At 46.6% G+C, this 51,737-nt stretch carries 41 protein-coding genes; 23 read left to right on the plus strand and 18 right to left on the minus strand.

What is annotated here, in order from left to right; all coding sequences use genetic code 11:
• Positions 1 to 584 (plus strand): PKD domain-containing protein (locus tag ACK5NH_RS16945; RefSeq protein WP_416921966.1); only part of this gene is annotated, 584 nt, incomplete at its 5' end.
• A gap of 83 nt (positions 585 to 667) precedes the next feature.
• On the opposite strand, the gene ACK5NH_RS16950 is transcribed toward ACK5NH_RS16945, so the two are convergent.
• The gene (locus tag ACK5NH_RS16950; RefSeq protein WP_011622400.1) at positions 668 to 1,549 is read right to left on the minus strand and encodes a LysR family transcriptional regulator; all 882 of its coding nucleotides are present in this window, start codon (positions 1,547 to 1,549) and stop codon (positions 668 to 670) included.
• 240 nt (positions 1,550 to 1,789) lie between these two features.
• Here ACK5NH_RS16950 and ACK5NH_RS16955 point away from each other — a divergent pair, with 240 nt between their 5' ends.
• Together ACK5NH_RS16955 and ACK5NH_RS16960 are read left to right on the plus strand one after the other, a co-directional pair.
• The gene (locus ACK5NH_RS16955) at positions 1,790 to 3,040 is read left to right on the plus strand and encodes an MFS transporter (protein WP_416921969.1); all 1,251 of its coding nucleotides are present in this window, start codon (positions 1,790 to 1,792) and stop codon (positions 3,038 to 3,040) included.
• A gap of 357 nt (positions 3,041 to 3,397) precedes the next feature.
• On the plus strand, positions 3,398 to 4,960 hold the full coding sequence (locus ACK5NH_RS16960) for an MATE family efflux transporter (protein ID WP_416921971.1): 1,563 nt from the start codon (positions 3,398 to 3,400) through the stop codon (positions 4,958 to 4,960).
• A gap of 122 nt (positions 4,961 to 5,082) precedes the next feature.
• Here ACK5NH_RS16960 and ACK5NH_RS16965 read toward each other — a convergent pair whose 3' ends face one another.
• On the minus strand, positions 5,083 to 5,286 hold the full coding sequence (locus ACK5NH_RS16965) for a DUF2986 domain-containing protein (RefSeq protein WP_416921973.1): 204 nt from the start codon (positions 5,284 to 5,286) through the stop codon (positions 5,083 to 5,085).
• A 269-nt stretch (positions 5,287 to 5,555) separates the two neighbouring features.
• Here ACK5NH_RS16965 and yqfB point away from each other — a divergent pair, with 269 nt between their 5' ends.
• On the plus strand, positions 5,556 to 5,888 hold the full coding sequence (yqfB, locus tag ACK5NH_RS16970; RefSeq protein ID WP_416921975.1) for a N(4)-acetylcytidine aminohydrolase: 333 nt from the start codon (positions 5,556 to 5,558) through the stop codon (positions 5,886 to 5,888).
• A gap of 93 nt (positions 5,889 to 5,981) precedes the next feature.
• Here yqfB and ACK5NH_RS16975 read toward each other — a convergent pair whose 3' ends face one another.
• The 4 genes from ACK5NH_RS16975 to ACK5NH_RS16990 form a co-directional block, all read right to left on the minus strand.
• Positions 5,982 to 9,041, minus strand: a complete 3,060-nt coding sequence (locus ACK5NH_RS16975) for an efflux RND transporter permease subunit (protein ID WP_416921977.1) — start codon at positions 9,039 to 9,041, stop codon at positions 5,982 to 5,984.
• Complete coding sequence (locus ACK5NH_RS16980) at positions 9,038 to 12,301, minus strand: efflux RND transporter permease subunit (RefSeq protein WP_416921979.1); 3,264 nt, start codon at positions 12,299 to 12,301, stop codon at positions 9,038 to 9,040. The genes ACK5NH_RS16975 and ACK5NH_RS16980 overlap by 4 nt, the downstream gene beginning before the upstream one ends.
• A 12-nt stretch (positions 12,302 to 12,313) precedes the next feature.
• The gene (locus ACK5NH_RS16985) at positions 12,314 to 13,378 is read right to left on the minus strand and encodes an efflux RND transporter periplasmic adaptor subunit (protein ID WP_416921981.1); all 1,065 of its coding nucleotides are present in this window, start codon (positions 13,376 to 13,378) and stop codon (positions 12,314 to 12,316) included.
• Between the two features lie 286 nt (positions 13,379 to 13,664).
• Complete coding sequence (locus ACK5NH_RS16990) at positions 13,665 to 14,951, minus strand: citrate synthase (RefSeq protein ID WP_011716732.1); 1,287 nt, start codon at positions 14,949 to 14,951, stop codon at positions 13,665 to 13,667.
• A gap of 416 nt (positions 14,952 to 15,367) precedes the next feature.
• Here ACK5NH_RS16990 and sdhC point away from each other — a divergent pair, with 416 nt between their 5' ends.
• The 10 genes from sdhC (at position 15,368) to ACK5NH_RS17040 (ending at position 26,368) form a co-directional block, all read left to right on the plus strand.
• Complete coding sequence (sdhC, locus tag ACK5NH_RS16995; protein WP_011622410.1) at positions 15,368 to 15,763, plus strand: succinate dehydrogenase cytochrome b556 subunit; 396 nt, start codon at positions 15,368 to 15,370, stop codon at positions 15,761 to 15,763.
• Entirely contained in the window at positions 15,757 to 16,104 is a 348-nt protein-coding gene (sdhD, locus tag ACK5NH_RS17000; RefSeq protein WP_011622411.1) for a succinate dehydrogenase, hydrophobic membrane anchor protein, read from the plus strand. The genes sdhC and sdhD overlap by 7 nt, the downstream gene beginning before the upstream one ends.
• Complete coding sequence (gene sdhA / locus ACK5NH_RS17005; protein ID WP_011622412.1) at positions 16,105 to 17,871, plus strand: succinate dehydrogenase flavoprotein subunit; 1,767 nt, start codon at positions 16,105 to 16,107, stop codon at positions 17,869 to 17,871. It begins immediately after the preceding gene.
• Between the two features lie 11 nt (positions 17,872 to 17,882).
• Positions 17,883 to 18,590: a succinate dehydrogenase iron-sulfur subunit gene (locus tag ACK5NH_RS17010; protein ID WP_011622413.1), complete on the plus strand. Its 708-nt coding sequence runs from the start codon at positions 17,883 to 17,885 to the stop codon at positions 18,588 to 18,590.
• 214 nt (positions 18,591 to 18,804) lie between these two features.
• The gene (gene sucA, locus ACK5NH_RS17015) at positions 18,805 to 21,624 is read left to right on the plus strand and encodes a 2-oxoglutarate dehydrogenase E1 component (protein WP_416921984.1); all 2,820 of its coding nucleotides are present in this window, start codon (positions 18,805 to 18,807) and stop codon (positions 21,622 to 21,624) included.
• Between the two features lie 48 nt (positions 21,625 to 21,672).
• Positions 21,673 to 22,866 carry a 2-oxoglutarate dehydrogenase complex dihydrolipoyllysine-residue succinyltransferase gene (odhB, locus tag ACK5NH_RS17020; protein WP_416921986.1) on the plus strand — a complete coding sequence of 398 codons (1,194 nt, stop codon included), beginning with the start codon at positions 21,673 to 21,675 and terminating at the stop codon, positions 22,864 to 22,866.
• Positions 22,867 to 22,999: 133 nt separating this feature from the next.
• A complete protein-coding gene (gene sucC, locus ACK5NH_RS17025) occupies positions 23,000 to 24,166 on the plus strand; it encodes an ADP-forming succinate--CoA ligase subunit beta (protein WP_011622416.1) in 1,167 nt (388 codons plus the stop codon).
• A complete protein-coding gene (sucD, locus tag ACK5NH_RS17030; protein WP_011622417.1) occupies positions 24,166 to 25,038 on the plus strand; it encodes a succinate--CoA ligase subunit alpha in 873 nt (290 codons plus the stop codon). Before sucC ends, sucD begins: the two co-directional genes overlap by 1 nt.
• A 379-nt stretch (positions 25,039 to 25,417) precedes the next feature.
• On the plus strand, positions 25,418 to 25,825 hold the full coding sequence (rnk, locus tag ACK5NH_RS17035; protein WP_086904046.1) for a nucleoside diphosphate kinase regulator: 408 nt from the start codon (positions 25,418 to 25,420) through the stop codon (positions 25,823 to 25,825).
• A gap of 45 nt (positions 25,826 to 25,870) precedes the next feature.
• A complete protein-coding gene (locus tag ACK5NH_RS17040; RefSeq protein ID WP_374924711.1) occupies positions 25,871 to 26,368 on the plus strand; it encodes a GNAT family N-acetyltransferase in 498 nt (165 codons plus the stop codon).
• Positions 26,369 to 26,474: 106 nt separating this feature from the next.
• Here the strand turns inward: ACK5NH_RS17040 and fur are convergent, their stop codons facing one another.
• On the minus strand, positions 26,475 to 26,906 hold the full coding sequence (gene fur / locus ACK5NH_RS17045) for a ferric iron uptake transcriptional regulator (RefSeq protein WP_011716738.1): 432 nt from the start codon (positions 26,904 to 26,906) through the stop codon (positions 26,475 to 26,477).
• A gap of 256 nt (positions 26,907 to 27,162) precedes the next feature.
• On the opposite strand from fur, the gene cobB reads away from it, so the two are divergent.
• The 4 genes from cobB (at position 27,163) to corA (ending at position 30,017) form a co-directional block, all read left to right on the plus strand.
• Positions 27,163 to 27,939, plus strand: a complete 777-nt coding sequence (gene cobB, locus ACK5NH_RS17050; protein ID WP_416921990.1) for a Sir2 family NAD+-dependent deacetylase — start codon at positions 27,163 to 27,165, stop codon at positions 27,937 to 27,939.
• 11 nt (positions 27,940 to 27,950) lie between these two features.
• Positions 27,951 to 28,400, plus strand: coding sequence for an ATP-binding protein (locus tag ACK5NH_RS17055; protein ID WP_416921992.1), 450 nt, complete (start codon positions 27,951 to 27,953; stop codon positions 28,398 to 28,400).
• Between the two features lie 180 nt (positions 28,401 to 28,580).
• Entirely contained in the window at positions 28,581 to 28,943 is a 363-nt protein-coding gene (locus tag ACK5NH_RS17060; protein WP_416921994.1) for a hypothetical protein, read from the plus strand.
• A 126-nt stretch (positions 28,944 to 29,069) separates the two neighbouring features.
• A complete protein-coding gene (corA, locus tag ACK5NH_RS17065; RefSeq protein WP_416921997.1) occupies positions 29,070 to 30,017 on the plus strand; it encodes a magnesium/cobalt transporter CorA in 948 nt (315 codons plus the stop codon).
• An 84-nt stretch (positions 30,018 to 30,101) separates the two neighbouring features.
• Here corA and ACK5NH_RS17070 read toward each other — a convergent pair whose 3' ends face one another.
• A complete protein-coding gene (locus ACK5NH_RS17070) occupies positions 30,102 to 31,364 on the minus strand; it encodes an HD-GYP domain-containing protein (RefSeq protein ID WP_416921999.1) in 1,263 nt (420 codons plus the stop codon).
• Positions 31,365 to 31,480: 116 nt separating this feature from the next.
• On the opposite strand from ACK5NH_RS17070, the gene ACK5NH_RS17075 reads away from it, so the two are divergent.
• Entirely contained in the window at positions 31,481 to 32,176 is a 696-nt protein-coding gene (locus ACK5NH_RS17075; protein WP_416922001.1) for a 2OG-Fe(II) oxygenase, read from the plus strand.
• 21 nt (positions 32,177 to 32,197) lie between these two features.
• Here ACK5NH_RS17075 and ACK5NH_RS17080 read toward each other — a convergent pair whose 3' ends face one another.
• The 4 genes from ACK5NH_RS17080 to ACK5NH_RS17095 form a co-directional block, all read right to left on the minus strand.
• Complete coding sequence (locus ACK5NH_RS17080; RefSeq protein WP_416922003.1) at positions 32,198 to 33,547, minus strand: ATP-binding protein; 1,350 nt, start codon at positions 33,545 to 33,547, stop codon at positions 32,198 to 32,200.
• A complete protein-coding gene (locus ACK5NH_RS17085) occupies positions 33,538 to 34,212 on the minus strand; it encodes a response regulator (RefSeq protein WP_416922005.1) in 675 nt (224 codons plus the stop codon). The genes ACK5NH_RS17080 and ACK5NH_RS17085 overlap by 10 nt, the downstream gene beginning before the upstream one ends.
• 174 nt (positions 34,213 to 34,386) lie before the next feature.
• A complete protein-coding gene (locus ACK5NH_RS17090; RefSeq protein WP_416922007.1) occupies positions 34,387 to 34,734 on the minus strand; it encodes a hypothetical protein in 348 nt (115 codons plus the stop codon).
• A 160-nt stretch (positions 34,735 to 34,894) separates the two neighbouring features.
• Entirely contained in the window at positions 34,895 to 36,208 is a 1,314-nt protein-coding gene (locus tag ACK5NH_RS17095; protein WP_416922024.1) for a dicarboxylate/amino acid:cation symporter, read from the minus strand.
• Between the two features lie 220 nt (positions 36,209 to 36,428).
• Here ACK5NH_RS17095 and ACK5NH_RS17100 point away from each other — a divergent pair, with 220 nt between their 5' ends.
• Positions 36,429 to 38,960 (plus strand): hypothetical protein, encoded by a 2,532-nt coding sequence (locus ACK5NH_RS17100; RefSeq protein WP_416922009.1) that lies wholly within the window; start codon positions 36,429 to 36,431, stop codon positions 38,958 to 38,960.
• A 57-nt stretch (positions 38,961 to 39,017) separates the two neighbouring features.
• Here the strand turns inward: ACK5NH_RS17100 and astB are convergent, their stop codons facing one another.
• On the minus strand, positions 39,018 to 40,352 hold the full coding sequence (gene astB / locus ACK5NH_RS17105) for an N-succinylarginine dihydrolase (RefSeq protein WP_416922011.1): 1,335 nt from the start codon (positions 40,350 to 40,352) through the stop codon (positions 39,018 to 39,020).
• Positions 40,353 to 40,683: 331 nt separating this feature from the next.
• On the opposite strand from astB, the gene topA reads away from it, so the two are divergent.
• Positions 40,684 to 43,320 (plus strand): type I DNA topoisomerase, encoded by a 2,637-nt coding sequence (gene topA, locus ACK5NH_RS17110; RefSeq protein WP_416922013.1) that lies wholly within the window; start codon positions 40,684 to 40,686, stop codon positions 43,318 to 43,320.
• A gap of 201 nt (positions 43,321 to 43,521) precedes the next feature.
• On the opposite strand, the gene zomB is transcribed toward topA, so the two are convergent.
• Complete coding sequence (gene zomB, locus ACK5NH_RS17115; protein WP_416922015.1) at positions 43,522 to 44,301, minus strand: flagellar motor control protein ZomB; 780 nt, start codon at positions 44,299 to 44,301, stop codon at positions 43,522 to 43,524.
• Positions 44,302 to 44,528: 227 nt separating this feature from the next.
• Between zomB and cysB the strand changes: the two genes are divergently transcribed.
• Positions 44,529 to 45,503, plus strand: coding sequence for an HTH-type transcriptional regulator CysB (gene cysB / locus ACK5NH_RS17120; protein WP_011622367.1), 975 nt, complete (start codon positions 44,529 to 44,531; stop codon positions 45,501 to 45,503).
• A gap of 79 nt (positions 45,504 to 45,582) precedes the next feature.
• Here the strand turns inward: cysB and ACK5NH_RS17125 are convergent, their stop codons facing one another.
• From ACK5NH_RS17125 to ACK5NH_RS17140, 4 genes are all read right to left on the minus strand, one after another.
• Complete coding sequence (locus ACK5NH_RS17125) at positions 45,583 to 46,245, minus strand: response regulator transcription factor (protein WP_416922017.1); 663 nt, start codon at positions 46,243 to 46,245, stop codon at positions 45,583 to 45,585.
• Positions 46,246 to 46,465: 220 nt separating this feature from the next.
• Positions 46,466 to 46,897 (minus strand): acyl-CoA thioesterase, encoded by a 432-nt coding sequence (locus ACK5NH_RS17130; protein ID WP_011622369.1) that lies wholly within the window; start codon positions 46,895 to 46,897, stop codon positions 46,466 to 46,468.
• A gap of 150 nt (positions 46,898 to 47,047) precedes the next feature.
• Positions 47,048 to 48,112 carry a 3-deoxy-7-phosphoheptulonate synthase gene (locus ACK5NH_RS17135; protein ID WP_416922019.1) on the minus strand — a complete coding sequence of 355 codons (1,065 nt, stop codon included), beginning with the start codon at positions 48,110 to 48,112 and terminating at the stop codon, positions 47,048 to 47,050.
• Positions 48,113 to 48,293: 181 nt separating this feature from the next.
• A complete protein-coding gene (locus ACK5NH_RS17140) occupies positions 48,294 to 49,106 on the minus strand; it encodes a pyruvate, water dikinase regulatory protein (protein WP_011622371.1) in 813 nt (270 codons plus the stop codon).
• 124 nt (positions 49,107 to 49,230) lie between these two features.
• On the opposite strand from ACK5NH_RS17140, the gene ppsA reads away from it, so the two are divergent.
• Positions 49,231 to 51,600: a phosphoenolpyruvate synthase gene (ppsA, locus tag ACK5NH_RS17145; RefSeq protein WP_416922022.1), complete on the plus strand. Its 2,370-nt coding sequence runs from the start codon at positions 49,231 to 49,233 to the stop codon at positions 51,598 to 51,600.
• Positions 51,601 to 51,737 lie beyond the last annotated feature (137 nt).

Below are 51,737 nucleotides of genomic sequence, written 5' to 3' on the forward strand. Positions count from 1 at the left end.
GCCATGAAGTGGCTAACATCAGCCATGACGGTAAGCAAGATGGCAATAATCTCACTTGGACGGTTGAAATGCCATCTGGCGCTGAAGCGAAGGACATCAGCTTTGAGCTAGTTCCGCGTAAGGCGAGTGTCGATAATCAGTTAAGCCTGACAAACAAGGTCAACAATGCATCGTCAGAAACCTTGACTCAGAGCTACCAGTTTGATGTGGCTGAAGTCGCGCCAGTGGCGAAGGTTGAAGCGCCAACCTCAGTACAAGAAGGTAAGTCGCTATTTATCGATGCCAGTAAATCATCGGATGCGAACAATGACCCACTAACTTACAAGTGGACTCAATTAGGAGGCACCAGCTTTAATTTTGACCCAGCTGCGACCAAGTTAAACTTAGTGGCGCCTACTGTGAATGGTGCGGCGCAAACCGTGTCATTCCAACTGACGGTATCCGATAACCACGGCAATAGCGATTCGAGCTTAGTGTCTGTCTCTATTACCGATACCCCGCCGAAGAAGGATGACGGTGGTGCTTTAGGCTGGTTAAGTTTATTACTGCTGCCATTTGCCTTTGGTCGCCGTAAACAGCGCTAACTTGCTATGAGTAGAATGATTTCACCTTAAGCGTTAGGTGACTCATTAAAGGGCCGAGCAATCGGCCCTTTTTATTGTTTGTGTTAGCGGTTTTTCATTAGAAATTCCACAAAGGCGCGGTCGGCTTGGCTGACGGGGCGCTGCTTTTTCCAGGCGATATGCAGATTTAAAAACACCGGTGGGTCAAAGGGTTTGGCGAGAATGTCATCTTTTGGACTAATGGCCATTTCAAGCACACTGGTGATCCCAAATCCCTGGGAGACAATCTGTTTGATTAAGTTAATTAGGTTGGTCTCAAAGGCGATATTGGGCTTTTTACCCAGTTCCTTGGCTTGGGAGAGGATCCATTCCCGGTGGAAATAGCCGGTTTTAAACATGACTAATTCATGGTCAAAGAAGTCATTGAGGCTGACCGCAGGATGATCGGCGAGCGGGTGCTCGGCGCCCATGGCAATCACCATCTGTTCACGGATCAGCAATTGGCTATCGAAGTCACTCTGTAGATCTTGGGCGGTAATGATGGCGATATCTACTTCTTCCTGCTGCAACATTCGCAGCGCATCACGGGTACCGCCTTCAAACAGTGAGAGCTTTAGCTCGGGATATTGATGGCGAAATGCCATAAGGCGTGAGGGCAGATAGAAAGAGCCCAACATGCCCGGCACGGCAATCCGCACTTCCCCCGAGGTGAGATTCGCCATGGCGCGGATTTGCGCTTCGGCTTGCTTGATTTGTTTTAGGATCAACGTGGCGTGCTGGTGCAGCACTAAGCCTTCGGCGGTGAGCGCGAGGTGCTTGTCATTCTTATTGCTGGTGCGATTAATCAGTGTCACCCCTAGCGACTGCTCGAGCCGCTTAATGCTTTGGCTCAGGGCAGGCTGCGCCATATTGAGCTTTTTGGCCGCGGCGGTAAAACTGCCGGTATTGGCCAGTGCATCTAAATGTTTAAGTTGGCGTATATCCATGATGGTCCGTCTTTTATGCGGGATTGTAATTATGCTTGATGGCACTGTGCTTTAAGGGTTAACAATGCGCCATAACCCAGTACAGTCGTATCTCGCATGGCTCGGCCGATAACAAGACGTATCGCAACTGTTAGCTATAACAAAAATCAATAATTTCAATATAAATTATCTATTATTGTTATGTTATGCCCAGTGCTAATCTTTGTCTATCCTGAGAGTGATGCGTTATCGAGGCCAAAAGTGCAAGCCGTGTTAGACACTATTATCGACAGTAAACAACGTGATACCCGACTAATGTGGGCCCTGTGTGTGGCTTCCGTGGTTGTGTATATCAATCTGTATTTGATGCAGGGCATGTTACCGCTTATCGCCGAACATTTTGCGGTATCGGGCTCACAGGCAACGCTTATTCTCTCGGTCACCAGCTTTTCGCTGGCGTTTTCCCTATTAATTTATGCGGTCGTGTCCGACAGAATTGGCCGCCACACGCCGATTGTGGTGAGTCTCTGGCTACTGGCGCTGTCGAATCTGCTGCTGATTTGGGCTGGGGATTTTAATGCTCTTGTCTACGTGCGCTTTTTACAGGGCGTGCTGTTAGCGGCTGTGCCCGCCATTGCCATGGCCTATTTTAAGGAGCAACTCTCGCCAAGCACTATGCTCAAAGCCGCGGGCATTTATATCATGGCCAACAGTATCGGTGGGATTGTCGGCCGGTTACTCGGCGGGGTGATGTCACAGTTTTTATCTTGGCAAGAGTCCATGTGGTTGCTGTTTTTAGTCACGCTTGCGGGCGTTGCCTTAACCAGTTATTTATTGCCTTCAGGCGCCGATGCGCAGGCGGTATCGGGCGGACAAACCACCTCGCCAACACTGTCAAAACGGGCACGTTTATTACAGGATATTTATGGCTTTAGCCATCATCTAACCGATCCGCAGATGCGTTTAGCCTATGCCATCGGTGGGATCACTTTTATGATGATGGTGAATCAATTTAGCTTTATTCAGCTGCATTTGATGGCCGCACCCTACGAGTGGAGCCGTTTCCAAGCGACCTTGATTTTCCTATGTTATTCCAGTGGTACCGTGGCTTCTTATTTTACCGCCAAGTGGCTGGCAAAATTTGGTCAGCACAAGTTATACCAATGGTCTTGGTGCTTAATGTTACTGGGCAGTTTATTGACCCTGTTCGATACCCCAGTCACGATTAGCCTAGGCTTTTTGATGACGGCCTGTGGCTTCTTCTTAACCCACAGCTGTTGCAATTCTTTTGTGGCAATGCGCGCAAGTCGCGACCGCGCTAAGGCGACTTCGCTGTATCTGTGTTGTTATTACTTAGGCGCAGCGCTGGGCGGGCCTTATCTGATGTTGTTTTGGCATAAAGCCGAGTGGCAGGGGGTAGTGATGGGGTCATTAACACTCCTTGCATTAATTGCCTTATCCATCGCTCGGTTGCGTTATCACCAGACCCAGATGAGCCGTGTCGAGGTATAACATTGGGGCTAATATTAGATAAGAACCTAAATGCAGCCTCCATAGTGTCGGCCATATGAGTCCATATAGTTTTCTTGCGATTATCGTACTCATTCGGCAACTCATTCAAATGAGATGCCGAAACTCAGGAATTATTGTCGACAGAATTTGAGCTGAGTGGCTTGGATTCGGTTGTCTGGGTAAAAAGGGTTAAGCCTAAGTGCACACTGCAATTCGCGGCAAATGAAATCGTTTAAATGATTTATTATCTGCGTCGCCTCATGGTAGGCTTGCTTACTCAAGAGACTGCTTAAGTGGCGATAACCACAGACTGGATTTCATGTCAGTCCATCCAATAGCTCAAGGTAAAACAACCCCATGACCCAAGCCAAATTCGTTGAAGGTTCGATTCTTCGTCATATCCTTGTGATGAGCTCGACCGCCGCCGTGGGGATTTCTGCCTTATTCGTGGTCGATTTACTGGATATTTTCTTCTTAAGCTTACTCGGCGAACATGAACTGGCCGCGGCGGTGGGTTATGCGGGCAGTATTTCGTTTTTTACCACATCGATTGGTATCGGCCTCTCAATTGCGCTCGGCGCCTTAGTTTCCCGCTCAATCGGGGCAAAGGATGTGGATCTAGCCAAACGCCTATTGCTCAATAGTGCGGTGGTGACCACCTTAATCAGCCTCTTCGTGAGCGTGGTGGTGACTAGTTTTATCCCCGAATTAGTGACTTTAGTGGGCGCTAGCGGCCATACCGCCGAACTTGCTGAGAGCTATCTGTACATTCTGGTGCCATCATTGCCTTTTATCTGCTTGGCTATGGCCCTTGGCGGCGCGCTGCGTGCAGTTGGGGATGCCAAGCTGTCGATGATGTCGACCCTCGCGGGTGGCGGCGTTAATGCTGTGCTGGATCCGATTTTTATTTTCCTGTTTGCCATGGGAATTGAAGGCGCAGCACTGGCGTCGGTTCTTGCCCGTATTGCGGTCTTTATCATTGCAGGGCGCGGCGTAGTGGTAAAACATCAGCTGCTGGGTAAGTTTAATTTCGGTTACTTTGTTGCCGATCTGAAACCGATTTTTGCCATTGCAGGACCGGCCATGCTGACGAATATCGCCACGCCTATTGGCAATGCCTTTGTTACCCGAGCCATTGCCGATTTTGGTGATGCTTATGTTGCAGGTTGGGCGGTGCTTGGCAGGTTAGTCCCCGTCACCTTTGGGATGATTTTTGCGTTATCCGGTGCTATTGGGCCGATTGTTGGGCAAAACTTTGGGGCAGGTCGATTCGATCGGGTGCGTGAGAGTTTAACCAAGGCGATTCAATTTTGTACCTTGTATGTGGTGGTGATGTCGCTGCTGCTGTTCTTGCTCAAATCACAGGTGGTGAATCTGTTCGATATGAAGGGCGATAGCGCGGCGCTTATTGAGTTTTTCTGTAGCTATATTGCGGTATTTTTTACCTTTTCTGGCATTTTATTTGTGGCCAATGCTTCGTTTAATAATCTGGGGAAAGCCAAATACTCCACCCTGTTCAACGTGGGTAAAGCCACCTTAGGGACTGTGCCATTCGTGTATTTTGGCGCGCAGTGGGGCGGGGTATACGGTGTGTTAATCGGCCAAGTATTGGGCTCAATTCTTTTTGGGATCATGGGCGTGTGGGTGGCCTACCGATTAGTCGATAAAGTCGCACTGGCAAGTCGTGCGAACGCAGCACAGCCTGTAGTGAGCGATACCGAAGATGCACAGAATAAGTGCCAGCAACTGCTGGCAGGTGACGAGGAAGAAATTGCAAATTATGTTGGCCAGAATCTGCCCTCATCCACGAGTCCCTTTTCATCCTCCCATGTGCAAATGGGACAATTGACCGAAGAGCAAGAGTGTGAGGCGGCCGCTACTGCGGTGGAGTTTGATAAAGCAAAACCCAATACACCTTAAGGCCTCTACATTTATCTTTGTTGGCATAGTCAGTCGTCAAACATAAAGGCCACATTGTATGTGGCCTTTATGTTTGAAACGATTTCGAAAGTTTTGTGGAGATCAAAACTGCATAGCTCGGTTTAGCTAGCAACCTTATCTTCATCACTAGATGCGTCGACACTAATTACTTCGACGACAGCTTCTGGGGTTTCGGCTTCGAGACGCGCGCGCTCCGCTTTCGAAATATAACGTGGCTTTGCCCCCACTTTGGGTTTCTCGATTTTGTTTTGTTTGGCTTTTTCGCGCTTAGCCATTTTCTTAACGATCTTTTGCTTCTTGTTCATAACATCTCTAATTCGGTTTTTGCCTATGCAGGCTGAGTCCAGCGGCTCAATTAAAGCTGGATTCTAACTCAATATTGCCTATCTCTCCATGTTTTGCTGTTACGGTACAGTAGAAGCCGCGTTTAGAGGTAGGTCTAGGTCGTGCTAAAATATGGGATTTTTTACGGTTTATGCTCATTATTAACGCGAAAATTAGCGTGAGTTACAAATTTAACGTATTGAAAGTTATTAAATTTTTAACGTTTTTAAAAGCGGTAAGCGGAGGTCACTTGTTAACTAAGATCACTTTCTTTGAGCGTTTCGAGCAGGATATTTTATCGGGTGCTAAGACCATTACCTTAAGGGATGAGGCGGAATCCCATGTGTTTGCCGGGCAAATTTTGCCGGTATCGACCTTTGAAGCCGACCGTTGGTTTTGTGATATCAAGGTCATTGATGTTGTGCCTGTGTTGTTTTCTACACTGACAGAACTACATGCTGCCCAAGAGAATATGACGCTGCCGGACCTTCGCCGAGTGATCCATGAAATTTACCCTAGCCTTGAGCAGTTATTTCAAATTCGCTTTTGTGTGGTGAATACTGCTGCAAATCCAATCGACTAACACTATTTATAAAAAATAGGCTGGCTTGTTTTGATGCAAGCCAGCCTTTATTTTTCAAGAGTGCTTCGAACTTATGCAAAAACGATCAATCGATCAAACCGTCCAAGGTAGGAGTTTTTGGGCGATGCGGTTCGATTCACCTAGGCGTACCGCGGCGCGATAACGCATTCTGTAGAGCAGTTGGTAACATAAAGGCACCAAATACAGACTCGTCAACGTTGAGAACGACAAACCTCCGATTATGGCGATGGCCATTGGCGAGTATGGTGGACCACCGCCGCCGATTTGGGTATCGCCCATCGCCAGTGGTACTAGGCCAAGCACAGTGGTGCCCACCGTCATCAACACTGGGCGCAAACGAGTAATACAGACTTCGCGTATTGTATCCGACAGCTTATCGAGCTCTGGCGTCATTTGGTTGATTTGATCGACCAAGACGATGCCGTTATTCACCACAATCCCCATTAAAATCAAGATCCCTATCATGGCCATGACCGACATAGGTGTGCCCGTGAGCAGCAATGCCCAAAAGACGCCGGTGATCGAGAACAGAATCGAGGTGATAATCGCCGTCGGTAATAGCAAGGATTCAAACAGCGCCGCCATTACGATGTAAATCATGGCGATAGCAAGCAGCATATTGATAGCCATCACGCTCTGATCTTCATCTTGACGCTCAAACCCGCCCCGTAGCGAGTAGTTATAGCCATTCGGGAAGCGCACGTTTTCCATCACTTGTTTGATCTTCGTTTGCGCTTCCTCTGTGGTGAGATTATCTAAGTTCGCCCCGATAGAAAGCGAGGTTTGGCGATTGTAGTGCTTGATGGTATCGAACCTGGGTTGGATCTCGATACTGGCAAGGTTATCAAGGGTATACAGGCGTTGGTCGATACGTACGATCGGCAGTTGTTTTAGCTTCTCGAGGGATTTTTGCCATTCCTTTTCATAGGCCATTTCGATACGTAGTTCCCCATTGGGATCGTGTCTAAATGAGCGCAGCGGTGAACCGCGTAGTGCCATTGAGATGCTAGAGGCCACTTCGTTGAGTTTTAAATCCAGTCTTGCCGCCATCTGCCGATTAATGCGGATCACCACTTCCTGCTGCGCGCCGTTTACTTCGGAGCGAACATCCACCAAGCCTTTGATATTGGAGAGCAGGGGTAACACTTGCTCACTCAAATGGATAAGCTCTGAGGTGGAGCGTCCTGTCAGGGTGACGCGTACGCCCGAGTTATCGTCACCCCAGCCAAACTGAGGTTTAGCAATGGAGAATTTAGGAAAACCGCTGCGGATTTTCTTCTTTAATTCATCTAATGGCATTGGCAGGTCTTTTTTCAGCAAAATCACCGATGAGGCATCGTCGGGCGCATAGTAGCTATACACTGAGTCGATATGGAATTCCTCTTTATTATTATAAAGATACTCTTCCATCTGGTTCACCATTGCCTCAGTCACATTAAGATGATGGCGACCCTCCACTTGGTAGTTAACGTAAATACGCTCCTTACTTTGGCTGTCCTCCTGATCCTGCTTGACCATAGACAGTGGCAGGGCGGTTGAGGCAAGAATTGCTACCGAAATTAGCCCCGAACGCCAAGGTCTAACGAGCACCCAGTTGAGGCTGCGATTGTAGAAGTTTTGCAACTTACCGGGGGCTTTTTCTGATTCGATATCAAAGTGGAACTTGGTTAACATCAATGGGATTAATGTTTTAGCTACTAAAAGAGAGGCTGCCAGCGAAATACAAATCGCAATCGCCACATGCTCAAGGAAGATGGTTAACTCGACTTTTACCCCAAAGATATTAGGTAAAAACACGATAGCAGTGGTCATAGTGCCTGCAAGAACAGCAAGACTCACCTTATCGACCCCAGTCATGACCGCGTTTTCATTGTCCAGAACGCTCGCCTTGGCCGAGTTAGCTTGCTTCTCCTGAAGCACACTCTCGGTCACCACGACCGCATTATCGATAAGCATACCGACCGCCAATAACAGTCCCATCATGGAGAGAATGTTTAAGCTGTAACCCAGCAGATACATGGCGGCCAGTGTCATACCTATCGAGATTGGCACTGATGACACCACAATCAAGGTCATCTTGAAGTTTCTCAGGAATAAATACAGCACGATGAAGGACAGCAAGGCGCCGATTAATCCCGACAGCAGCAGATCCGAGAGGGAGGATTTTACGCCAGAGGCTTGATCTTCCATGATAAACAAGCGAATACCTTGGAATTGTTGATCTTGCTTGGCAAGCTCAATCACCTTTAACACTCGGTCAGATACTTCTACTAAGTTGGCGCCGGATTCTTTAAACACATCCAGACCTACGGCGTAATGCTTATCTAAATGACGGCCTTCGACCCGTTCAGGTAGCGCAAATTGCACATCGGCAACGTCACCTAAGGTGAGTCCTGGCAATAGCACTAGGGCTTTAATGTCTTCTAGATTGCGAAACTCGCCCTTAGGTGACACCTGATAAACCAGATTACTTTCCCGCAAAGTGCCAGCGCTCAACACAAAGTTTTCGCGGCCGAGACGTGTCTGTAACTCGGTTGCCGAATAGCCACTGGCGGCGAGACGGTTGGCATTGATCCTGACCTCAATCTGTTTTTGCTCAACCCCATAGAGATTGACCTTAGACACCCCCTCGACCCGCTCTAACGGGCGTTTGAGCTGTTTATCAAGCAAGTCGAATGCGCCAGAGAGCTCGCGATCGCTCGAAATCCGTATGGTCAATACTGGCATATCGGCGGTGGAGAATTGGCGGATAAATACCCGCTCAACATCCTTGGGCAATAAATGCCGCACCGCATCGATCTTTTCCCGTGCTTCCAAGCTTTTAGTGGCGACGTTTTCGCCCCATTTCATATTGATTTCGATTTCCGAACCCTCTTGGGAGGATTCGGATTCCAGCTCATCAATACCGCCCATAGTGGCGAGGGACTCTTCGAGCACCTTAGTGATATCGCGTTCGACTTCCGCTGGCGTTGAGCCTTTGTAAGGCACTTGCACCACAATTTGTGGAATATCGATGCCGGGGAACATTTCGAGTGGCAATAGGCGACTAGAAGCCAAACCAAACAGCAAGATAGCAAAGAAAAACATGCTGGTGGTGACAGGGCGTTTTATCGCTAAACGGGTGAGGTTCATAGGCGAGCCTCCGTGGTTTCTGCCGTGTTGTCTTGCTCTGCGGCGGTATGCGTAAACTCTTTACGGTCAAAGAGGGCATAGAGCACTGGGATAACAATCAGGGTCAACAGGGTCGAGAGGCTCAGACCAAAGATCACGGTAATCGCCATCGGTGCGCGGACTTCTGAGCCATCACCTAAACCTAACGCCATCGGCAGCAAACCTAATGTGGTGGTTAGGGTGGTCATCATAATTGGGCGCAGACGTGATTTGGCCGCGACCTTAATGGCCTCGAGCTTGTTCACACCTTCGGCTCGCAGCTGATTAATCCTATCCACGAGTACGATGGCGTTGTTGACCACAATCCCCGCGAGCATGATCAGGCCGATAAATACCACCACACTCAAATGGGTTTGGGTGATATAGAGTCCTAGTACGCTACCTGCCAGCGCCATCGGCACGGCGAATAAGATCAGCAGCGGATGCAGCAGCGATTCGAACTGGCTCGCCATCACTAAGTAGACAAGGAAAATCGCCAGGATCAGCGCAATTTTCAGTGATTGGAATGAATGCTCCATTTCCTCATTTTGCCCACCAAAGCGTGCTTGAACCGAGGCTGGCAACACTTGTGCAGACAAAATTTGCTGCGCTTCGGCCACCGCATCACTTAAGTCGCCATAGGCAAGGTTAGCCGACACTAAGGCCACGCGTTGTTGGCTGATGCGGTTAATTGCCGATGGGCCTAATTGCAATGACACTTCGGCCACGGCGCTCAAGGCAATCGGTTGTGGACTGTTCGGGTTGATGATCAACGCATCTATATCACTGATTTGATCCCGCTCATCCAGTTCGCTACGCACTAAAATATCAATCTTGCGGTCGCGTACAGTGTATTGGCTGGCCACCGTGCCGCCGACGCGCTGGGCAATGCGATTGGCGACCGTGGGCGCATCCATCCCTAAGGCGGCTAAGCGAGCATGGTCGAAGCGAATGCTGAGCTCTGGCTGGCCATCACGCAGACTAGTATTCACATCGGCAAAGCGATCGGAGGCGGAAAGCGCCTTAACCAGATTATCGGCACTGCGCTTAAGCAAGTGTAAATCGTAACCTGTGAGCTCAATCTCCAATGGGGTTTTAAAGCTAAAGAGTTCAGGTTGCTCGATTTTAGCTTCCAGCTCAGGGATGCGGCGCGCGGTGTCACGCAGCACTTGTGTCACCTGATGGTAAGCCGTGTGATCGCTCAGTACGACCTGTAAACGCCCCCAGTTTTCGCCGCCACGGGCGGTATCAGAGGTCATTAGGCCGCCGCTGCCCGCTTGGCTGTAGGCATGTTTGACTTCCGGCCTGTCTTTAATCGACATCGCGAGTTGTTGCAGCACTTTATCGGTTTCACCGACCGCTGTGCCAGGAGGCAGCAGGATCTCCACATAAAACTCCCCTTGATTCATCGGTGGGATGAGTTCCATGCCAAGACGGGGGAGCAGGCTAATACAGGCGCCAGTGATCCCAATGGTCAGCAACAAGGTGGCGACTTGTTTACGCAGCGCCATCGCCAGCAGTTTGTGATAAACCGACTCGATAGCGTGGTAAACAAAGTTAAAACCACTGCTCAGCGGACGCATCACTAACCCAAGCAGCCAAGAGAAGAAGCGACCAATGACTAACGCTAATGTCAGCAATGCACTCGGTAAGTAGCTAAAAAGAAACACAATCGGGAAGGAAAATACCGTCGCGCTGTAGTGTTTTAACTTACCGATCTTAGTAGCGGGTTTCTCCTTCGGGGTTTTCTTGATGAGTTCAGGCAGTGCTGTAAAGCCTTCGCGGGAGGCGAGCATCGGAATCGAAGTTAATGCCACTAGGAGTGATGCGAGCAGGGCAAAGGTCACTGTGAGGGCTTGGTCCGAGAACAGGGCACCGGCAATACCATCGACAAAAACCAAGGGGACAAATACCGCGAGTGTGGTTAGGGTGGAGGCGAAAATCGCGCCCGCCACTTCTTTGGTCCCAGTGACTGCCGCATCTAACTTGTTCATGCCTTCGCTACGGCAGCGGTCGATGTTTTCCAGCACCACAATGGCGTTGTCGACCAAGAGACCGATGGCGAGCGCAATACCGCCTAATGACATGATGTTTAAGCTGATATCGGCAAAGTACATCATGTTAAAGGTGGCAATCACCGAGAAGGGGATGGAGATAGAGATGATCAGCGTCGGAATAATATTGCGCAGAAACAGGTAAATCACCAGCATAGACAAAATACTGCCCATCAGCGCAGATGAGGTGACTTCGCTAACGGCACTCTCAATAAACTCAGATTGATCGTAAATCACTTCCAGTTTGTTTTGCTTTGGATCTTGGTTGATTTTGACTAGCTCATCGCGCAGTTTTTTGGCCACAGCTACTGTGTTGGCATCGCCTTCCTTATAAATAGCCAGTTCAATCGACTCTTGGCTGCCGATACGGGTGATATCGCTGCGTTCTTTAAAGGCATCGGTAATAGTGGCGACTTCAAATAGACGTACTAAGGTTTGCGCGTCGCGATAGACGATCACTTGTCCCAGTTCTTCCAATGAATTGAATTGGTTAAGGGTACGTACCAGATATTCGCGATCACCTTGGATTACTTTACCCGCAGATAAGTTGATGTTTTCCTCATTGATGCGACGCTTAATGTCGTCGGCATTCAAATTGAGCTGGGATAATTTTTCTTGATTGAGCTGAATATGCACTTCCTGCTCTAAACCACCGGATAAACGCACCGCGGCAACACCAGATAAAGCTTCTAAACGGCGTTTAAGCTCTTCCTCGGCGTAGGTGCGCATCTGCTTGAGTTCGGCCTCAGACGCATTTGGCACCGACAGTGCTAAGCGCATAATAGGGTCAAGGTTGGGGTTAAAGCGCAGCAATAATGGCTTTTTAACATCCAGTGGCAGGGCGATAGTATCGAGTTTTTCACGCACATCGAGGCTTGCCATATCCATAGTGGTGCCCCATTCAAACTCGAGTACCACATCGGACATGCCAGAGCGGGAGATAGAGCTGATCTTACGTAAGCCTTTCACCACACCGACGGCTTCTTCAATCGGTTTTGAGACCAGTTGCTCTACTTCAACCGGCGCCGCACCGTCGTACATGGTCCGAATGGTCAAGGTGGGGTAGCTTAAATCGGGTAGCAGTTTTACTGCCAAACGTGAAAAACCCACCATACCGAATAACATAATGGCCAGCATGAACATCCATACCGTGACTGGCCGTTTAACTGAGGTGCTGATGATTGACATGAAAGACTCCTATCAGTTTTTCGCTGAGGCCAAATCGAGCGGGGTAATGACTTCAACTAAGGATTGGTCTTTCAAATTCTGCTGACCACGGGTAACGACTTGCTCGCCGGGTTTGAGTCCGGAGACCACTTCCACCGAATCACCTTCACGGTAACCAATTTCGACTTCGCGGCGGTTAGCATTGGTGCCGTCAATCACATACAGGGCTTGCTTGTTGTCTTGGTTGATCAGGGCACTGTAGGGCACAGTGATCACATTTTCATGGGTGTCATACTTTAATTCGACCCGTGTGAACATACCGGCTTTTAAATGCGCATCCTGATTAGGCACGGCTAAGGTGACTTTAAAGGTACCGCTTTGTGGGTCGACCACGGGGCTTATCCGCAGTACTTTTGCGTGGATGGCATTTTTGCTCTGTTGATTGCTAAAGACTTGAGCTTCTTGGCCTAAGCGCAGACTGGTTAATTGTTGCTCGGGTAGATGGACAATACCGTGCAGCTCGTCTTGATTGACGATATAGAAGAGGTCGCCAAATTCCTTCGCCATGTTACCCGCCTTCACATAACGCTTGGCGATAATGCCGTTGATGGGGGAGACCACATGGCTTTCTTTGACTTGTAACTCGGCAAGATCGCGTTTGGCGATAGCGGCTTGTAAGTTGTACTCAAGCTTTGCCATCGAATCTGCACTGATAAACTCTTTGTTGCTCATTTTCTTTAAGCGGTTTAACTCTTGCTCGATGATTTTCACTTCGGCTTCGGAGCGGTCGAGATCGTATTGCTGACGTTTAGCATCGATAACCGCGAGGATTTGACCTTTTTGTACCCGGTCACCTTCTTCGACATTAATGGTTTCGATAAGGCCGGCAATGCGGCTAACGACGTTGGCTTCCTGCGGAGCTTCGAGGGTAGCCGTAGTGCTATAAAACGAAGACACATTACCCTGCAGTACGGTAGTGGTTTCGACGGGGATGGCATATTGTTCTTCTTTTTTAGCCACTTCCTCTTCGCCGCATGCCGCTAACATTGACACTAACAGCACGGGTAGGGCGAACTTAGCAATTTTTGACTTTTCCATAAGAGTATTACCTGTTGTCATTTTTGTGATGCCATCTTAAAGCGAAAAACATGCCAAAATTAAAAATACATTAATTTCAGTAGATTAACTTAAGATTATGAGATTGTGGATTAGGCAAACTTACTAAATGTAGCTAAAAAGTTTAAAAAGTGATGAGAAATGCTAAATAAGCTGAAGCGAGGTCATTCGGGATTGTGTGGCTGAGAGTGATAAGAATAGCGAATGGTGGGTATAAAAATCCCAATAAAAAAGCGCCCAGTGGGCGCTTTTAATCGATAAATGCCGATTAGCGTTTATCTTGGCTTACGAAATCACGCGAAGTCTCGCCAGTATATAGCTGACGTGGACGGCTGATCTTGTGACCTGGTTGATCCAACATTTCTTTCCAGTGAGCAATCCAACCCACAGTACGTGCTAATGCAAACAGTACAGTGAACATGCTGGTTGGAATACCAATAGCTTTCATGATGATGCCAGAGTAGAAATCGACGTTTGGATAGAGTTTCTTCGAAATGAAGTATTCGTCTTCCAGTGCTATACGTTCAAGTTCCATGGCCACATCTAATAATGGATCTTGTACTTTCAGCTCTTTTAACACTTCGTGACAGGTTTCACGCATCACTTTGGCACGTGGGTCAAAGTTTTTGTAAACACGGTGTCCGAAGCCCATCAGACGGAATGGGTCGTTCTTGTCTTTCGCACGGGCGATGAATTCAGGAATACGGTCCACTGAACCGATTTCTTCTAACATTTGTAGACAAGCTTCGTTCGCGCCGCCGTGTGCAGGGCCCCATAGAGAAGCAATACCCGCAGCGATACACGCGAATGGATTCGCGCCTGAAGAACCGGCTAAACGTACGGTTGACGTAGACGCGTTTTGTTCGTGATCCGCATGTAGAATGAAGATACGGTCCATAGCACGTTCAACGATTGGGTTTACCTTGTACTCTTCACAAGGCACGGCAAACATCATGCTTAAGAAGTTGCCTGCGTAGCTTAAGTCATTGCGTGGGTAAACGAATGGCTGGCCAGAAGAGTACTTGTAGCACATAGCGGCAATCGTTGGCATTTTGGAGACTAGGCGATAAGCGGCGATTTCGCGGTGGCGAGGATCGTTGACATCGAGTGAGTCTTGATAAAATGCAGACAATGCACCAGTGACACCACATAACATCGCCATAGGATGAGCATCACGACGGAAACCTCTAAAGAAGAAGGCGAGTTGCTCATGAACCATAGTGTGGGTTTTTACTGTGTGTACAAATTCAGCATATTGCTCTTTCGTCGGCAGTTCACCGTAAAGCAGCAGGTAACACAGGTCTAAGTAATCTGAGTCAACGGCGAGTTGCTCGATTGGATAGCCGCGGTGTAACAATATACCTTGATCGCCATCGATATAGGTAATTGCAGATTCACAGGAGGCTGTCGCGAGAAAACCTGGATCAAAAGTGAAGTAACCCTTGCTGCCAAGTTTACTGATATCGATTACGTCAAAACCAGCGGATCCTTGCTTTACTGGCAATTCTATCGAGTCGTTCCCTGGTAATTCTAATTTGGCTTTTAAATCAGCCATACCCCGTTCTCCTTACTTCGTTCTTATCTGTGAGTGCGGCATGTCAAACCGCCATTACTTTACAGCCATTCTAGATCACATTTCAATTTAAATAAGCGTTTAAATTTGTTAGACCATGGTATAAATCTCTTTACTTTCCTTGGTACAGCTGGCACTTAGGTGAAAATATCCTTAAAAAAACAAAATTTGCATTCTGTGATGTTTGTATTTGACATTTCGCGCGAGTATACTTGCCTCCGCCTAATAAGGGCTGCAAACGATGATGTTAAAACACCCTTTGTTTACATGTTAAATAAGTGAGTGTTCAAATAGTTATCTGTTTGTTTAAACTTTGCTTTTGTGTTTACTTTTGCCTTGATTTACCCCTCGGTTTAAAGTTTGTACAAAAGCGGTTCACATAACAAAAAAAATGCTCAATGGAGCTGAGTGAGCAGAACGTGAAAAAGCAAAGACCTGTCCATTTAGATCTGCAGACCATTCGCTTTCCTGCAACAGCGATTGTGTCAATTCTTCACCGTGTATCCGGTGTCATCATGCTGTTCGCTGTTGGCATTCTTATTTGGTTGCTAAATTCATCTTTAGCCTCCGCTGAAAGTTTCGCAGGCGTACAATCTCTGTTTGATAACTTCGTCGTGAAGTTCATCATGTGGGGCATTTTGACTGCACTGGCTTATCACTTATTCGGTGGCCTACGCCACTTAGTAATGGATACCGGTCGTTGGGAAGAGTTGGCTTCGGGCACCGCCTCAGCGAAAGCTGTATTTGTACTGACGGTAGCCTTTTCAATTTTAGCGGGGTTATGGGTATGGTAACCAATGCAGCAAGTTTTGGACGCAGTGGTGTTCATGACTTTATTCTACTACGCGCTAGTGCAGTAATCCTCGCCTGTTATACCATTTTCATGGTTGGCTTTATTGCATGTAGTTCCCCTCTCACCTATGACGTTTGGCACGGCCTGTTTAGCGCTCTGCCAATGAAAGTGTTTACCCTGCTTGCGCTAGTTGCACTGCTTGTTCACGCCTGGATTGGTGTATGGCAAGTATTGACGGATTACGTCAAGTGCACTTCGTTACGCGGTGTTTTACAGTTCACCTTCGTCGTCACCGTCTTTTGTTATCTGGCGGCCGGCATTGTTATTGTGTGGGGTGTCTAAGTGAGTATTCCAGTACGTGAGTTTGATGCTGTTGTGATTGGTGCCGGCGGTGCCGGTATGCGCGCAGCATTACAGATTTCTAAAGAAGGTAAAAGCTGTGCGCTTTTATCAAAAGTTTTCCCAACCCGTTCTCATACCGTATCTGCGCAGGGTGGTATCACAGTTGCGTTAGGTAACGCCCATGAAGACCATTGGGAACAACACATGTACGATACCGTAAAAGGTTCCGACTTTATCGGTGACCAAGACGCTATCGAATTTATGTGTCAAACCGGTCCAGAAGCCATTATTGAACTCGAGCACATGGGTTTACCTTTCTCTCGTTTCGATAACGGTAAGATTTACCAACGTCCTTTCGGTGGTCAATCTAAAAACTTCGGTGGTGAACAAGCGGCGCGTACCGCTGCTGCGGCAGACCGTACGGGTCACGCACTGCTTCACTGCTTATACCAACAGAACGTTAAACACAAAACCCAAGTGTTTTCTGAGTGGTATGCCCTCGATTTAGTGAAAAACCAAGACGGTGCCATCGTAGGTTGTACTGCGATTGAAATCGAAACCGGTGAAATCGTTTACTTCAAAGCCAAAGCCACTGTACTCGCCACTGGCGGCGCAGGTCGTATCTACGCATCAACCACAAACGCACACATCAATACCGGTGACGGTGTTGGTATGGCGATGCGTGCTGGCGTTCAGATGCAAGATATGGAAATGTGGCAATTCCACCCAACCGGTATCGCTGGTGCGGGTGTACTTGTGACTGAAGGTTGTCGTGGTGAAGGCGGTTACCTGCTGAACAAAGACGGTGAGCGTTTCATGGAGCGTTATGCACCAAACGCCAAGGACTTAGCATCTCGTGACGTGGTAGCACGCTCTATGATGACTGAGATCCGTGAAGGCCGTGGTTTAGATGGTCCATTAGGCCCACACTGCTTACTGAAACTCGATCACTTAGGTAAAGAGACCTTAGAAGCCCGTCTACCCGGCGTGTGTGAACTTTCTCGTACCTTCGCGCATATCGATCCGGCCGATGGTCCAATCCCAGTTCTGCCAACCTGCCACTATATGATGGGTGGTCTGCCAACGAAGGTGAGCGGTCAAGTTATTCGTAAGAATGACGACGGCAGCGAGCAAGATGTGGTTGGTTTATTCGCAGTAGGTGAGATTGCCTGTGTATCTGTACACGGTGCTAACCGCTTAGGCGGTAACTCTCTGCTCGACTTAGTGGTCTTTGGCCGTGCTGCGGGTCAACACTTAGGTAAAGCACTCGATGAGACTGCGGATCCAAAAGATGCGACCGATGCGGAAATTCAAGCGACTTTAGCACGCTTAAACCGCTGGGAAAGCAACAAGTCTGGTGAAGATCCAGCGCAAATCCGTAAAGATTTACAACTTTGCATGCAATTAAACTTCTCTGTATTCCGCCGTGGCGATGCAATGGCAGAAGGTTTAGAGCAGTTAAAAGCTATCCGTAAGCGTTTAGAAAATGCCAAGTTGTCTGATAATTCTCGTGAATTCAACACTCAACGTATTGAATGTTTAGAGTTAGACAACCTGATGGCGACGGCAATTGCTACTGCTTATGCTGCTAACTTCCGTACAGAGAGCCGTGGTGCTCACTCACGTGAAGACTATTTAGAGCGTGATGATGATAATTGGTTATGTCACACACTGTTTGACCCAGTGACTGAAACCATGGACCGTCGTGCTGTGAATATGGCGCCTAAGTTACGTGAAGCATTCCCGCCGAAGAAGCGTACCTACTAGGAGTTGCAAAGATGAAATTGGAATTTGCAGTTTATCGTTACAATCCTGATGTAGATACCAAACCTTACATGCAGGATTACAGCCTTGAAGTGGCTGAAGGCTCTGACATGATGGTGCTTGATGCACTGATCAAGTTAAAAGAACAGGACCCAACGTTAGCGTTCCGTCGCTCATGCCGTGAAGGTGTTTGCGGTAGTGACGGTGTGAACATGAACGGTAAAAACGGTCTAGCTTGTATTACGCCAATCTCTACCTTCAAAGGGAAGAAATTGGAAATCCGTCCACTGCCAGGTATGCCAGTCGTGCGTGACTTAGTGGTTGATTTAACTCAGTTCTACAAGCAGTACGAGAAGATCAAGCCGTTCCTCATCAACGATGAGAAGATGCCTGCCCGTGAACATTTACAGTCGCCTGAACAGCGTGCGCATTTAGATGGTCTGTACGAATGTATCATGTGTGCATGTTGTTCTACGGCTTGCCCATCGTTCTGGTGGAATCCTGATAAGTTTATCGGTCCTAGCGGTCTGCTACACGCTTACCGTTTCTTGATCGACAGCCGCGATACAGCGACAGAAGAACGTCTTTCTGAGCTGGACGACGCCTACAGCGTGTTCCGTTGCCACGGCATTATGAACTGCGTTGACGTCTGTCCAAAAGGACTTAATCCGACTAAAGCGATTGGTCACATTAAGTCAATGCTGCTTAAGCGAGCTGTGTAATGCGAGAACCCGAGCTTAAACCAATAATAATATAGCTCTCGAAGAGTCACTTTCTAGGTATAGAAGGTGGCTCTTTTGTGTATGTAATGGAAGACAACGCGCCGTGAAATCTGGATATCTAGGGGCGGCAGAAATTATGCATCGAAGCTAAAAGATTGAGATTGCATATAAAAACTATGGCTAAGCACGTGTATAAAGTTTGAAAGGAATAGCAATGCACCAAGGCATCATGAAAGCCTGGCTCGAATCATCTCACTTAAGTGGTGCAAATTCGACCTACGTAGAAGAGATGTATGAAGCCTATCAAGAAGACCCACAGTCAGTCTCTGACGATTGGCGTGCGGTATTTGATAATCTCCCTCCGGTGAACGGTGCCTCTAAAGATGCGCCTGAAGCGGCTCACTCCAAAGTACGTGATTATTTTCGCAGTTTAGCGATGGAAGGGCGTCATAAGAGCGCGGCTCGTGTGACCGATCCTGAGTTGGATGCTAAGCAAGTTAAAGTGCTACAGCTAATCAACGCCCACCGTTTCCGTGGTCATCAAGGTGCAAACCTCGACCCGTTAGAATTGTGGAAACGTGAACCTGTTGCCGATTTAGATCCCGCATTCCACGGTCTGACCAAAGAAGACATGGAACGTGAGTTCAATACGGGCTCGTTCGCCCACGGCGGCGAAACTATGAAGTTGGCGGATTTAGTCAAAGCCTTAAAAGCCACTTACTGTGGTTCAATTGGCGCCGAATACATGCACATTACCGATACTGATGAGAAGCGTTGGATCCAACAACGTCTCGAACCATCCTTAGGTAAAGCCAACTACGATAAAAGTGTTAAGACCCGCATTCTCGAAGGCCTAAATGCTGCAGAAGGCATTGAAAAATATTTAGGCGCTAAATTCCCTGGTGCAAAACGCTTCTCATTAGAGGGCGGCGATGCGTTAGTCCCTATGATGCGCGAAATCATTTACCGCGCAGGTGAAGCGGGCACGAAAGAAATCGTTGTCGGTATGGCTCACCGTGGTCGTTTAAACGTACTGGTGAACGTATTAGGCAAGCGTCCAGCTGAACTGTTTGACGAGTTCGCCGGTAAGCACGCCGATACCCACGGTTCAGGCGACGTGAAATACCACCAAGGTTTCTCTTCCGATTTTGAAACACCGGGCGGCAACGTGCACTTAGCATTGGCCTTTAACCCATCACACCTTGAAATCGTTAACCCTGTGGTTATGGGCTCTGTCCGTGCTCGTCAAGACCGCCGTGGTTGTAAAGACGGTTTACAGGTGATGCCAATCACGATTCACGGTGACTCTGCAATTGCTGGTCAAGGTATCGTGCAAGAGACATTCAACATGTCTCAAACCCGTGGCTTTAAAGTGGGCGGCAGTATCCGTATCGTGGTGAATAACCAAGTCGGCTTTACGACGTCAAATCACCACGATGTGCGTTCAACCGAATACTGTACTGACATCGCTAAGATGGTTCAGGCACCGATTTTCCACGTTAACTCTGACGATCCAGAAGCCGTTGCCTTCGTTGCGCAACTAGCTGTTGATTATCGTAACGAGTTTAAACGTGATGTGGTGATTGACTTAGTGTGTTACCGCCGTCATGGCCACAACGAAGCTGATGAGCCAAGTGCAACTCAGCCACTGATGTATGCCAAGATCAAGAAACACCCAACGCCACGTAAGATCTATGCTGACAAACTGATCGCCGAAAACACTATCGGCGCTGATGAAGTGACCAGCATGATCAACACTTACCGCGACGCCTTAGATCAAGGTGACTGCGTAGTAAAAGAATGGCGCCCAATGACACTGCACACAGTGGATTGGAGTCCGTATATTGGCCGTGAGTGGGACGAAGCGTATCAAGCCTCTATGCCACTGGCGCGCTTACAGAATCTAGCTGACAAACTGAGCTACGTACCAGAGAGCCACCCGCTGCATTCACGCGTTGCTAAAATTTATGGCGATCGCGTTGCCATGGCAAAGGGCGAGAAGCTACTCGACTGGGGCTTTGCTGAAACTTTAGCTTACGCCACGATTCTTGAAGATAAGCAACGTGTTCGCATTACAGGTCAAGACTCTGGCCGTGGTACTTTCTTCCACCGTCACGCGGTTCTACACAACCAAAACGATGCGACGACCTATTTACCACTGCGTAACTTGTCTGAAGACCAAGGTCCAATCGATATCACTGATTCAGTATTGTCTGAAGCTTCTGTACTGGCCTTCGAATACGGCTATGCAACGGCGGAACCAGGTGGCCTAGCGATTTGGGAAGCCCAATTCGGTGACTTTGCTAACTGTGCCCAAGTGGTTATCGACCAGTTCTTGTCTTCTGGTGAGCAAAAGTGGGGCCGTCTGTGCGGTCTGACCATGCTGTTACCACACGGTTACGAAGGTCAAGGTCCAGAACACTCAAGTGCCCGTTTAGAACGTTTCTTGCAGATGTGTGCTAACCACAACATGCAAGTGTGTGTGCCATCAACGCCTGCACAGGTTTACCATATGCTGCGTCGCCAAGTGGTTCGCCCAATGCGTCGTCCACTGGTAGTGATGTCACCTAAATCATTGCTACGTCACCCGCTAGCGGTTTCTAGCATGGAAGAATTGGCTAATGGCACCTTCCAAAACGTGATCGGTGAAATCGATACGTTAGAAGCGAGCAAGGTCGATCGCGTCGTGTTCTGTAGCGGTAAGGTATACTTCGAGCTGCTGGAAAAACGCCGTAAAGAAAACATCAATAACATCGCAATAATCCGTGTCGAACAGTTATATCCGTTCCCACATGAAGAAATGGTTGCAGCCTTAGCTGACTATCAACATGTGAAGGATTTTGTATGGTGTCAGGAAGAGCCGCAAAACCAGGGTGCTTGGTATTCTAGTCAACATCACTTCTGGGCTGCTATCCCTGCGGGAGCAAAACTCACCTACGCTGGCCGTGAAGCGTCTGCTGCACCAGCCTGTGGTTACCCAGAGCTGCATGCTCACCAACAAGAATCTTTAGTGAACAGTGCCCTAAAGCTGTAATAGCTAAGACTGTAGTAATAGACATTTTATAAAAAAGGATCGTTTTTCATGAGTATCGAAATCAAGGTACCCGTACTGCCAGAATCTGTTGCCGATGCAACTATCGCCACTTGGCACGTAAAAGTGGGTGAGCAAGTTTCTCGTGATCAAAATCTGGTTGATATTGAAACTGACAAAGTTGTACTGGAAGTGGTTGCACCAGAAGATGGTCACATCGGTGAGTTCCTGTTCCATGAAGGTGACACAGTTCTGGGCGAGCAAGTAATTGCTAAATTCATCGCGGGTGCGGTTTCTGGTCAAGAAGTGACTAAAGCGCAGGCCGAAGCTGCCGCGCCTGCCGCCGCAGCGACTGAAGAGTCTAACGATGCATTAAGCCCATCAGTACGTCGTTTACTGGCTGAGCACAACGTAGATGCCAGCAAAGTGAAGGGCACTGGTGTGGGTGGCCGTATCACTAAAGAAGACGTTGAAGCCTTTATTAAGTCTGCACCTAAAGCGGCTGCGGCGCCTGCTGCTCCTGTGGTACAGCCTTTAGCGGCTGGTCGTAGCGAGAAACGTGTTCCAATGACACGTTTACGTAAGACTATCGCTAACCGTTTATTAGAAGCGAAAAACTCTACCGCTATGCTCACCACGTTCAACGAAGTGAACATGAAGCCAATCATGGATATCCGTAAGCAATACCAAGATATTTTTGAAAAGCGCCACGGTATCCGTTTAGGTTTCATGTCTTTTTACGTGAAAGCGGTAACTGAAGCCCTGAAACGCTTCCCAGAAGTGAACGCGTCAATCGACGGTGACGATATTGTTTACCACAACTACTTCGACGTCAGCATCGCTGTATCGACGCCACGTGGTCTGGTCACCCCAGTGCTGCGTGACACCGATACCATGAGCCTAGCTGATATCGAAAAAGCAGTACGCGATCTGGCGATCAAAGGCCGTGATGGCAAGTTGACTGTGGCTGATATGACCGGCGGTAACTTCACTGTGACTAACGGTGGTGTATTCGGCTCGTTAATGTCTACCCCAATTTTAAACCTGCCACAAAGCGCGATTTTAGGCATGCACGCCATTAAAGATCGCCCAATGGCAGTCAATGGTCAGGTTGAAATCCTGCCCATGATGTACCTAGCTCTCTCATATGACCATCGTATTATCGATGGCCGTGAGTCTGTTGGCTTCTTAGTTGCCATTAAAGACTTCTTAGAAGACCCAACTCGTCTGCTGCTGGATCTATAATCTAGCTCGATAGGTGACCGATAAAGTTCGGTCACCGCGAGTCTGGTTTAAGACAATAGCAAGACATACCCTCGTGACTGGCCTTAATAACAGGGCCAGTTGGATTTGATTAGAAGTATACGGATAGATCATCATGAATTTGCATGAGTATCAGGCAAAATCCCTATTTGCCGAATATGGTTTACCAGTGTCAGAAGGTTTTGCATGTGATACAGCCCAAGAAGCTGTAGAAGCGGCAGGCCGTATTGGCGGAAATTTATGGGTTGTTAAGTGTCAAGTACACGCAGGCGGCCGCGGTAAAGCGGGTGGCGTTAAAGTCACTGGCGATAAAGAAGAAATCAGAGCCTTTGCCGAACACTGGTTAGGCAAAAATCTGGTGACTTATCAAACAGATGAGAAAGGTCAGCCGGTTGCTAAAATTTTAGTAGAAAGCTGCACCGACATCGCTAACGAACTGTACTTAGGTGCAGTAGTTGACCGTGCTACCCGTCGCGTGGTGTTCATGGCCTCTACCGAAGGTGGTGTTGAGATTGAGAAAGTGGCCGAAGAAACGCCAGAACTCATTCACAAAGCGATCATCGATCCACTGACTGGTCCTCAACCATACCAAGCACGTGATCTTGGCTTCAAACTGGGCTTAAACCCAACTCAAATGAAGCAATTCACCAAGATCTTCATGGGTCTGGCGACTATGTTCGTTGATCATGATTTCGCACTATTAGAAATCAACCCACTGGTTATCACCACTGAAGGTAACCTGCACTGCTTAGACGGTAAAATTGGTATCGATGGCAACGCACTGTTCCGTCAACCAAAAATCAAAGCAATGCACGATCCATCACAAGACGACGCCCGTGAAGCTCATGCAGCTATGTTCGAACTGAACTATGTTGCGCTGGACGGAAACGTAGGTTGTATGGTGAACGGTGCTGGTCTGGCGATGGGTACTATGGACATCGTTAACCTGCACGGCGGCAAGCCAGCTAACTTCCTCGACGTAGGTGGTGGCGCGACTAAAGAACGTGTTGCTGAAGCATTCAAGATCATTCTGTCTGACAGCAATGTGAAAGCCGTTCTGGTTAACATCTTCGGTGGTATCGTACGTTGTGACATGATCGCAGAAGGTATCATTGGCGCTGTTAAAGAAGTTGGCGTTAAGGTTCCAGTTGTAGTGCGTTTAGAAGGTACTAACGCTGAATTAGGCCGTGAAGTATTAGCTAAATCAGGTCTTGATATCATTGCAGCTAACAGTCTGACTGATGCGGCTGAGCAAGTAGTTAAAGCTGCGGAGGGCAAATAATGTCTGTATTAATTAACAAAGATACCAAGGTAATCTGCCAAGGCTTTACCGGTGGTCAAGGTACTTTCCACTCTCAACAAGCGATCGATTACGGTACGCAAATGGTAGGTGGTGTATCTCCAGGTAAAGGCGGTACTGAGCACTTAGGTCTGCCTGTGTTCAACACTGTGAAAGACGCTGTTGCTGCAACTGGCGCGACTGCTTCTGTTATCTACGTTCCAGCACCATTTTGTAAAGATGCAATCCTCGAAGCAATCGACGGTGGTATCGAGCTGATCGTATGTATCACTGAAGGTATCCCAACACTGGATATGCTGGAAGTGAAAGTGAAGCTAGAAGAAACTGGCGTTCGCATGATCGGTCCTAACTGCCCAGGTGTTATCACTCCAGGTGAATGTAAGATTGGTATTATGCCAGGCCACATCCACTTAAAAGGTAAAGTGGGTATCGTTTCTCGTTCAGGTACGCTGACCTATGAAGCGGTTAAGCAAACTACTGATGAAGGTTTCGGCCAATCTACTTGCGTAGGTATTGGTGGTGACCCAATCCCAGGCACTAACTTCATCGACGTATTGGAAATGTTCCAAAACGATCCACAGACTGAAGCCATCGTGATGATCGGTGAAATTGGTGGTACTGCTGAAGAAGAAGCGGCTGCTTACATCAAAGCTAACGTGACTAAACCTGTTGTTTCTTACATCGCGGGTGTAACTGCACCTGCTGGTAAGCGTATGGGTCATGCTGGTGCGATCATTGCTGGCGGTAAAGGTACTGCTGCTGACAAATTTGCTGCATTAGAAGCAGCGGGCGTGACAACTGTTCGCTCGTTAGCTGATATCGGCAAAGCGCTGCGTGCTAAAACGGGTTGGTAATCTAACCGTTAACACACGAAAAGGCGCCTAAGGCGCCTTTTTTATTGCGCGTCTGTTAGCGAGTGCTGAGCAGTAAAGTGTGAGAGTGGGCAAAGCTAACACTGCGCAGGCTAGCATTTTTATTTACAAAGGGTTAGATTGGGCTTCTCTACCAAACGTCATCACCTGATTGACGTGTGAATGCATTAGTAGAGCCACAACCCTAAGCCCTGCGCTTATGGCACCACGGCTGTTCAGCAATAAATCTTGTACTTAATTACCACGCGATTGCGGCATTAAGCTGCGAGCGTATTTTTATATCGGTTTATCCCATTGGGGGAGGATAGGCCAGCACAGATGTTTAACCCTAAGGGACATCTATTTACACGAGGGAAAGACTGTGAAAACACCAAAGATCATTATTTCAGAAATCGATTTAGAAAGACTCGAGCGTCTGTTGGAGTCATTACCGGCGAACGCCTTCCCGGGGCGCGCGGCATTGGAGGCGGAACTCGACCGAGCCGACATTGTGCCCGCAGCGCAGATGCCCGGTAATGTGGTGACGATGAATTCTGAAGTGAAATTTAGCGTGTCATCCAGTCAGGATACCTTTTGCTTACGGTTAGTCTATCCCAAGGATGCAGCAGGTGAGGGCACCATTTCTATTCTCGCTCCCGTGGGCAGTGCCTTATTGGGTTTATCCCAAGGGGATGAAATCGAATGGCCAGGCCCAGGTGGCTCAATGGTCAAAGTGCGTATCGAAGAAATCGTTTATCAGCCAGAGCGTAGCGGTGACTTTCACCGTTAATCGCGCGGATATTAGTGTGTAGAGGGCAATATGAAGGAAGCAAAAATGATTATACAAACAGAGCGTTTAATACTCAGACCATTTACCGAGCAGGATATCGATGCCCTCTATTTGATGAACAGTAACCCTGCGATGTTGAAATACATTCCAACCGTGCCTTTTACCGATCGTGAGCAGGCACGTGAACTGTTCCATAACGTGATTTCACAGGATTATCTGCAGCGTGGATTTGGTCGCTGGGCGGTGGAGCATAAAGCCGATAATAAAGTGATTGGCTTTTGCGGACCAAAGTTTATTCCTGAATATAACGAAGTCGAAATTGGCTATCGCTATTTCCCCGAGTATTGGGGCAAGGGGATTGGTACCGAAGCTGCTCAAGCGGCAATCAGCGTGTTCCCGCAGTTTGGTATTACGCAAATCATTGCCTTGATCCTAGAGGGTAACATTGGCTCTGAAGGCGTTGCTAAACGCATAGGAATGCATTGGCGTGAACCTAGCGAGTTTATGGGGCATAAAGTGAATGTGTATGCAAAGGTGCTCTAACAGTGCCTGAGCGTCTCTATAAAAAAACCAGCCTTAATGGCTGGTTTTTATGAGTAAAACGATTCTGAACTAACACCGCTGCGTGGCTCAGACCCGCTTAACCTGCTTACTCGTCGTTATGATCGCACTTATCGTTAGTGCAATGACCGTACAAATATAAGCTGTGGTTAGTCAGTTTAATGTTGTACTTGCTGGCGATCTCGTCTTGGCGACGTTCAATCACTTCGTCCGAAAACTCAATCACTTTGCCGCAAGAAAGGCACACTAAGTGATCGTGGTGGTGTTGAGTCGATAACTCGAATACCGCCTTGCCACTTTCGAAGTGGTGGCGAGATACGATACCGGCATCATCAAACTGGTTTAATACACGGTAAACTGTTGCTAGACCAATTTCTTCACCTAAATCGAGCAGTTTCTTATATAAGTCTTCTGCACTGATATGTTGGTTTTCAGGTCCTTGCATCAGTTCTAGGATCTTGACTCGTGGCAGGGTGATTTTCAAACCGGCTTTTTTTAGCGCTTGATTTCCATCTGTCATTGCTAATCTCTTGATTGCAGAACCAATAGGTTCATCCGTGGATAGTGAATGCCATTATAGGGGGTCAAACTAAAAACTTAAACCTTTGTTCTAGCTTTATGGGTCTATATGCAGATAAATTGTGTCACTTAGTGCGAAATTGCAATAAATTGAGGCAATTCAAGCATAGTTTTTGTAAGGTTATACCAAGGAATAATGTTCACGACGCTAAAATTTCGGGACAATAAACAGAATAATTACAATAAAAGGAAGCGGTATGTACCAGCATATTGTGGTGTTAACTGGCGCAGGCATTTCGGCCGAATCGGGATTACGTACCTTTCGCGATCAAGATGGTTTATGGGAGGAGCATCATATTGAAGATGTGGCAACCCCTGAAGGTTATGCCCGCGATACCGAACTGGTTGAACGATTCTATAACAGCCGTTGGGAGCAATTGCACAGCGGCACTGTTATGCCCAATGCTGCGCATCTGGCGTTGGCTAAGCTAGAGGCGGAATTTCCTGGTCAATTATTGGTTGTGACCCAAAATATTGACGACCTACACGAACGAGCCGGTTCTCGGCGCCTATTGCATATGCATGGCGAATTATCCAAAGGTCGTTGCCCCCGCTCTCGCCAAACCTTTTTATTAAGAGAACCCTTCGGTTCCAATAACTGCTGTACTTGCTGTATTCCAGCACAACGATTACGTCCTCATGTGGTCTGGTTTGGTGAGATGCCGCTGGGGATGGACAGGATCCACGATGCACTCGATAACTGCGATTTATTTATTGCGATCGGTACGTCGGGCACTGTGTATCCCGCAGCGGGGTTTGTCGATACGGCGAATCACCATGGCGCGCAAACGGTGGAGGTCAATTTAGTCACGCCCGACAGGCATAGCCAATTCCAATATCATTTAACCGGTAAGGCGGGGGTATTGGTGCCTAAATTAGTGGATACCATACTTGCTAGCCAAGTGATTGGCTCCGATTTAGCCGGATCTGATTTAACCGAATCCGATTCAACTGAGTCCGATTTAAAAGAATGAGCAACGAGCGCATGACGCAAAAACTCGCAATCATCATGCGGGGATTGCCGGGCAGTGGTAAATCCCATTGGGTAGAGCAGTTTGTTGTTAATTTATCGCTTGAAGAGGCACTGCGTGTCCGCCAAGGAGGTATTTTTTCGACCGACAGTTTTTTCTATCAGGGAGAGGAATATCGATTCGATGCGAAAAAGCTCTCCGAATATCATCAACGTAATTTAACCAGTTTTATTCAAGCGTTAAGTCATGCCGAGCCCATTGCGATTTGTGACAACACCAATCTTTGCCGCTGGGAATACATGGCCTATGAGGCCGCCGCCAAAGCGCTTGGTTATCAAGTGCGTATTGTACTGGTGGGAGCGCCTTTAGATAAGGCGCATCAACAACTGTGCGCTGAGCGTAATCGCCATGGCGTGCCTTTAAGCCAAATACAGCGGATGGCAAAGCAGTTTGAAGCATTTTAGCTGTGCCATATTTGCCACGAAGTAAATTGGCGCCTTAAATTGTCATTTTCTGCTGTTAGCCTGAGATTAAATGGTACTGGCTTAAACTCTGATACTGTGTTGCATAAGCTTGATCTTAATGACAGTTTCCTTTCTTTATATCGATTATAATGCGTAAAGTCCTATCCTCTGGAGTGTATTTTGTTAACCAAACTGCTGCTTACCTTAGCCGTTATTATTATGGCGGTTTTGCTGCTGGCTAGTCGTCGGCCCAAGCAGGCACCATCTGAATTGGTGAATATCCCGCCGATGCCGAGTCTTTGGCGTCGCTATGGCATGCGAGGTGCATTTTTACTGCTGGGGCTCAGCCTTTTAAGCTACAGTGTGTGGTACTGGCGCGATCAGCATAAAGTCGTGACAGTGACGATAGTGTCTCCAGCAGGTGTGTTATCCGGTGTGTATAAGGCACGTAAAGGCGATATTTCAGAGGCCAAGATGGTCACGGTTGAGGGAGTACACATTCGCTTTTCTAGTGCGGAGCGACTCGAGATCCTCGAAGACTGAGCCAGATTTATTTTATGAATTTATCGCTCCCGCCTTTTCATTACTAAGTAATGCGTTAAACTAGCGACAATTTTTTAGCCTGCACTTAAGTAGACTTTTTAGCTTAAGTTTTTTTCAGGAGGACACATGATTACTGCCTACGTCTATCAAAACCGTCAGCTGACGGTGACAGAGATTAACACTCAAGACAGTATTCCGGCCTCGACCATTTGGTTGGATCTCTATAAACCTGATGATGCAGAGCGAGAATGGTTAAGTCATTTTTCCGTCGAAGAAGTCCCCGACGAAGAAGATATCAACGAGATTGAGGCCTCGGCGCGTTTTTATCAAAACAGCGACGGCTTACATATCAATTCGTTATTCCCCCAACGTGTAGGGCAAGATGTCCGTGGGGTCAACGTATCCTTTAACCTGCGGACTAATTTCCTTTTGACGATACGTGAAGAGGATGTTGGGCTGATCCGTTTATTACGTAACTATTTACGTTTGGGTCGACTCGAAGTGTCAACGCCGCAGGAATTGTTTCTCGAACTCTTTAATCTTAAAGTAGATTACCTTTCCGACTTGATTGAGGACGTTTATACCGTGCTCGAAAATGTCGGTGAACAGGTCTTCGATAGTGAAGAACTCGACGACGTGTTCAAGCTTATTACCTTGCAGGAAGACTCTAACGGTAAAATTCGGTTAAGTTTGCTCGACACCCAGCGTTCATTGCGTTATATGCAGCGATATTACCGTGGGCAATTGTCCGATGAGCATCTAAAAGACTTACGGGAAATGCTCTCGGATATTGAGTCGTTAATGCCCCACAGTCAGTTTATCTTCGATAAGTTAAACTTCCTGCTCGATGCGGCTATGGGTTTCAGTGGGTTACAACAAAATAAAATTATTAAAATTTTCTCGGTTGCGGCGGTCGTATTTCTGCCACCCACGTTGATTGCCAGCAGTTACGGGATGAACTTCAGTAGTATGCCAGAATTAGAGTGGCAATATGGTTATCCCATGGCGATTTTGATGATGCTGGCGAGTGCTGCGGGCACTTATTTCTTCTTTAAGCGAAAACATTGGCTCTAATCAACAATCACAGATATTGAAATGAGTTACCAAAAAACCGGAGAGACTCCGGTTTTTTATTGGAAGAATAGATAGTATTAGGGATTATTTACGGCTATCGCCACCAAAGTAATAACTCACGCGTTCGCGCGGATTAAGGTACTCGTGCACTTTTTCGGGTAATGCGGCTGGTGGCAGGCAGCGCACTATACTAATCCCTTCGACTTCAAGATCGACAATCGGCGCCTGATCTTTAGGCACGAGTGCATCATAAACAAGGATTTTCGGACAGAGTAGTTTTTGCAGATTGACCGACATCACCATGGCATATTGACCGCTCGACAACTCCACTACACTTCCAGGCGGATAAATGCCCAGCATTTTAATCATCTTGCCAATATATTCCTGGTTTAATTTGGTTTTATATTGCTTGTACAAGTAACCTAAGGCGGCATAGGGCATGCGTGCCTTACCTTGATTATTGGGATAGCAGAGGGAGTCGTACTCGTTCACCACGGCCAATAGCTGGGAGATTTTATCAAGTTCGGCTTCCTTCAATCCCTTAGGATAACCAGTGCCATCGAGATACTCATGATGATTGGTGATAGGAGCCAGCGCAGCCTCTGGGAAGTTTTCCGCCAGTTTCAAAAGTTCAATCCCAAGCAGGGGATGCTGCTTAATAAAATTAAGCTCTGGCGTAGACCAAGGTGTGGTCTTTTTTAAAATTTGGGGAGGAACTTTGAGTTTGCCCACATCATGGAACAGAGCACTTAAGCCAACTAACTCGATTTCACTGCGATCCCATTCCATTTCTTTGGCGATTAGCATAGAGAGAATCGCCACGTTTAATGAATGGTAATAAATACTTTCATCTTGTTTCGCATCACTCATTAAATGCAGCACTAGGTTATCGGAGTTTAGTAGTTGCTCGACAATGGTATGTACTAAATCTTTGGCATCATCAACGGCATTGAGTGGCCGATTACGAAGTTTGGCAATAAGGCTGCGCATCATGGCGACCGAGCGGGTGAAGTTTTGCTCAGTTTTATGAATATCGCGCCGCAGCTTTTTTTGAACTTCGATTTGTTCAGCCTTGTAAACATCCATATCGTTTTTAAGATCATGGAGTTCAGGGCTAGGGGGGAGTTTGATAGGGTTAATGGCTTCAGGATTTAAGGGCGTGGTTTCACTGCGTTCCAAGTCAACAATAACATGCTCAATACCGAGGTTTTTAATAAGTTCAATCTGCGCAGCTTGTTTTATGTGAAAGCTACTAAATAAAAAGGGATGATCTTTCCAGGCTACGGGTAAACGTACAAAATTACCCACCTGTAATTGGTGAACTGAAACTTTACAGCTTTTTTTCATATTCTTGTTATCGTGAAGCCAATGGAGTTATTTTATATCAATGCTGCAGCTTTACAATTACTTAACTAACATGTCAGCATAGTAAGAGAACAAAATAGCCGAAGCACTGAGCCAATATGGATTTTATCGAAGTATACCCTAATGCTATCCCCGATGACCTATGTGATCGTCTCATTCTTGCATTTGAACAACATTCAGGTGTGGTTGATGGCCAGACGGGTAATGGTGTTGACCTCGAAAAGAAGATAAGCCGCGATCTTACCTTAGATAATTTTGCCGATTTACACCCCCTCAGAAATGAACTGTTATCTTATACCTTAAAGGGCGCGACAGATTATTTTGCTAAGTATTCTATGGCGTTAATGGGCGCAGTGGCGGTTTCGGTCAGTGATGAACAAGGTCAAGCTGTGACGTTAACCCCCAATAATTTTGAGCGCCTTGGAAAGCCCAGAGCTGAAGCATTAGTGAAATATCTATACCGCAGTGGCAGCATCAATGTACAGAAATATCTGCAGAATAAGGGCGGATACCCGCACTGGCATTCGGAGCAATTTCCCCAGCTCAGCCACAATGAGGCGTTGCACCGTGTCGTTTTGTATATGTTCTATCTCAATGATGTGGAAGAGGGCGGTGAGACAGAGTTTTATTATCAGCAGCGTAAAATTTCACCTAAGAAAGGCACTATGGTGATTGCGCCCGCAGGTTTTACCCATTCCCATCGCGGCAATATGCCTATCAGTAATGATAAATATATTGCTACTTCATGGGTGATGTTTAACCGCGCGGAGCAGCTATACGCGGTATATGGCTAATGGCTGGTGTATTGAAGGCGGCTAGGCTGGGATAGTAATTCTGAATCGTGCGCCTTCTAAATGGCTTTCCTCAATACTCAGATAGCCGCCATAACTGCTGACAATTTCATCACACACGGCTAGCCCGATTCCTTGTCCTGGGGATTGGGTGTCGGCTCTCACGCCGCGCTGTATAATTTTTTGCCGCAGATTTTCTTCAACCCCAGGTCCATCATCTTCTACGATCAATTCAAAATCACCCTGTTCATTAAAGCAGGCACTGACTTCAACTTGGCTGATGCACAACCTAAAGGCGTTTTCCATTAAGTTGCCACATAGCTCCATCAAGTCACCTTTATTGCCTGGGAACTGGAGGTTTGTTGGTATATTGGCTCTAAATTGCACCTGTTTTTCGCGGTAAATCTTAAATAACATGTGTGTGAGTTGATCGACTAGCGGCGCGATAGCTGTGTGCTCTTGTTTCAAGCCTTGGCGGCCCAGCATGGCACGCTTAAGTTGATATTTCACCAGTTGATCCATTTGGCTTATCTGCTCCATGATTTTTTCATTGGCAGATTGCTTTGTCAGGCCAGTGTCATCGGTAATGGCATGAACGGCGGCAAGGCGCGTTTTTAGGCTGTGGGCCAGATCGTTCATCGCATTTTGATAACGTTGCTGCTGAGCACTTGATTGTTGTAATAATTGGTTAAGGGCTTGAGTGACGCCTTCAAGCTCAATGGGATAACCCTCTGAAAGTGATTTTGTTTTACCTTGGTTAATCGATTGCAGCTCGTTTTGCATCCGCACCAGCGGACGCATTCCCCAGTATGCCGCACTGACCAGCAGTATAAGGGCGAGGGCGAGTACCATGGCTAAACGGATATAGGTGCGCTTACTGAATTTACTGTACTCCTGCTCGAGCTTGGCCGCATCTTTCATAACCAACAGGTTGTAGTGAACACCAGCAATTTCCACCGCAAGTAAATACACAAAGTAACCCCTGTCATCGGCCATCGTCAGATAATAGGGCGGGGAGTCATTACGGATCTCATTAAAACGCTCGCAGGTATCAAACAAACCACGGTCAACGGCGAGGGAAGACGTCCACACCTGTTTAAACTTTTCATCACAACTTGCCATCACATAGCGTTCTTGCTTGTTGTTTTCCTCTAACCAAGCGCTGGTATCGGGGATCAAGTCGTGTTCCCTCAGCTCAGCGGCGACTTGGGGGATCTCGGCGATAAGTTGTGCGGTTTCTTCGTTGTAGCTATTTTGCGCATGCAGAATATTGACCATCCAAGCGAGGCCAAATCCGACTAAGGTGATGATTGATAACGAGGTGAGAAACATCCGCGTCAGCAGACGTTTCTTAAATTTGAGTCTTAGTTGCATGGCAGATTGAATTTATAACCTTGGCCACGAATGGTTGCTATAGGGTTGTCTATGCCATCACGGGTGAGTTTTTTGCGTAATCTGCTTACCATGACTTCAATGGTGTTGGGATCGCCTTCCTTGTCACCATAAATCACGTCTAATAGGCGCTGCTTGGCGACCACTTCGTGACAATGGCGCATCAAATACTCAAGGATCAGATATTCAAAGGCGGTGACTTCCATAATTTCGTTGCCTAATGTCACTTGCTTGGCTGCGAGATCGAGCTTTAACTCACCGCTGGTAATCACGGGTTTGACAAAACCAGCGCTGCGTCTGACTAAGGCATCGAGTCTGGCGACCAGTTCTTCTTTCTGGAAGGGTTTGACTAAGTAATCGTCGGCGCCAGCATTGAGGCCTTCGACTTTATCTTGCCAATTTACCCGAGCGGTGAGAATTAAGATTGGCGCTTTCACGCCTTCTTCACGTACTTGTTGGATTAGGCTGATGCCATCCTGATCCGGCAAACCTAAATCGACAATGGCAACATCGATAGGATAGTTAGTCGCTTGGAAGAAACCTTCCTTGGCGGTGAGAGCGACTTGGACCTGGTTACCCAAATCGCTTAGCTGCACTTTTAGATGGTGGGATAAAATAAGATCATCTTCAACAACCAAAATTCTCATAATACTCATGCCTTAAAGTCGACTGGGCTCAGTGTACGCAAAATAAATGCAGGAGCCAAATATTGTCTTATTTTAGTCAATGGCAACTTAACCTTGGCTGACCAAGTTAAAACAGTGGCGAAAATAAGTACTAATTTATTGTCTTTAAAGCCGTTTAAGGATGACTTTTGATTGTTAAAGCGCTTGCTTGCAATGACGAGCAGTGTTGCGCCATATACCATTAGCACTCCAGGCTGCACCTAGACTAAAGAGCATCACGCCGCCCATGATCATTGCCAGTCTTAGCCAAGGCGCACCGTGTGCGATACGCATTTGCACAGCATCGATTGCGGTTGTTCCCCAAACGGTGATTACGCTGATAAAAAGAATGGCTTGTAGTAGCCGAATCACTAATGGATGTTTTATCAATAGGCCCAGAGGCGCGAATGCAAAAATACCAGTGAAGACAAGCTGGTCATAACGTAAAAAATGTGCACTGAGCAGCCAAAAGGCGACAATTATCCAACTCACTCTCCACCACATAGCTTTCTCCTATCTCTATATTGACGAGGTCTAATGTAGCGGTATTTAAAGGGCTATTCTATTTACTTGTTCACAAAATCAGGATATGGCAATAAAAAAGCCCAACTAAGTTGGGCTTAATAAAGAAGAAACACATGCATCTGCAAGTAGAAAGGACTGATTACTCTACTTTGTGAACTTGTTCATCGAAGCTAGGGGCAACTTTTCCCGCTTGGGTATTGTTGAATACCGCTTCGTTAAATTCGCCTTCAGATTTAGCTATCACCACAGTTGCGACGCAATCACCCGTCACGTTAACGGCGGTGCGCACCATATCTAATAGTCGGTCGACACCAATAATTAATGCAATACCTTCAACAGGTAGACCCACTTGGTTAAGAACCATGGCGAGCATAATTAACCCAACCCCCGGCACGCCAGCTGTACCAATTGAGGCCAAAGTGGCGGTGACAACGACGGCGGCATAATCGGTAATGGTCAACTCAATACCAAAGACTTGGGCGATAAATACGGTTGCCACACCTTGCATTATCGCCGTGCCATCCATGTTAATGGTGGCGCCTAATGGCAGGGTGAAAGAGGCAATTTTGTTATCAACACCGAGTCTGTGCTCTGAGGCTTCAATCGTAATTGGTAAGGTGGCGTTGGAGCTCGCGGTTGAAAATGCAAACAATTGCACATCACGCATTTTACGAATAAATATTAACGGATTGAGGCCTGAAAAAAGTTTTAGAAGTGTAGGGTAAACAATAAACGCATGGACCAGTAATACACCAAGAACCACGAAGAAATATTTAACCACACTCTCAAATGTTCCTAAACCGAGCGTTAATGCAAGTTTTGCCATCAGCGCAAACACCCCATAAGGCGCAAGCTGCATGATCAAAGTAACGACTCGCATAATGACTTCATTTAAATCTTCAAATAAAGCGGCAACACGTTTTCCACGCTCACCAATATGCGCAATAGCAAAGCCAAAAATCACCGCGAAGATAATAATTTGCAGCATATTGCCTTCGCTCATGGCCTGCATCGGATTTGTTGGCACTATATTGATTAGGACACTTGAAAGACTGGGCGCTTCTTTTGCGATGTACTCCATTTTTTCTGAGGCGAGTGAGGCGTTCCCAGGGTGTACAAGGACGGCACTGATAATAGCGAGGACAAGGGCAATCGCGGTTGTGAATAAATAGAAGGCTAATGTTTTGCCGCCTAAACGGCCCAATTTTGAAGGTTCACTCAGTGAGCAAGTTCCACAAACTAATGAAATAAACACCAGCGGAACAACTAACATTTTCAAACTTGAGATAAAAATGGTGCCGATAACATGTAAGAAACCTTCAGTAATATAGTCCTTTACTATATCGCTTTCTGGAAAGGCATTGCGGAGTATGAGACCTAAAGCAATACCTGTTCCCATACCGATCAGAATTTTACTTGTTAGGCCGAGTTTCTTTTGTAATGAGATTGCCATGGGGGATCCTGTGTGTTTTTTATACATTCTAATATTGGCGACGACAAGCCTAGCAAGAAAATGCAGAAGTTTAAATGAGTTCCGATGTTAAACTGCGTGTAAAATATGAGAAATAAAATAATAGAGTATTGGAAAAGTTAGGTGAAAATTGTGTAATGTTATCCTATAAGTTATAAGCGTCAATCTTAGTATTATCATCAGAGTAACAGGGAGCCTGACAATGAAGTCAGCGTATAAGGTTTTTCTCGCAGGATTATGTTCACTTTTCTTGGTCGCATGTGGCGGTGGAGGCAGTATCTCCGACGATGGCACTGGCACGACTCCACCCCCCAGTGTTATTACCGTTACTATGGGTATTTCAAATACTAATATATCCGCGAATGCACCTGCCGAAGTTACAGCTAAAGTGGTTGATTCAAAGGTTGGAGCACTAGCGGGTGAGTTAGTTACCTTTAGTTTGAGTAATTCAAGTATGGGGTCTTTTTTCCCAGCAGCGGCAACGGCATTAACAAATAGTGAAGGTGTAGCCTCTATTATTTTAAATACGGCCACTATTGCAGGTGCGGGCACTGTGAGTGCAAAGATTGATAGTGGTGAATTCGGTAAAATTGGTTTTGTGATGGCGGGTGACGGCGGCCAAGCTGGTGGCGGCGCACAAATCACTCTAAAACTGACAGACTCTTCTGGTAATGTGATTGATAGTATTACGTCGACAACACCAGGTATTTTAACTGCCACTGTCACGGGCTTATCAAAAGCCGCAATAGTGACTTTTGACACTTCTATCGGTGATCTTCCTGTAAAAACAGCCATTACAGACGCTAATGGTAAAGCGAGTGTTAATTTGTACGCAGGTAGTACTCCTGGCGCGGGGACTGCAAAAGCATCATTAAACACGGGAGAATTTGGTGAGCAAGTGTTTGTTGTAGGTGCAACCAATGTCCTAATGGGTAGTGGTTCACCTTTTGTGTCAGGTAAGGCTGACGTGAGTGCTACAACCTTATCAGCAGGTGGCACTGCAACCGTTTCTATTCTGCTGCAAGACAGTGACGGCAATCCATTTACTGAGCCCGTCGATGTTAAATTCGCGTCGACTTGTTCTAATAAGGCATCCCCAGAAGCTGTACTTAGCACCCCGGTCACCGCTGTTGGTGGACAAGCAACCAGTACCTATCTTGCGAAAGGCTGTGAAGGTGATGACAATATCACTGTTACTGCCGACGTAGGAGGCAAAAACTTATCAGCCACAGGTAAGATTAATGTAATACCTGCAAGTGTTGGAAGTATTGTTTTTGTCGATGCAACACCTGAAAATATTGGTATTAAAGGTACTGGAACCGCAGAATCCTCCACTTTGCGTTTTAGAGTGCTAGACACCAACGGCAATGCTGTGGCTAATAAAGCTGTAGACTTTAAGCTTAATAATGACTCCGCTGGATTGAGTTTAATTCCTGCAACCGCGACATCGAATAATCAAGGCTATGTTCAAACGGTGGTCAATTCTGGCACAGTGGCGACTACTGTACGAGTGACGGCAACAACGCTTGGCACAGATGGAACAAGTATTTCAAGTCAATCAAATGTATTAGTGGTTTCAACAGGTAAGCCGGATCAAGACAGTTTTTCCCTTTCAGCGTCGGTATTAAACGTTGAAGGTTGGAACTATGATGGTGCAAAAGTTACTATCACCGCTCGTTTAGCCGATGCCTTTAACAACCCTGTTCCAGATGGCACCGCTGTGGTGTTTACGGCTGAGGGTGGTTCAATAGAAAGTTCATGCCAAACCAAAGATGGTGTTTGTTCTGTTGTTTGGACTAGCCAACAGCCTCGTCCAGTTGGGGTTGATAGCAACGGACCTTTCTTCGACAGTACTGGTATTCGCGTCCGTGAACCCACTGCTTTCTTAAAGCAAGAAGTGAATCTTGCTGATGGAAGCTATTATGGGAATTATTACGGTCAGCCTTATGGCGGACGCGTGACTATCACAGCCACCGCCATTGGTGAAGAATCTTTCCCTGATCTTAATAGTAATAATATTCTTGATACTGCTACTGAATTTAATTTATTCGTTGGTAGTGCAACTAACTGTGGTCGTGATAACAGTGGTGACTGTTATGATTTAAGTGAAGCTTATGTTGATCATAACGAAGATGGCATCTATACACCTAAATATCTGACAGCAGGTACAACTGATACCTCTGGTGCGCGTGAAACCTTTACAGACTTTATTGATCCTGTGAATCCGACTGGGCAAGGCGAGTTTAACTTGGCGGATGGCGAGTACAGTGGCGTATTATGTGACGCTTCGGTTTCTGGCGTGAAATGCAGCCCGCAAGCATCAATCTCTGTACGACGTTCACTTGTACTCGTTATGTCCAGCAGTGAAGCTTATGCAACGACTCTCGGGAACGTTGTGATTGCTGATAACGTTGCAGGTAACAACCAAATTGATATTGGTATTAAAGGGACTGCATCTGTGATGTTCACTATTGCGGATATAAACAATCAGCAAATGCCTGCTGGTACTGTGGTTAATTTTAAAGCTTCAGGTGCAACTGTTACTAGTTCGGGCAGTTACACATGGCCAAGCACCAACTATAATGGTGGAAGACAGTTTGTTGTGAGCTTAAAAGGTGGAGATCAGGCGGATTCAGGTAATTTGATTGTGACCGTGACTACGCCTGGACTAAGTGATGTCGGACTCGAGGGGACAACCTCTGAAGTACTGAATATTCCTATTGTCGTTAAATAGGTTCTGAGTAAAAAATAAGGTGCCCTAGGCACCTTATTTTTTTACTTACAAATCATGTTAGCGTTGGAATGGATACACACTTCCTAATTTCATGATTTGGGTGAGTTCATCTAATGCTGTGCGAGATTCGATAACTAATTGCGGATCGGCTAAATCTTGCGTTGATAAGCGGTCGCGGTAGTGTTTATCAACCCAAGTGTTTAAACGCGTGAATAAAGCATCGTTAAGTAATGTGTGTTGATTGACGGCTGCAACTTCCCGTTCATTCATTGCAACGCGCAACCGTAAGCAGGCGGGACCTCCGCCGTTTTGCATACTTTGCTTCACATCGAAATACAGCACTTGTTTGATTGGTGTATTGAACGTGAGTAGTTCATTTAAATAAGCATAAACAGCGGGATTCTCTTGGCAGTCAGTAGGGGCAATAATGGCCATTTCACCCGACGGCAGTGTGATTATCTGGGTATTGAACAAATAACTCTTCACCGCATCGTTAATTGCCACTTTGGCCGTTGGAACTTCGATGAAGAATAATTCGGTATCGAGTTTTCGTCTAATTTCATCCAATTTAGTCTGTGTATTTAAGAATGCCTGCTCATGGTAAAACAGCACATTTTGGTTACCCACAGCAATCACATCGTTGTGGAATACCCCTTGATCGATTACATCGGGATTTTGTTGAATAAAGACACAGTTATCTTCTTCGAGTTGATGCAATCTCGCTATCGCCATCGAAGCTTCTAGGGTTTGTCTCGCGGGATATTTTTGTGGTTTAGGCGCCTCAGGATTGGTGGCCTCATGGCCGTAAACAAATAGCTCGACCCCAGCGTGACCATATTCTTGGCACAGTCGAGTATGGTTGGCCGCGCCTTCATCACCGAAGCTATTATGTTCAGGTAAATGATTATGATGATGAAAATAGTGGGGATCGTTGAAAGTTGCTGTTAAGATGCGCCCCGTTGTGATGGGCTCGATGCTGCGATGCAACTTATCGACCAAGTTTGCAGGCGTAAAATGCAGTTTACCGTCACGGGTGTCGGCACTGGGTGACACGGTTGCGGCATTTGCCGTCCACATACTTGAAGCACTGCAACAGGCATTAAGCAGCGCAGGCGCGGTTTTGGCTGCTTGTTGTAAAACTTGGGTATCACTGCCAGAAAAACCAATTCGGCGCAGTGTATTAAGATCTGGGCGCTCTTGTGGCGCTAACATGCCTTGGATCATCCCTAAATCAGCGAGTGCTTTGGCTTTTTGCAAACCTTGTTTAGCGGCGGCTTTAGGATTTGAGACTAAAGCGGCGTTGTTGAGTGAGGCCACATTGCCAAAAGACAAACCGGCATAGTTGTGGGTTGGCCCAACGAGTCCGTCGAAATTCGCTTCAAAGTGCTTCATTGCTTATCCTTGTGATAGGGAAGGTTATTATTTATTCAAATGGTCCCTGAAGCGACCCAGTATACTGAAGGTTTTTGTGGGCACAAGCGCACGGTTTTGTGCTCAAAGCGACTTTTTCGCGATAAATGCATAACTATTTCTTGCTTGCTGGCAAATAATGAAATATTAGTTTTTAATTACGCAATATTATTTTTTTACATTTTTTCAACTTTGATTAAAAAGTGACTCGCTGGTACGTATAAAAGAGGGATTAGCTTGAAACTCTCAGTGCAACCCTCTATATATGGAGCCAATTTCCACCTTCTTGAGATTTTTTGGCGCAAATCAAACTATGGGTAAATCGCTAGTTATTGTCGAATCACCGGCCAAAGCTAAGACCATTAATAAATATCTTGGCAAAGAATTCATCGTTAAATCGAGCGTGGGTCATATCCGTGATCTACCAACATCTTCTACATCTGATGGCACTGAAAAAGTGAAATCCGCCGCAGACGTGAAGAAGATGTCGCCAGAAGAAAAGGCGCGATACAAAAAGGTGAAAGAACATCAAGCGCTGGTATCGCGTATGGGCGTTAACCCTGAAAAGGGCTGGGCGGCTAAATATCAAATCCTGCCGGGTAAAGAGAAAGTCGTTAAAGAGCTACAAGCTTTAGCCGATTCTGCTGACCAAATTTATCTCGCAACGGACTTAGACCGTGAAGGGGAGGCCATCGCTTGGCATTTGCAAGAGGTGATTGGTGGCGATCCTTCACGGTATCAGCGCGTGGTATTTAACGAGATCACTAAATCTGCGATTCAAGAGGCCTTTAGCAAACCTTCTGCCCTCGACACAAATATGGTTAATGCCCAACAGGCACGACGCTTTTTAGACCGCGTTGTCGGCTTTATGGTGTCACCACTTTTGTGGAAGAAGGTTGCCCGCGGTTTATCGGCTGGACGAGTACAGTCTGTGGCAGTGCGCCTTGTGGTTGAACGTGAAAGCGAAATCAAAGCCTTCGTTCCAGAAGAGTTTTGGGATGTGCATGCCGAGCTTAATACCCCAGCCCGCGAAGCGCTGCGCATGGAAGTGGTTAAGTATTTAGACTCAGCATTTGAGCCAACCAATGAGCAGCAAGCCTTAGCCGCGGTTCAAGCCTTATCTTCAGCCAGCTTTAAAGTGATTGCCCGTGAAGATAAAGCAACTCAGAGTAAACCTTCGGCTCCCTTTATTACCTCCACCCTGCAGCAAGCGGCCAGTACTCGCTTAGGTTTTGGGGTGAAGAAAACCATGATGATGGCCCAGCGTTTGTACGAAGCGGGTCACATCACTTATATGCGTACCGACTCGACAAATTTAAGCCAAGAAGCTTTAGACAGTGTGCGTGAGATGATTGGTAAGGAATACGGCGCCAAGTATTTACCTACCGAGCCTATCCGCTACGGTTCTAAGGAAGGCGCACAAGAGGCGCACGAAGCGATTCGTCCTTCAAATGTGAACGTCGAAGCTGCGGCTTTAACGGATATGGAACGTGATGCACAGCGCCTTTATGAGTTGATCTGGCGCCAGTTTGTCTCCTGTCAGATGACTCCTGCCCAATACGATGCGACTAAACTCACGGTAAAAGCGGGCGACTACGAACTGAAAGCAACTGGACGTATCCTACGTTTTGACGGTTGGACCCGCGTTCAAACCGCTCTGAAAAAGAAAAACGAAGAAGATAATACGCTACCCGCGGTGAACGAAGGCGACGTATTATCCCTTGTTGAGCTAGAGCCGAAACAGCACTTTACCAAGCCGCCAGCCAGATACAGCGAAGCGTCATTGGTTAAAGAATTAGAGAAGCGTGGGATCGGACGTCCATCAACCTATGCCACCATTATTTCGACCATTCAAGAACGGGGTTACGTTAAAGTTGAAAACCGCCGATTCTATGCTGAGAAAATGGGCGAAATCGTCAGCGAGCGCCTCGTTGGTAGTTTTGCAGAGCTGATGAGCTATGACTTTACCGCCAGTATGGAACAGACTCTCGACGATGTTGCCAAAGGTGAGCTGGATTGGAAAAAAGTCCTCGATGGCTTCTATACCGATTTCACTAGGCAATTAGAGAAGGCTGAGTTAGCGCCAGAAGAAGGCGGTATGCGCCTTAATCAAATGGTGATGACCAATATCAAGTGTCCGACTTGCGGCCGCCCAATGGGGATCCGTACTGGCACAACGGGGGTATTCCTCGGTTGTTCGGGTTACGAGCTGCCACCGAAAGAGCGCTGCAAAACCACCATGAACTTAACGCCAGGCATTGAAGCGATAAGCGACAGTGAAGATGCCGAAACCGATGCACTGCGTGCTAAGCACCGCTGCGGGATTTGCGGCACGGCGATGGACAGTTATCTTATCGACGAAAAACGCAAGCTGCATGTTTGTGGTAATAACCCTATCTGTGAGGGTTATGAGGTCGAAGAAGGTCAATTTAAGATCAAAGGTTACGAAGGCCCATTAATTGAATGTGACCGCTGTGGTCATGATATGGAACTGAAAAACGGTCGTTTTGGTAAGTATTTCGGTTGTACTAATGCGGAATGTAAGAATACCCGTAAGTTACTGAAAAACGGCGAAGCGGCACCACCAAAAGAAGATCCTATCTATCTGCCAGAGTTGAAATGCAGTAAGTCTGATGCGCATTTTGTGCTGCGTGATGGCGCGGCGGGGATTTTCTTAGCGGCCAGTACTTTCCCTAAATCACGGGAAACCCGTGCGCCACTGGTTGAAGAGCTAGTTAAATACCGTGAACTATTATGGCCAAAGTACCAGTATCTTGCGGATGCACCTATCGCCGATGATGAGGGAAATAAAGCGGCGGTTAAGTTTAGCCGTAAGACCAAAGAGCAATATGTGGCGACAGAAGTTGATGGTAAAGCAACAGGGTGGTCGGCGCATTATGTGAATGGTAAATGGGTGACAGAATCGACGGCAAAGAAAGCCAAGAAATAGATCCTAGATAATCGTTCTATTCGCTGTGTATTTGCAAATGGGCTCATTTGAAGTGAGCCCATTTTGTTAGCTATAAGCTTAAACAGCAATTAAGATTGATAAGTATCAACGCTATTTAGGACTGATCACTCTAAGCATAAAAAAGCCAAGTCACAGACTTGGCTTTTTATTGATTAACTTAGTCAAAATACCACCGCAATATCACCATTTCTTCTTCGGTTGAAACAGCATATCGATATCATCTTCTTCGTTTTTGGGTTTCGGTGCACTCGGTGCCGAGAGTTTTTGTGCGCCCATAATCTCATCTAACAGCATTTTGGCTTCATCGACCTTACGGGCAATAAAGGGGTCATTGGGCGTTTGCGCTTTAATGGCATGTAGGGTTGCTAAAGCTTTCGTAACCATTTGCTTAGATGAGCCATATTGCTTCATAAAGCTCGCGGCACGGGCACGAGACAGCATTGAATCGACATTAATCCGTAGTTGTAAACTGTCGATACGATTCTCTTCCTGGGCAAAAACATTTGGGTCGACTCGGCCTTTATTGTGCTCGGCACGCAAAATGGCCTTCAGCTTTTTAAGTGTTTGTACTAGAACTAAGATCTGTTTGTCATTATCCGGCAATCTAAAATTCTCGATGGGGGGCATCTGTGGCGTATTAGATTGCAAAGATTCGATTTGCGATTTGAGATCGGTAAGGCGACGTTGAAAATCCGATTGTTGCTGACTCGTACTTAATGTCGTGGCGATTTCTAACGCTTCTTGCACACGGCGGTAGAGCACTAAAACGATGTGAGTACTACAAGGTATCATCCCTGTATTGGACAATACGGTTTCAGTTTCATCAATAATTGCACGTTGACGAGCAAATTCAATGCGACGTTCAGCCTCAGCACGTTCTTTTTGTTGTTGTATAACGTTAATTCCGATAACAAGCAGTAAAAGTGCACCGATGAGGATCAGAACCAAGGTGAATGTCATAGCTGTTCCATTATTTATCTAATTAGGGTAATGCTACAATAAATCAATAAACTAGCATAGTTATCTTAGCCTAGGTTATCATTTCTGTCGTATGAAACTTAAGACTTGTGCTCTATATTCCTATTTGCTTTAATTTTTACTATATACTATAACGATTGATTATATCTGATACTGAGTTGTGCCATTTTCGCCAATCACTTTCAGCCTGTTTGAGACAAGGAAATAAGATGAAACTGCAACAGCTCAGGTATATTGCTGAGGTCGTCAAGCATAACCTTAACGTATCTGCCACAGCGGAAAATTTATATACCTCACAACCTGGGATCAGTAAGCAAGTTCGCATGTTGGAAGATGAGTTGGGTATTCAGATTTTTGGGCGTAGTGGTAAGCATCTGACCCATGTGACTCCTGCGGGTCAGCAGGTGATTAATATTGCCAACGACATCTTAGGCAAAGTCGAAAGCATTAAAAAAGTGTCCGAAGAATACACTAAACCCGACCAAGGTGAGCTGAATATTGCGACGACGGATACACAAGCACGTTACGCGTTACCTCATATTATTCGTCAATTCATCGACCGCTATCCTAAAGTCAATTTGCATATGCACCAAGGCACGCCATCGCAGATTAGCGAGCAAGCGGCTCGCGGGGATGCTGACTTTGCGATTGCCACCGAAGCGATGCATTTATACTCAGATTTAATCATGTTGCCTTGTTACCATTGGAATCGCTCGGTTGTGGTCCCCAAAGACCACCCATTAGCGACTCGTACCCATATCAGTATTGAAGATCTAGCCCGTTTTCCATTAGTCACTTATGTGTTTGGGTTCGATCGCGCATCGGAAATTGAAAAAGCCTTTAACCGAGCGAACCTCGAGCCACGGGTGGTCTTTAGTGCGACTAGCGCCGATGTGCTAAAAACCTATGTGCGTTTAGGATTAGGGGTTGGGGTGATAGCTTCAATGGCAATTGATCCTAATATCGATAAAGACCTAGTCGCCATCGATGCTGGCCATTTATTTGCTCACAGTACGACTAAGATTGGTTTTAGAAAGGGCAGTTTCTTACGTAGTTATATGTATGATTTTATTCAACACTTTGCGCCGCATTTAACCCGTGATGTGGTTGAAAAGGCGGTGGCGCTTCGCGATCAGCAACTAATTGATGAAATGTTTGCCGATAAAAATCTGCCGATGCGTTGATAAAACTCGTATTAAACACAATAAAAATGCCGCAATAGATGCGGCATTTTTTATGAGTAATGGATTGTGGATACTAGAATTAACTTAAATCGACTTTATCCATTTCAAGCTGGCCTAAGGCAATAACGGCTTGAGTACGATTTCGTACGCCCAGTTTTCTAAAAATAGCGGTGGCGTGGGCTTTGATGGTGGCCTCAGACACTCCTAAGTCATAGGCGATTTGCTTATTGAGTAAACCCTCTGCGAACATTTGCAACACTTTATATTGTTGCGGCGTGAGGTCCGAGAGTTTGCTGGCCATTTTATCCGTATCATCATCCTCAATCGGAATGATTTCAGCCCCTGCGGGTAGCCAAATATCTCCAAATAATACTGCGGTCAGCGCTTCTTTTAAGGTTTCCATCGATGCCGATTTAGGAATGAATCCACTGCCACCGTAGTGAATCGCACGGCTAATAGTATTGATATCCTCATGGGCTGAAATCACTACCACTGGCAGTTCAGGGTAGTGGGAGCGCAGATGGATAAGCGTCGAATAGCCGTGTGAGCCAGGCATCTGCAGATCCAGCAAAACCAAATCGTAACTCACAGCTTGTGAATCTAATACGGATTGCAAAGCATCGGCACTGTCAGCTTCATACCACTGGGTGTGTTCAAAGGCGCTACTGAGGGCTTGACGTAGTGCATTTCGAAACAATGGATGGTCATCGGCAATAATTATATTTAAGTTTTCTAGCTTCATGGCTTTGTTGGTTATGTTCGTGGCACGTGAAGATTAAACCCAATGTAACAGAAAAGTAATCGAGGATCCTATTGCTTTATGCAGTAAGATTGACAAAATTTTTATATGTTTCTGGTTGTTATACTTTTGTCTATCAAACGTGGACGAGAAATTCGCAAAAAAATAAGCCCCAAAACCAGCGTGTTTAAGGGCTAGAGTGCGTTATTGGGCTGCTTAAATCTTATTCAGCGGTCCACACCTGAGTTGGGTGGCGTTGTTCGTCAACCGCAACAAAGGTGAATACGCCGCGGATCGCATGCTCGCGGTGATCTTGATACATGTCTTCGACGAAAATGTTTACTTCGACCTTTAACGAGGTATTCCCTACATGGATCACTCGGGCGATAAGTTCAGCTAAAGTGCCGGCTGGAATAGGTTTTTTAAAGTCGATTCTGTCGGAGCTGACAGTTACTAAGGTTTTACGGCAAAAGCGAGTCGCCGCAATAAAGGCGGTTTCATCCATCCATGCTAACGCTTCGCCACCGAATAAGGTGTTGTGATGATTGGTGATAGACGGGAATACGGCCTTGATCACCCGCGCTTCGGATTGATTGATCCGCTGTTCGATGGCATCAGAAAAGGCAGGGCGGCTAGAGTCGAGCGAGTTTGGCATACGGCAACCTGAGGTTATGCATTTTTAAAGAGGCGCAATTATAGTGAGTTTTCAATTTGAATGGTAGAAAACGCCTATATCGTTAGGTGTTAAGACAGCAATAAAAGTAAAAAGGCTTCCAGTGGAAGCCTTTTGCTGTGGGTCATCGACTTATTTGCCGAGAAACTCACGTCTATCGCGAGAGGCTTTAGCCAAATCGCGCAGTAATTTCTCCGAGTCATCCCAATGCAGGCAAGCATCTGTGATGCTTTGGCCGTAATACAAAGGTTGACCCTCAACCACTTTTTGATTGCCTTCCTGTAAGAAACTTTCGGCCATCACCCCGGCAATTGCCGTGCTGCCCGCGCGCATTTGCGCCATGATATTGTCGGCAACGACTAATTGTTTTAGGTGATTTTTTTCGCTATTGCCATGGCTAAAATCAACCACCATACGCGGTGTTACATCGACAGACTCAAGTTTTAATCTAGCTTCTTCAATATCTTGCTCAAAGTAATTCGGCTTTTTTCCACCACGTAAAATGATATGTCCGTAAGGATTACCATGGGTGCGGTATACTGACATGGCGCCATCTTTATCCGGTGAATAGAAGATATGCGGCACTTTTGCTGCGCGCACCGCATCGACGGCGATATTAATATTGCCATCGGTACCGTTTTTAAAGCCAACGGGGCAAGAGAGCGCCGAGGCCATTTCGCGGTGGACTTGGCTTTCAGTAGTGCGGGCACCGATAGCGCCCCAGGTGATTAAGTCGGCAATATATTGACCGTTCACCATGTCTAAAAATTCGGTGGCAATCGGTAACTTCAGTTCAGTAATTTGCTGCAATAACTCGCGGGCAATACGTAATCCTTTATTCGGCTCGAAGCTGCCATCTAAATCAGGATCGGAGATTAACCCCTTCCAACCGACGATAGTGCGTGGCTTTTCAAAATACACGCGCATTAAAATGCAGAGATCGTCCTTTAACTCTTGATGCAATACGGCTAAACGGCGAGCGTAGTCGAGGGCGGCCTGAGTATCATGGATAGAGCAGGGGCCAATGATCACCAATAGGCGCTGGTCTTCGCCCATAATAATGGCTTCCACTTCACGACGTTGCTGAACGAGGTAATCGGCTGCATCTTGGGTTAAGGGGTACTCAGATGCCAGTTGTGCAGGTGAGATGACTTTAGCTAATAGGGAAGTGCGTAATTCGTCTGTTTTAATGGTCATTCAAAATACCGAGCTTGCGTGCGGCGCTTTTCGCCAGATTGCCTCGGATTATAACGAATCGAACAGCATTGCACAGTGCCAATTGTGTTAATTGTCGGCAACTGTGCAATGAATTTGATTTAAGTTAGACCTATTTAGCCTAAATCGAGGGGCTCGATTGCCTCGTTCGAAATCATCAAGATTAGAACATATGACGCTCTAAACCTGTCACATCTAAAATCTTAGTGGCGATTTCTTCAACCGAGTGATTAGTGGTGTCAATATAAGGAATACGTTCACGTTTGAACATCATCTCGACTTCTTTGACCTCTAAGCGACACTGTTTTAAGGAAGAGTAGCGGCTGTTTTCCATCCGGCTTTGGCGGATTTCATGTAAGCGCACTGGATCGATGGTTAAACCAAACAATTTCTTCTTATTACGCTTTAAGGCTTCGGGCAGTTTAAGGTTATCCATATCGTCTTCGGTGAACGGATAGTTGGCCGCTTTAATACCAAACTGCATCGATAAATAGAGGCTAGACGGGGTTTTACCACAGCGAGATACACCAAGCAGGATCAAATCCGCTTGATCCATATGTTTCATGGTTTGGCCATCATCATTATCCATCGCAAAATTGATGGCATCGATACGGGCTTCGTAGCCGTGATTGGCTTTTCCGTGGGTGCGATGTAACACCGGAGAGGCACTCACGCCTAAATGTTGTTCAAGTGGTGCAACGAAGGTATTTAAAAAATCGTAATCGAGACCTTCACTCGAATAAATAATGTCCCGAATTTCAGGTTTGACGATGGAATGGAACACTAACGGCCGTTCACCTGTTGTAATAAAACAATCATTAATTTGTCGTTTAACGTTTTCAGCTTTTGCCAATGTTTCAACAAACGGAATTGTAAGTGACTCAAATTCTAATGGAAATTGTGAGAGTACTGCATGCCCAAAAACCTCAGCTGTGATCGCTGTCCCGTCGGAGATGTAAAATACCTTTGGTGCCATACTGACCTCTTGTAGTAATAAAATTACAAATAAAATTATAGATTTACGCTGCTTCAGCGGGAGTGTAAAATGCCGCTGCCCTCGTGTGAAGGGGCCACTGAAATAAACTTGCGGAGATAGAACTGTGCAGCAATACGTACTCTGGTATCAGGAATTAGGCATGGGTGACGTCAACTTGGTTGGCGGTAAAAATGCTTCTCTTGGCGAGATGATCAGCAATCTAGCTAATGCCGGTGTTCAAGTACCTGGCGGATTTGCGACTACTTCTTATGCGTTCAATGAGTTCCTTGAACAAAGTGGAGTAAACCAGAAGATTTATGACATCCTAGCAACATTGGATGTAGATGATGTCAATGCACTGGCACAAGTAGGTGCACAGATCAGACAATGGGTTATCGATACCCCGTTCCAACCAGCTCTAGAGCAAGCGATTCGTGAAGCTTACGACAAACTTGCCGCTGAAACGAGCGATGCATCATTCGCGGTGCGTTCTTCCGCTACCGCAGAAGACATGCCAGATGCCTCTTTTGCTGGTCAGCAAGAAACCTTCTTAAACGTGAAAGGATTTGACTCAGTACTCGTAGCAATTAAGCACGTGTTCGCGTCACTCTTTAACGACCGTGCAATTTCATACCGTGTTCACCAAGGTTATGAGCACCACGGTGTTGCCCTGTCAGCCGGCGTACAACGCATGGTTCGTTCAGACAAAGCGGCATCAGGTGTTATGTTCACCATGGATACTGAATCAGGCAACAACGATGTGGTGTTTATCACTTCATCTTTCGGTCTGGGTGAAATGGTTGTTCAAGGTGCGGTAAACCCTGACGAATTCTATGTTCACAAACCTATCCTCTCTCAAGGCCATAAAGCCGTTGTTCGCCGTAATATCGGTAGCAAGCTCATCCAGATGGTGTATTCCGATGATGCTTCTCACGGCAAACAAGTGAAAATTGAAGACGTTACAACTGAAAAACGTCGTCAATTCTCAATCAACGACGCCGAAGTGATGGAATTGGCTAAACAAGCTATGGTTATCGAAAAACACTACGGTCGTCCAATGGACATCGAGTGGGCAAAAGACGGTAACGATGGCAAACTCTATATCGTTCAAGCGCGTCCAGAAACGGTTCGTAGCCGTGAAGACGTACAATTAATTGAACGTTACCACTTAAAGAGCCGTGGCGCGGTGATCTCTGAAGGTCGCGCTATCGGTCATAAAGTCGGTTCAGGTGTGGCTAAGGTATTAACTTCTATCGCGGATATGGATCAAATCCAACCAGGCGATGTGTTAGTGACCGACATGACTGACCCAGATTGGGAACCTATCATGAAGCGCGCGAGCGCCATCGTGACTAACCGTGGCGGTCGTACCTGTCACGCGGCAATTATTGCCCGTGAATTAGGCGTACCAGCTGTTGTAGGTTGTGGTGACGTGACTGACCGTATCAAGAATGGTCAGTTAGTGACTGTTTCTTGCGCCGAAGGTGACACAGGTTACATCTACGAAGGTAAGCAAGAGTTCGAAGTGGTGTCTAACCGCGTTGACGCTCTGCCTGCATTACCGATGAAAATCATGATGAACGTGGGTAACCCAGATCGCGCCTTTGACTTCGCTCGTTTACCAAACGAAGGTGTGGGTCTAGCGCGTTTAGAATTCATCATCAACCGCATGATCGGTATTCACCCGAAAGCGCTGCTTGAATTCAACCAACAAGACGCTGCGCTGCAGGAAGAAATCAACGAGATGATCGCAGGTTACGACTCTCCAGTTGAGTTCTACATTGCCCGCTTAGTCGAAGGTATCGCATCAATCGGTTCTGCTTTCTATCCGAAGAAAGTGATCGTGCGTATGTCAGACTTCAAGTCTAACGAATACGCGAACTTAGTAGGTGGTGACCGTTACGAGCCAGAGGAAGAAAACCCAATGTTGGGCTTCCGTGGTGCAAGCCGTTATATTTCCGAATCATTCCGCGATTGTTTCGCGTTAGAATGTGAAGCGATTAAGCGCGTGCGTAACGAAATGGGTCTGAAAAACGTTGAAGTGATGATCCCATTTGTCCGTACCGTGAAAGAAGCCGAGCAAGTGATTGAATTGCTGAAAGAGCAGGGCTTCGAGCGTGGTAAAGATGGTCTACGCGTCTTCATGATGTGTGAAGTACCGTCAAACTCTCTGTTAGCGGACCAATTCATTGAGCACTTCGTTGGTTTCTCTATCGGCTCAAACGACTTAACTCAGCTATCACTCGGTCTTGACCGTGACTCAGGCATCATCAGCCACCTGTTCGATGAGCGTAACGAAGCCGTTAAGATCCTACTGTCTATGGCCATTAAAGCGGCTAAGGCTAAGGGCGCTTACATCGGTATCTGTGGTCAAGGACCTTCAGATCACGCTGATTTCGCCGCCTGGTTAGTTGAACAAGGTATCGATACCGTATCGTTAAACCCTGATACAGTGATTGATACTTGGTTATATTTAGCCGAAGCGCACGGTTGATCTCGGTTGTAATTTTATAAAGGTGTTAAAAAAGCCGCTTTTTAGCGGCTTTTTTTTGTTTATAATGGGCCGCATAACAATAATTGACTGAAGCCGCTCATGTTACCTCTGTTATCACACCAACAAACTTTAGAACC

The sequence above is a fragment of the Shewanella sp. genome, assembly GCF_047975355.1.
Lineage (GTDB): Bacteria > Pseudomonadota > Gammaproteobacteria > Enterobacterales > Shewanellaceae > Shewanella.

What these genes read in the sequence shown, in the direction of transcription:
- sucC (WP_011622416.1), top strand. Translation starts at nt 23,000, where the DNA reads ATGAATTTGCATGAGTATCAGGCAAAATCCCTATTTGCCGAATATGGT.
- cobB (WP_416921990.1), top strand. Translation starts at nt 27,163, where the DNA reads ATGTACCAGCATATTGTGGTGTTAACTGGCGCAGGCATTTCGGCCGAA.
- ACK5NH_RS17100 (WP_416922009.1), top strand. Translation starts at nt 36,429, where the DNA reads ATGAAGTCAGCGTATAAGGTTTTTCTCGCAGGATTATGTTCACTTTTC.
- ACK5NH_RS17090 (WP_416922007.1), bottom strand. Translation starts at nt 34,734, where the DNA reads ATGTGGTGGAGAGTGAGTTGGATAATTGTCGCCTTTTGGCTGCTCAGT.
- odhB (WP_416921986.1), top strand. Translation starts at nt 21,673, where the DNA reads ATGAGTATCGAAATCAAGGTACCCGTACTGCCAGAATCTGTTGCCGAT.
- sucD (WP_011622417.1), top strand. Translation starts at nt 24,166, where the DNA reads ATGTCTGTATTAATTAACAAAGATACCAAGGTAATCTGCCAAGGCTTT.
- cysB (WP_011622367.1), top strand. Translation starts at nt 44,529, where the DNA reads ATGAAACTGCAACAGCTCAGGTATATTGCTGAGGTCGTCAAGCATAAC.
- zomB (WP_416922015.1), bottom strand. Translation starts at nt 44,301, where the DNA reads ATGACATTCACCTTGGTTCTGATCCTCATCGGTGCACTTTTACTGCTT.
- ACK5NH_RS17075 (WP_416922001.1), top strand. Translation starts at nt 31,481, where the DNA reads ATGGATTTTATCGAAGTATACCCTAATGCTATCCCCGATGACCTATGT.
- ACK5NH_RS16960 (WP_416921971.1), top strand. Translation starts at nt 3,398, where the DNA reads ATGACCCAAGCCAAATTCGTTGAAGGTTCGATTCTTCGTCATATCCTT.
- fur (WP_011716738.1), bottom strand. Translation starts at nt 26,906, where the DNA reads ATGACAGATGGAAATCAAGCGCTAAAAAAAGCCGGTTTGAAAATCACC.
- ACK5NH_RS16975 (WP_416921977.1), bottom strand. Translation starts at nt 9,041, where the DNA reads ATGAACCTCACCCGTTTAGCGATAAAACGCCCTGTCACCACCAGCATG.
- sucA (WP_416921984.1), top strand. Translation starts at nt 18,805, where the DNA reads ATGCACCAAGGCATCATGAAAGCCTGGCTCGAATCATCTCACTTAAGT.
- ACK5NH_RS17095 (WP_416922024.1), bottom strand. Translation starts at nt 36,208, where the DNA reads ATGGCAATCTCATTACAAAAGAAACTCGGCCTAACAAGTAAAATTCTG.
- ACK5NH_RS16985 (WP_416921981.1), bottom strand. Translation starts at nt 13,378, where the DNA reads ATGGAAAAGTCAAAAATTGCTAAGTTCGCCCTACCCGTGCTGTTAGTG.
- ACK5NH_RS17085 (WP_416922005.1), bottom strand. Translation starts at nt 34,212, where the DNA reads ATGAGAATTTTGGTTGTTGAAGATGATCTTATTTTATCCCACCATCTA.
- ACK5NH_RS16965 (WP_416921973.1), bottom strand. Translation starts at nt 5,286, where the DNA reads ATGAACAAGAAGCAAAAGATCGTTAAGAAAATGGCTAAGCGCGAAAAA.
- ACK5NH_RS17040 (WP_374924711.1), top strand. Translation starts at nt 25,871, where the DNA reads ATGATTATACAAACAGAGCGTTTAATACTCAGACCATTTACCGAGCAG.
- ACK5NH_RS17080 (WP_416922003.1), bottom strand. Translation starts at nt 33,547, where the DNA reads ATGCAACTAAGACTCAAATTTAAGAAACGTCTGCTGACGCGGATGTTT.
- corA (WP_416921997.1), top strand. Translation starts at nt 29,070, where the DNA reads ATGATTACTGCCTACGTCTATCAAAACCGTCAGCTGACGGTGACAGAG.
- topA (WP_416922013.1), top strand. Translation starts at nt 40,684, where the DNA reads ATGGGTAAATCGCTAGTTATTGTCGAATCACCGGCCAAAGCTAAGACC.
- ACK5NH_RS17055 (WP_416921992.1), top strand. Translation starts at nt 27,951, where the DNA reads ATGACGCAAAAACTCGCAATCATCATGCGGGGATTGCCGGGCAGTGGT.
- ACK5NH_RS16950 (WP_011622400.1), bottom strand. Translation starts at nt 1,549, where the DNA reads ATGGATATACGCCAACTTAAACATTTAGATGCACTGGCCAATACCGGC.
- ACK5NH_RS17070 (WP_416921999.1), bottom strand. Translation starts at nt 31,364, where the DNA reads ATGAAAAAAAGCTGTAAAGTTTCAGTTCACCAATTACAGGTGGGTAAT.
- astB (WP_416922011.1), bottom strand. Translation starts at nt 40,352, where the DNA reads ATGAAGCACTTTGAAGCGAATTTCGACGGACTCGTTGGGCCAACCCAC.
- ACK5NH_RS17010 (WP_011622413.1), top strand. Translation starts at nt 17,883, where the DNA reads ATGAAATTGGAATTTGCAGTTTATCGTTACAATCCTGATGTAGATACC.
- ACK5NH_RS17135 (WP_416922019.1), bottom strand. Translation starts at nt 48,112, where the DNA reads ATGACCATTAAAACAGACGAATTACGCACTTCCCTATTAGCTAAAGTC.
- ACK5NH_RS17125 (WP_416922017.1), bottom strand. Translation starts at nt 46,245, where the DNA reads ATGAAGCTAGAAAACTTAAATATAATTATTGCCGATGACCATCCATTG.
- sdhC (WP_011622410.1), top strand. Translation starts at nt 15,368, where the DNA reads ATGGAGCTGAGTGAGCAGAACGTGAAAAAGCAAAGACCTGTCCATTTA.
- ACK5NH_RS16990 (WP_011716732.1), bottom strand. Translation starts at nt 14,951, where the DNA reads ATGGCTGATTTAAAAGCCAAATTAGAATTACCAGGGAACGACTCGATA.
- ACK5NH_RS17140 (WP_011622371.1), bottom strand. Translation starts at nt 49,106, where the DNA reads ATGGCACCAAAGGTATTTTACATCTCCGACGGGACAGCGATCACAGCT.
- ACK5NH_RS17130 (WP_011622369.1), bottom strand. Translation starts at nt 46,897, where the DNA reads ATGCCAAACTCGCTCGACTCTAGCCGCCCTGCCTTTTCTGATGCCATC.
- ACK5NH_RS16980 (WP_416921979.1), bottom strand. Translation starts at nt 12,301, where the DNA reads ATGTCAATCATCAGCACCTCAGTTAAACGGCCAGTCACGGTATGGATG.
- sdhD (WP_011622411.1), top strand. Translation starts at nt 15,757, where the DNA reads ATGGTAACCAATGCAGCAAGTTTTGGACGCAGTGGTGTTCATGACTTT.